A 57022-nucleotide genomic window follows, 5' to 3' on the forward strand; every position below is an offset into this window, starting at 1 on the left:
GCTGCAATCCTGATCGTAGCAGCCGGAAACCCCGAGCCCGGCGTTGCCACGTTCAACTTTGGCCCGCTGGCTGCTGCACAGGCGGCTTCGACCCGTATTCGACTTGCCGGAACGCAGGATGTCATTGCTGTGGCCAAAATGGCTGATGGCAGCTTTGCCAAGGCCTCGGCAACCGTAAAAGTGACAATTGGCGGCTGCGGCGGCTGATCGCCGCGCGCCCTGAAGAACAGGAGAACAACCAATGGCATCCGGTGTAAAACCCCGCGTCAAGGTTCCAAAAACAGCCGCTGCTGGCGAAGCAGTCACGATCAAAACGCTGATTAGCCACAATATGGAAAGCGGTCAGCGAAAGGACAAGGAAGGCAACGTTATCCCGCGGTCGATCATCAACCGATTCACCTGCGAGTTTAACGGCCAACTCGTGATAGACGTGGCCATGGAACCAGCGATTTCGACAAACCCGTACTTTCAATTCGATGCAACCGTGCCCGAAGCCGGGGAATTCGTCTTCACGTGGTATGACGATGACGGTTCTGTTTACGACACAAAAAACTCGATCGAGATCGCCTGACGGCTCGACCGCACTGGCAGATCAGCGCCGGTGGCGAAACCTGCGCTGATCACCCAAGGGAGGAACGCAATGAATAAAAAAGCACTCACGGCGATCGCGGCAGTTCTGGCATTCCCAGTATCAGTGGCCGCCGGACCTGACGAAGACAAGTTGGTGATCAACGAAGAATTGGAAATGGTTTCGGTGACCGAAGCCCCGGCCCATGTCGAGAACTTCGATACGATTTACTCGGGGTGGCATTTCAGGACCGATGAAACCCAGGCTTTGCAGATCGACGATTTCGACAACCCGGCGATGGTATTTGTCGATCAGGCCTCGGACCTGTACCAGACTGTCGATGGGGCGGCTGGCAAAAGCTGCGCGTCCTGCCACAGTGACGTGGAAAGCTTTGAGGGGTTGCAGGCATCTATGCCCAAGGTCGATGCGGAAACCGGCAAGCTGGTGGTAATGGAAGACCTGATCAACAAGTGCCGCACGGAACGCATGGAAGCGGACGCGTGGAAGTGGTCGGGTGCGGATATGCAGGGTGTGGTGGCATTGATCGCTCTGCAATCGCGTGGATTGCCCATGAATGTCGCCATTGATGGTGATGCGGCCCCGTATTGGGAGCAGGGCAAGGAAATGTACTACACACGATATGGTCAGCTGGAGTTGAGCTGCGCCAACTGTCACGAAGACAACTGGGGCAACATGATCCGGGCCGACCATCTGAGCCAGGGGATGGTCAACGGTTTCCCGACCTATCGTCTGAAACAGGCCAAGCTGATCTCGCGCCACAATCGCTTCCGCGGCTGTATTCGCGATACACGCGCTGAAACCTTTGCAGAAGGCTCGGACGAATTCCGCGCACTGGAGCTTTATGTAGCATCGCGCGGCAATGGGCTTTCGGTCGAAACGCCGTCGGTACGCCAGTAACAAAGAACCCGCGCCGGGATTGTCGGGCGCGGGTTTTTCATTTCTACTACATTCACACATTTATATGTGAAACAGGAAAGCCGACAGATGATATCGCGACGTGATTTTCTACAGGTCTCCATGGCGGCCTCAGCGCTATATGGGGCATCCGGTTTAGGGAACTGGGCAAGGCTGGCGGCCCAGCAAAGCCTGAGCCAGGACCAGTTGCTGGAATTTGAGACCTTCGGAAATATCAGCCTGATTCATATCACCGATATCCACGCGCAGCTTAAACCGATCTACTTCCGCGAGCCCGAGGTCAATCTGGGCATCGGAGACGCGCGCGGGCAAATGCCGCATGTGACGGGGGCCGCGTTTCGCAAGGCTTATGGGATCGAAGATGGCAGCCCGTCCGCCTATGCGCTTACCTACAATGACTTTGCTGCATTGGCAAAAACGTATGGCCGCGTCGGAGGGCTTGACCGGGTCTCGACTGTTATCAACGCCATCCGTGCCGACCGGCCAGATGCGCTGTTGCTGGATGGGGGCGACACCTGGCATGGCTCGTATACCTGCTATCAGACGGCGGGTCAGGACATGGTCAACGTGATGAATGCACTCAAGCCCGATGCGATGACATTCCATTGGGAGTTCACGTTGGGCAGCGAGCGGGTCAACGAGATCGTCGAAGGTTTGCCCTTTGCGGCGCTAGGTCAGAATATCTTTGACGCGGAATGGGATGAACCTGCGGAACTTTTCAGGCCCTACAAGTTCTTCGAGCGCGGCGGGGCCAAAGTTGCCGTTATCGGACAGGCTTTCCCGTATATGCCAATTGCCAACCCCAGTTGGATGTTCCCGGAATACTCGTTCGGGATCCGGGATGAGAACATGCAGGCCATGGTGGACGAGGTGCGCGACGCCGGTTCCGATGTGGTCGTTGTCCTCAGCCATAACGGCTTTGACGTGGATAAGAAGATGGCGAGCCGTGTTCAGGGGATTGACGTAATCCTGAGCGGTCACACCCATGACGCATTGCCTGAACCGGTTCTGGTCGAAAAGACGCATATCATCGCGTCCGGCTCGAACGGCAAGTTCGTCAGCCGCGTTGATCTGGACGTGCGGGATGGCCAGATGATGGGGTTGAAGCACAAGCTGATCCCGATCTTTTCAGACGTCATCGCGCCTGATCCGGCAATCACGGCCCTGATCAACGAACAGCGTTCACCATATGATGCGGCGCTAAGCGAAGTGATTGGCAAGACGGACTCGCTGCTGTATCGCCGCGGAAACTTCAATGGCACGTGGGACGATCTGATCTGTGACGCACTGATCAGCGAGCGCGAGGCGGATATTGCCATGTCGCCGGGTGTGCGCTGGGGACCGTCGATCCTGCCCGGTCACGAGATCACGCGCGAGGATATCTGGAACGTCACCTCGATGTCTTATCCGAATGCGTATCGCACGGAAATGACGGGTGAGGTCATTCACGTGATCCTCGAGGATGTTGGCGACAACCTGTTCAACCCCGATCCCTATTACCAGCAGGGTGGCGACATGGTGCGTGTCGGCGGACTTGGATACCGTATCGATGTGACCAAACCGCAAGGGCAGCGGATCAGCGACATGACCCTGCTCAAGACTGGTGAGGCGATTGATCCGGCGAAATCCTATGTTGTGGCCGGTTGGGCCAGCGTCAACGAAGGCACCGAAGGCCCGCCCATCTGGGATGTCGTCGAAAACCACATTCGCAGCCAGGGTACCGTAACTGTCGAACCGAATACATCGGTCGAGGTGATCGGAGCCTGACAGCGCGAACCGAACTTCAAACATTGAATACAAGATTTGCTGATCGAATGACGGAGGCAAACAAGATGAGCGAGAACCCAAGGGGAAAAGCCCCATCGCGTCGCCAGTTTCTAAGCGGTGCCGCCGCGGTTGGCGTAGGTGCGGTCGGAGCCTCAGCGGCGCGCGCCGCAGGCCCTGACCCGCTGATCACGCAGGTTCAGGAATGGGCACAGTCAACGGGCGAAGGCGTGGATGCAACCCCCTACGGCCTGCCAATCCAATTCGAGAGTGATGTTGTACGGCGCAATGTCGAGTGGTTGACCGCAGACACGATCAGTTCGATCAATTTCACGCCGATCCACGCGCTGGACGGTACGATCACCCCGCAGGGATGCGCGTTCGAGCGGCACCATTCGGGTGCGATCGAGCTGAGCAAGGCGGACTACCGTCTGATGATCAACGGTCTGGTCGAAACTCCGCTGATCTTCACATATGAAGATCTGGAACGTTTCCCGCGTGAAAACCGTATCTATTTCTGCGAATGCGCTGCCAATACCGGTATGGAATGGGCCGGTGCGCAGCTCAACGGCGCGCAGTTCACGCACGGAATGATCCACAACATGGAATACTCCGGTGTGCCGCTGCGCACCCTGCTGGAAGAAGCGGGGGTAAAGACCGAAGGCAAATGGGTTTACGTCGAAGGCGCGGATGCTTCCTCGAACGGCCGCTCAATCCCACTGGAAAAGGCAATGGACGACGTACTTGTTGCGTTCAAAGCCAATGGAGAGGCTTTGCGCAAAGAACACGGCTATCCGGTCAGGCTGGTCGTTCCCGGCTGGGAAGGCAACATGTGGGTTAAGTGGCTGCGCCGGGTCGAGGTCACCGAGATTGCTATCGAAAGTCGCGAAGAGACATCCAAGTATACGGATACACTCGAAGACGGAACATCACGCAAATGGACATGGGTAATGGACGCCAAATCGGTCGTCACCTCGCCCAGCCCGCAAGCGCCGATCACGCATGGGCCGGGGCCGTTGGTGATCACCGGGTTGGCCTGGTCCGGGCGGGGCTCGATTACCGGCGTCGATTTGTCGGTGGATGGTGGCAAAAACTGGTTTCCTGCGCGTCTGGCGGCCCCCGGAACAGACAAGGCGCTGACCCGGTTTTATTTGGACCATAACTGGGACGGTACAGAGATGCTGTTGCAGGCCCGCGCCAAGGATTCGACCGGTTACGTCCAACCCAGCAAAGCTCAGCTGCGCGACGTGCGTGGTGAGAACTCGATCTACCACAACAATTGTATCCAGACCTGGTGGATCAAGGAAAGCGGAGAGGCGGAAAATGTCGAAGTATCGTAAGCTATTGGCCGCCTCGGCCCTTGGGTTGTGCGTGGCGGTTCCAGTCCATGCAGACAAGCTTGGACTTGGGCGCCCTGCGTTGCCCGAAGAAATCGCAGCATGGGACCACGACGTTGCACCTGACGGAACCGGATTGCCCGAAGGGTCCGGCGACGTGTTCACCGGTGAAGAGGTCTTTGCCGAACGGTGCGCGATCTGTCATGGCGATTTTGCAGAAGGTGTGGGCAATTGGCCGAAACTGGCGGGCGGCGAGGGCACGCTTGCGGATAAGGACCCGCTGAAAACAGTGGGCTCCTTCTGGCCGCACCTTTCGACGGTATGGGACTATGTGAACCGTTCGATGCCGTTTGGAGACGCACAATCGCTGGAGCCTGACGATGTTTACGCGATTGTCGCCTATATCCTGTATTCCAACGACATCGTTGATGATGAGTTCACGCTGTCGCACGAAAATTTCCTTGAAGTGGAAATGCCGAATGCCGGGGGTTTCATCGTGGATGACCGCGAAACGGCCGAGGCGCATTTCTGGACGGATGAGCCATGCATGGTGGGTTGCAAAGAAGGCGTGGAAATCACCATGCGCGCCGCCGTTCTGGATGTAACGCCTGACGAAGCCGGGGCTGAAAGCGCGGACCCGGCATCTGTTTCCGAGGAAGCACCCGTCGAGGTCGAAGAAACCGCTGACGACACAGCGGCACTTGATCCCGAAATGATCGAAAATGGCGAAAAAGTTTTCAAGAAGTGCAAGTCATGCCATCAGGTCGGCGAGGGGGCCAAGCATCGCACGGGTCCGGCATTGAACGGCGTTGCCGGTGCCAATGCGGCCGCCGTCGAAGGCTTTAAGTACTCCAAGGCCATGAAAGCTGCCGCCGAGGATGGCTTGATCTGGACGGATGAAGAGATGGCCGCGTTTCTGGCCAAGCCTAAAGCCTACATGAAGGGGACACGTATGTCCTTTGCCGGGCTGAAGAAACAGGATGAAATCGACGCGGTCATCGTTTACCTGAAGTCGTTCGGAAGCTGATCATGTGGCGGCGGTGGGCAACAGGTGTCATGTTTGCTGCGAGTATCCCGACAACTGCCGCCACCGCGACCGAAGACTTGGGCGATGCTGTAGCCGGCAAACTTGTGTTTGCCCAATGCAAAGAATGTCATCAGGTCGGCGCCGGTGCTGAAAACAGGATCGGTCCGCACTTGAATGGTGTATTTGGCCGCCGGGCTGCCGGGCTAGAGGAGTTCACCTATTCCAAAAGCCTGATCCGTGCAGGTACTTCGGGGCTGGAATGGCACGCCGACACATTGTCGGCTTACATTGAAAACCCCCGCGCATTCGCATCCGGCACCAGAATGAGCTTTCGTGGGCTCGAGAACCCGGAAGATCGGGCCAATGTAATTGCCTATTTGCGTGTGTTTTCCGACAACCCGCAGGACATCCCCGAAGCCGACCCAACGGCAAAGAGAACGGACCATTCCGTCAACCCCGAAATCCTCGCGATACAGGGTGATCCAGAATACGGCGAATATCTGAGCAGCGAATGCACGACATGCCACCAGATAGAGGGAGGCGATGATGGGATTCCCTCGATCGTTTACTGGCCCGACCAGGATTTCGTTGTCGCCATGCACGCCTACAAGGACAAGCAGCGGCCCCATCCCGTCATGCAGATGATCGCGGGCCGCCTGAGCAGCGATGAGATCGCGGCATTGGCCGCTTACTTCAACAACCCACAGTGACAATGCCCAAGGGGAGGAAACGCGATGACACTCAACAGACGGACATTTCTGGGAACCGCAGGGGTACTTGCCGCCGGGCTGTCGGCCCCGATGGTGCTGGCGCAGGGAAAGCCCCGTGTCGTGGTGGTCGGGGGCGGGGCAGGCGGCGCAACCGCGGCGCGCTATATTGCCAAAGACAGCAAGGGCGAGATTGACGTCACCCTGATCGAGCCGTCCAAAACATATTACACCTGTTTTTTCTCGAACCTGTATCTGGGCGGGTTTCAGGAGCTTTCGGACATTGCGCACAGCTATGGCACGCTTGCCGCAAAATACGGTATCAACGTGGTTCACGATTGGGCCGTGGGTGTCGACCGCGACGCCAAAACCGTCTCGTTAGCGGGTGGCGGATCTATTCCATATAACAAACTGATCCTGAGTCCGGGTATCGACTTTGTCGATGGCGCGGTCAAGGGGTGGGATGTGACTGCACAAAACAAGATGCCGCATGCGTATAAGGCGGGCTCTCAAACCGAGCTGTTGAAGGCGCAGGTTCTGGCGATGCCCGAGGGTGGAACCTTTGCGATGGTCGCGCCGCCGAACCCGTACCGTTGCCCCCCCGGACCTTATGAGCGGGTTTCGATGGTTGCGCATGTGCTGAAGGCGAACAATCCGACAGCGAAAATCATCATTGCTGATCCGAAAGACAAATTCTCCAAGATGTCTTTGTTCCAGGAAGGTTGGGCCGACCACTACGAAGGCATGATCGACTGGATCGGAGAGGATTTTGGCGGCGGCAATGTCTCGGTCAATCCGGATGCCATGACGGTGACCATCGATGGTGAAGAAACCAAGGTCGATGTCTGCAACGTGATCCCGGCCATGAAAGCCGGGCGTATTTCGGAAATGGCCGGTGTGACCGATGGCAACTGGGCACCGGTGAACGCGGCGGACATGTCATCGAAAGCTGACCCTGACATCTATGTTCTTGGTGATGCCAGCCAGCAAGGCGACATGCCGAAATCCGGTTTTTCGGCCAACAGCCAGGCGAAAGTCTGCGCCAATGCCGTTCGCGGTGCATTGACCGGATCAAAGATATTCCCGGCCAAGTTTTCGAACACGTGCTGGTCGCTCATTGATACGGATGACGGGATCAAGGTTGGTGCGACTTATGAAGCAACGCCAGAAAAGATTGCCAAGGTGGACGGCTTTATCAGCCAGACCGGCGAAGACTCCGACCTGAGAAAAGCAACCTACCAAGAGTCGCTGGGTTGGTATGCCGGTATCACATCGGACATGTTCGGTTAAGAAACGCCAAGGCTTTGACCGGTGTCAAAGCCTTGGCGGTGAAATCTGAAGAAATGTGGTTCAGGAGGAGGAACATCATCATGAAACACTTTATCGCATCAGCCGCTTTTTCGGTTGCATTAGCAAACCCGGTTTTTGCAGGGGAGGTCATTGCCGTCCCCTTTGACGGCAGCTTTGATGACGCCACCTTTGCCGTTGAATCAGCAATTGTTGGGCAGGGGCTGGTTATCGATTATGTGAGCCATGTTGGTGACATGCTGAACCGGACGGGGGCGGATGTCGGCAGCGACAAGCAGATCTTCACAGCCGCTGAAATATTTATCTTTTGTTCCGCAAAGCTCTCGCGCGAAATGATGGAGGCCGACCCGATGAATATCGGCTATTGCCCCTACGGGATCTTCGTGGCCGAGGACGAAGGCGGTGTCAAAGTGGGCTACCGAAGCTATCCTGACGGACCGATGGAGAAAGTCGAAGCCCTGTTGGCCGGTATCGTAGAAGAAGCCGTTGGAAACTGACATGAACTACCAACAGTTTTTTCTTGATCAGCTAGGGCAATTGCAGGCCGAAGGAAATTACCGGGTCTTCGCCGAGCTTGAGCGTCATTGCGGAGCATTTCCAACTGCACACAACCATGCAGAAAACGGACCTGAGAAAGTCACAGTCTGGTGCTCGAACGATTATTTGGGAATGGGTCAGCATCCAAAGGTTCTGGCGGCCATGCACCGCGCGATCGACACCTGTGGCGCAGGGGCTGGCGGGACTCGGAATATTTCGGGGACCACGCATGAACATGTTCTGCTTGAGCAGGAGCTTGCGGATCTGCATGGCAAGGAAGCAGCGCTGCTATTCACGTCCGGGTATGTTTCAAATTGGGCCGCTTTGGGAACTCTGGCTTCGCGAATTCCCGGTATCACGGTTCTGTCCGACGAATTGAACCACGCGTCGATGATCGAGGGTATCCGTCACAGTCGTTGCGCAAAGCGGGTCTGGAAGCATAACGATTTGAAGGACCTTGAACGACATCTCATGGACCTGCCATCCAACGCACCAAAACTGATCGCGTTTGAAAGTGTGTATTCGATGGATGGCGATATCGCGCCGATTGCCGAAATCTGCGATCTGGCGGATCGGTACGGCGCGATGACCTATCTGGACGAGGTTCATGCCGTCGGGCTGTATGGGCCGCGCGGTGGCGGCATCGCTGAACGCGAAGAGCTGATGGATCGCCTGACGGTTATCGAAGGCACGTTGGGCAAAGCGTTCGGCGTGGTTGGTGGATACATCGCGGCGTCAAAGGAACTTGTCGACTTTGTCCGTTCCTTTGCCAGCGGATTTATCTTTACCACAGCATTGCCCCCGGCCGTCGCCGCCGGCGCCGCAGCATCCGTCCGGCACCTCAAGCATAGCAATGAGGAGCGGTGCCTGCATCAGCAACGCGTAAGCGAGGTTCGGAGCAGGCTGGACGCTTTGGGCATCCCGCACACGCCCAACCCAAGCCATATTATCCCGGTCATGGTCGGTGATCCGGTCAAGTGCCGCTTCATCTCGGATGTTTTGATGCGCGACTACGGGATTTATATCCAGCCGATAAACTATCCTACTGTCCCGAAAGGCACCGAACGCCTTCGGATTACGCCGTCACCTGTACATTCGTCAGAAGATGTAACCCTGTTGGTCGAGGCGTTGGGTGCATTGTGGACACAGTGCCAGCTTGCGCGCAAACCGATGGCCGCACAGTGAGAACTTGACGGAAGGCAAAGACGGACACGTAAAGAGGTGAGAGTTTTGTCTATGGAACGCCTCATCGATCTGCTGGGAGATTCGGGCACATTGGCTGCCGCCGGTTTGCTTGTTGGCATCCTGTTCGGAGTCACCGCTCAGAAATCTCAATTCTGTTTGCGGGCATCCACTGTTGAAGTCGCCGAGGGCGAGCTTGGCCCCCGTCTGGCCGTCTGGCTGGTCGCGTTCACGTCGGCGCTGACGCTGGTACAGGGGTTCGTCTCGATTGAATGGCTGGATTTGTCCGAGGCGCGGTCAATTGCGTCGACAGGCAGCCTGAGTGGCGCGGTGATCGGCGGTTTGATGTTTGGCGTCGGAATGATTTTGGCGCGCGGATGCGCGTCGCGCCTGTTGGTGTTGGCCTCATGCGGCAATCTGCGGGCAATGGTGACGGGGCTGGTTCTGACATTGGTCGCGCAAGCGGCTTACACAGGTGTGCTCAGCCCCGCGCGCGAGGCGCTGTCCGGTCTTTGGACGATCGCAGGTGGCAATGCGCGCGACCTTTCGGCACTACTTGGGTTTTCGCCCATCGCGTACACAGTCTTTGCCGCAGGGACCTTTGTTCTGGCCGTCGTGTTTGCAGTGCGCCAGCAGGTGACAGTGACAAAGATTGTCATGGCAGCCGGAGTTGGTGTCGCTGTGGCGCTTGGCTGGTTGATGACATTTGCGATTGCACAAGCCTCCTTCGAAGTCGTGCCGGTGTCTTCGGTCACGTTCACCGGCCCGGCAACGGATACATTGATGGCGCTGGTGGCCGAGCGGAACATTGCGCTGTCCTTTGGCATTGGTCTGGTTCCGGGCGTCGCAATTGGCGCCGCTGTTTCTGCAGTTCTGTCCGGCGAGTGGAAGATCGAACAGTTCGGCCCGGATACTCCGATGGAGCGTTACCTTGTCGGGGCCGTCTTGATGGGATTTGGTGCAATGTTGGCAGGTGGCTGCGCCGTTGGTGCCGGATTGTCCGGGGGATCGGCCTTGTCGCTGACTGCGTGGCTTGCCGTCTTCTCGATGTGGGTTGGGGCCGTCGCCACCCATCGGATGATGATGCGAATGCCCGTTCTTCGGCGGTCCTGACTTATTCGAATTCCATCTGTTCGTAGACCCGACCCGCGTTTTTCGTGGCCAATTCTTCGAACGTGTCCAAATGGGCATAAGGGCTTTGGTCGACGTAGTAGGCCTCGGCCAGATCCCCGCCTGCATCCATATGTTCCTGGATCATTGCGCGCAGGTAGACAAGATAGTCGCGTGTATACCGGCGCACCTGATCCATGTTCGTAGGATGACCGTGCCCGGGGATCACATATGTGGCTTCCAGTGCCTCGAACTCGTTGTCCCAGGTCTCAAGCCAATCTGCGGTGTAGGTGTCCTGAAAGATTGGCAGCATACGTTCGTGAAATGCCATGTCACCAGCGATGACAAGGCTTTGATTGGGCAACCAGATCGAAATGTCGCCGGGGCTGTGCGCAGGTCCAAGATGTTTGGCCTCGATGCGAAAATCGCCGAGTTCGATAACGTATTCATCGTCAAACGTTTCTGTCGGACCGGCCAAAAACGTTCCTTTTGCCTTGTCCTTGTTATATGCCTGCATCCCTTCAAGGATTTGTGGCCCATATTCTTCGAATTCAGCCGCAGCATCTGAATGAGCGACGATGGGCACCCCAAGTTCCGACCAGTAGGCATTCCCCAGCATAGCGTGCCCCTGACCGTTTTCGTTGAAGACAAGCTTCACGGGCTGATCCGTGAGCGCTTGAATCTCCTTGTGAAGCGCTTCGGCAAGCACATAGGCCGCGCCACCGTTGATGACGACAACACCCTCTCCGGTCACGATGAAGCTGAGGTTGTTGTTGTGGCCCGAATTCTCATAGGTCGGGGGTGCGGTTGCACCGATGGCGGAAAAGACGCCGGGAATAAATTCGACAGGTTTCGAGTAAAGAACGCTCTGCGGGTACTGGTCTGCAATATCCTCACTGGCCCAGGTTTGCGTGGCCAGGGTACAGGCAATCAACAAAGCGCGCATCATGCAGGCTCTCCAATAAATCGATAGGTCGAACCGGCCTTTTCGACACGGCCAATTCCGCCATTTGGCAAATGAAATCCAATAATCTTCATTTGGGCATGAGAAATCTGATCCAGCAGCGATTTCCGGGCACTTGCCGCGGCGTGAGGGTCCTGATCCGTACCGCTCAGCCAGTCTGGACGCTCGAACGCGACGTGTGGATTGCCGAGCGCATCGCCCACGACCATCACCGCGTCACCGCCTTTGCGAATTTCGAAGGCCATGTGTCCGGGCGTGTGCCCAAAACTAGCGCGTGCTGCGATACCGGGAAGGATTTCCTGCCCGTCATCAAAGAACGCAACCATGTCTTCGATGGCTTCCATACGCCGCTTTGCGCCCACCGCGAATGCCGTGCGGTCGGCTCCTATCGTGTCAACGGTTGCAGGGTTCCACCAATAGTCCCATTCCTTGCGGCTAAAATGATATCTGGCATTGGGAAAGAGGGGATCTCCGAAGTCGTCCAGCACACCCCAGATGTGATCCGGATGAGCATGGGTGAAGATCACCTGCGTGACCTCATCCGGAGATAACCCGACGGCGTCCAGAGTTTCCGGAAGTTTGCCAGCGGTTTGCATGAAATCCGGCCCGGCCCCAACGTCGAACAGTACGGTATTCTGGTCATCGCGGTAGAGCACGATGTTGCACTCGGGCTCGTAGCTGGTCAGATCTGCCTGATAGCGGTTCAGAAGTTCTGTCAGCTCTGCCTCGGGCATTGCCCCAAAGACCATTTCGGGCGGCAATGACAGATACCCATCTGACAAAGTTGATATCCTTGCCGATTGGCCAAGTGTCATTTCCGCAACCGCAAAGCTGGGTCGCAGGCAGAGCGCCGCCAGACATGCGCCTTGGGACAGGAAGTTCCGCCGGGAGAAATTTGGGTCTCTGCTCATACACAATCATTAAGATGAATGTTTATATTTGTAAATGATGAATGGCGGGTACGGCACATTCTCTCTGGGGCTTTTCACCACTTGCGTTGGAACGTTCGCAGCAAGGTGTCGCATATCTGGCCCTTCCCAAAGTACCTTTGACACGTCTTTGCGAAGCAGATACGGAATGGACTACCTGGAGCGGCGGTGAAAACCTGTGCATCGCGGCGCAGGATGTCCTGTTGCAGGTGCAGGGCACCCGCCACGGCTTGCAGGAGATTTCAACGCAAAGCGACCTACCAGGACACTACAATTGTGACGTCACCCAGCCAGCGCATGCGGCAGGTGTTCAACCAGAGCCCGTTGCACGACCGCAAATCTTGGCGTGTGTGCGATTTCCTCTAGCGTCGCGACCCAAAGTGGAACCTCGATTCTGGGATCAATGTCGTTCAACCTGTGAAGCCGGGGATCAGCGTCGCCAATAAAAGCAGGTAACAAAGCTCGCCCCGCACCCGATGCAACCATCTGCTGAAGCACCAGAAAACTGTCTGCTCCGTTTGTCATGTCATCGGCGCGAACATGTTCAGCCAACCATTTGGCCGGGAGTGAACGGCTGAGAGCCCCATCAAGCCGGATCCATTTTTGGTCACGGGTACCGTCACTGTAAACCCCAAAGAACAACGTTCCTGCGCGCTCTCCGGTCAACCCTTCACCAAGTTGAACTGAAGGGCGGACAACTATATCCGCAGTTAACCTGGTCAGATCATGGTGACTGTTACCGCTGAGGATCGTCAGTTCGAGGCTCGGATAGAGGGCGGAAATTGAGTTTAGTATCTGTGGCAGGACAAACTGGCAAAGGCTGTCCGTGGACGCGATACGCACATGACCCGCAGGCGAACGATTTGCGCCCACAACGGCGCGTTCTACCGAAAGCACGGCGTCTTCAACGCTTTCCATGGCGGACAGAATTGTTCTGGCTTCGGGAAGTACTGAATACCCTGACGGGTCTTTCCGAAAAACAACACAGCCATATCGGTGTTCGAAGGCGGCAACTCTGCGCAGGACGGTTGCATGTGCAACGCCCAGGGCTGTCGCCGCCGCATTCAACGAGCCGTGTTTGCTGACGGCGAGGGCATACCGAATATCGTCCCAATTGTCGTTGTTCATAAATGAACAGGAGAGGCCGAATAACAAACAATTACAAGAAAAATCGTTCAAGCTATCATATGGCACATTAAACAGGGAGCCACACCATGATTAAGAAGTCTTCGATCTTTGCGGCAGGTCTTTTGTCCTTGGCCGTAGTTGGAACTGCAATTGCTCAGGATAGCGAAAACCCGGCTGTAAAAGCGCGGACTTCGATTATGCAGCTTTACGCTTTCAACCTTGGCACGTTGGGCGCCATGGCCAAGGGAGAGGCAGAATATGATGCCGAAGCGGCTACGCGAGCCGCAAATAATATTGTCGTTGTGTCGCAGATCGACCAGTCCGCGATGTGGCCAGCCGGATCGGATAATGTGTCAGACCCGTCAACCCGCGCCTTGCCCGCTATTTGGGAAAACTTCGCAGATGTCGGGGCCAAAGGGCAGGCACTGGCCGATGCCGCTGTTGCGATGCAGGCTGCGGCAGGTCAGGACGTTGAAGCTCTGAAAGGGGCGATGGGCCAACTTGGCGGAGCCTGCTCGGCCTGTCACAAAGCATACAGAGCACCGGAAAATTAAAGGAGTATTGATCAGTGCGGCGCATTCTACTTTTCGCCGTTCTAGTCATGCTTTTGGTCGGGTTGGCCGGTTTGCTGCTGACCCGACCGCAAAGGGTTGATCCAGCCCGGTTGGCCGGTCTGACCCCCGACGTGACCAGAGGGGCGTCTGTCTTCTATTCAGCAGGATGCGCCTCGTGCCACTCGGCCCCGGATGCCAGCGAGGAAGGAAAGCTTGTTCTAGCAGGCGGGCGCCGGTTTGAAACGGATTTCGGTACGTTTGTAGCTCCAAACATCTCCAGTGATCCAGACACCGGAATTGGATCATGGTCCGTGCTGGATCTGGCCAATGCCCTGAAACACGGAACAGGACCAAAGGGACAACATTATTACCCGGCCTTTCCCTATACCTCTTATGCCAAGATGACGGTCGAGGACGTCGCGGCGCTTCATGCGTTTTTGAACACCTTGCCTGCATCTGATGCGGCAAGTATCCCGCATGACGTTGGTTTCCCTTTCAATATCCGGCGCGGGCTGGGGTTGTGGAAATTTCTGTTTTCAGGCTCGGGCTGGGTGATTGAAGGTGATTTGACCGACCAGCAAATCCGGGGGCGGTATCTGGTGGAAGCTTTGGGGCACTGCGCGGAATGCCATTCACCGCGAAACGGACTGGGAGGGTTGAAGCGGGATCTCTGGCTGACCGGAGCGCCAAATCCGAATGGCAAGGGGCGCATCCCCGGTCTGACCACCGCCCAGCTTGACTGGTCCGAGGCTGACATCGCTGAATATCTGAAATCCGGTTTCACACCGGATTATGACAGCGCCGGAGGCGAAATGGTCGAAGTCATCGAGAACACCTCGAAACTAAGCGATGAAGACCGATTGGCCATTGCTGCTTATCTGAAATCCGTTCCCGTTCAGTGAATTGGCTACTGGTTGCAGAAACTCGGGCATTTGTCAGCGCAGGTCTTATGACACTGGTTCTGAGCAACGCAAAAAACGTTTGGATTGCTGGGTCAAACCAGCACGGCTACATTGCTCAGATCTCTGGCAATGCGGATCAGCGGGCATTGCTCTCCTATGGTTAACCGCCCCGCGTCGGATAATCCTGTCACTTCGGCGGGTATGCGAGTTGCGGCAGCCAATGCGTCTTCCAACGGCACTTCTGCCTGCGTGGTCAGGACACGCAGTGCTGTGGTCAAGTCCAAATCAGCCCCCGCTAAAGTGCCATCAGACAGTGTCAAACGGCCGTCTTTGCGGGAAATGCGGCGGCCTTCCAGTTCGAACATGCGCTGGTCTGTGCCAGCCGGTGCCATCGCATCGCTGACCAGAAATATCCGGCCTGGGCCCCGCTTGGCGGCCCAGGCTGTGCGCATGGCTTCAGGGTGAACATGAATACCGTCTGCGATCAGTCCGGCGTTTAATCGACCCGAGGTCAGAACCGCCCCGACAAGCCCGGGAGATCGATTGCCAAGTTGGCTCATTGCGTTGAACAGATGCGTGACGCAGGACGCACCGGCTTCGGCATAGGACAAGCAGGTATCAAAATCCGCATCACTGTGGCCCAGCGAAACAACGGCGCCTGCTGAGACCAGCGCTTTCACCTGCGCAATTGACACGTTTTCTGGCGCAACCGTCAGCATCAATGCGGGCAGGGCATGCGCAGCCGCGACAAGCGTCGTCAGGTCCTCGTCATCCATGGGGCGGATCAGGGCTGCATCATGGGCACCTTTCCGAGCCACCGAAAGATGCGGCCCTTCCAGATGCAGGCCAGCGATCCCCGGAACACCCGCAGAAATCGCGGCCTTGACCGCTTCGATGGCGGCGCGGGTCTTGGCTGCGGTATCCGTGATCAGGGTGGGAAGGATCGAGGTCGCCCCAAGCGTCCGGTGCGCCTTGGCGATGCGTGCCAGTGTTTCGACAGACGGGGCGGCGTTGAACATCACTCCGCCGCCGCCATTCACTTGCAGGTCAACATAACCGGGCGCCAGTATATCGCCTTGCAGGTCGACAAGCTTGCCAGCGTCTGTCTTCACGTCAACGCCTATGTCAGCTATGCGGCCCGACTCCAGCCGCAGCGCGGCACCGTCGTGCAATCTGGTGCCGTCGTAAACAAGCCCGCCGTGGTAGGTGATCGCCTGGCCGCTCATACCGTTTCCGTCACTTTTCGCAGGTGACGTGGCGCATCCGGGTTGATCCCGCGCTGTACTGCGACCTGCTCGACCATTGAATAAAAGGACACGATAGCCGCCACCGGGTCCGTCAGCCAGTGATCCGTGCGGACATGAGGCAGCACCTCGGCCTTTGTGACCATTGCGCTGGTGGCAAATACCTGTGCTCCTTTGGCCGCGAGCGTGTCGGCAACCTCGGCCAACAGCGGCTCAGCCGGATCATTGGCGGCAAAGGCAATAACCGGGAACCCGCCTTCCACGATCGAGACCGGGCCGTGCAGCACCTCGGCCGAGGAATAGCTTTCGGCATGGATCTGGCAGGTTTCTTTGAATTTCAGCGCAGCCTCGTTCGAGATTGCTACGCTTGGTCCGCGGCCAAGCGTATAAAGCGAGCTTTGGGTGACGACAGCCGCCGCTTTGCTCCAGTCACACCGCGTGGCGGCATCAAGGTGCTTGGGCAGGTCACGCAGCGCAGCCAGAAGATCTTTGTCGCCTTTCAGTTCCGCCAGCAGCCAAAGCCCGGCAACCAGCGAGGTCACGAATGTCTTTGTCGCCGCTACACTAAGCTCAGGACCCGCGTGCAGCGGCAAAGCCGCCTCAGCCGCCAGTGCAAGGGGCGACGACGGATCATTTGTGATTGCCACCGTGCTGGCCCCGGCCTTTCGGGCACTTTTCGTAAGCTGCACGATATCCGGGCTTTTTCCTGATTGTGAAACAGAAAGGCAAAGCGCCCCGGCCACATGCAGGTCGGCGCCATACACGGACGCGACTGACGGGCCGACGGATGCCATGGGCAAACCAAGAAGCAGTTCGCTTGCGTATTTCAGAAATGTGCAGGCGTGGTCCGAAGAGCCACGCGCCGCCGAAATCATGAACTTCAGCCCGCCGTTCCGGGCGACGTCCGTCGCTGTGCTCAGGGCATCTCCGCCATTGCTGAGTAATCGCTCGACAGCAACAGGAATCTCTTCGATTTCCTGACGCATCAGGGTCGTTTTCGGGGTCATCGGGGCAGCCTTTCCATCGGAATCACAGATCATGGAGTGAGTCGCAGCTCAGCCACGAAGTCGTAGGCATCGCCGCGATAGTTGGATTTTGTGAACTCGGCGACGCGCCCGCCTTCCAGATGGGAAATCCGCTGGATGCTCAGCCCTGCTGCGCCTTCGGCGACACCGAGCAGAGCGGCATCTTCAGCCTCAAGATTAACGGCGGAAATCTTCTGGATAGCGCGAACTGGTCGGCAGCCGTTTTCTTCCAGAAGATCGTAGAGTGAGTCGCGCACGGCTAGTGGGTTTGGCAGAATGTCCAATGGCAACGAGGCACGTTCGACTGCCATGGGGCGCCCGCCAGCTTCTCGCAGGCGGCAAATGCGGGCCACCTGTCCGTCAGCGGGCAGCCCGAGTACCGCCGTTTCCTCGGGTGATGGCAGAAAAACGCCCCGTTCCAACCACTTGGAGGTTGACTCCATGCCGCGCAGGCGCATGTCCTCACTGAACGAAGTCAGATGCGAAAGCGATTGTTCCAATTTCGGCGCGGCGTTCCGCACGAAAGATCCGGAACCCTGCCGCTGTACGATTGCGCCCTGTTTCACCAATTCCTGAATGGCCTTGCGCACGGTGACCCTGGACAGGCCGGTGATCTCGGCGATTTCGCGCTCGGGCGGTAATGAGGAATTCGGGGGAAGGACACCAGCGTCGATGCCTTCTTCCAGCCGCTGGCGCAGCCGGACATAGCGCGGCCCGCCGCTGTTTTCGAGCCAGTCGTCAGAAGCCAGAAAAGAAGCTGCGTTCATGCCGAATGCTCCACTTGAAAAGCCCGGGCCAACGCGATGGCCCCGTCGATAGGCGTACCTTTTGGTTCTGTTACTGCGCCACGCGCACGATCCGGCAGATACGCCTCGTAATGAGGGCCAATACCCCCGGTCAGGCATAATGGCATGGCCGGCGTCCAGCCCATTGCTTCCAGTGCCTGCAAAAGATGCACGGCGCCTTCGCGCATAAGCGAAACCGCCCGTTCATCCCCTGACCTAGCTGCCGCTGTCACCTGTCGCGCAATTTGGCCGAATTCATGAGGTCGGGCCGCAGCCGCGAAAGCGACAATGCCGCTTGTACTGCCAAATTCGTTCAGCAAGGCCTCAGTCAGGTTGGATTTTGGCACCAGCCCATCCCATGCATCCAGCGTCACCGAAAGCGCTCTGCGCCCAATCCACTGAGCAGAAGCCTCATCCCCCAGCACGGAGCCCCAGCCACCGGCAAAGCGTCGGCCGTTTTGCGATTGAAGGGCCAGAAAAGAACCCGTCCCGCAATGGGCGATTGCACCGTCGGTTGCCTGATGCGCACCCGCCAGCGCAGGGTGGCGATCATCCTCGACCAGTATACTGTCCAACGGCAAATCCGAGGCCACCCGCTGGGCGATCTGATCACCGGTAACGCCTGCCAGTCCAAAATACGCCGGTGCCGGTCTCAGGACGTCTGGCTGAACACTGAGCTTGGTCGCAAGCATTTTCAAGCCGTCTTTCAGACGTGCAATCGCACCGTCATAATCGCTGGCTACGTTGGCGGGGCCAACCTCGACCACCAGCCGCTGCTCCCCATCGTCATAGGCGATCCGACAGGTCGTTCCGCCGCCATCTGCTGCGATGATTGGATTGTTTTTCGACCTAAGCATGATGATACCTATATAATGCCTATGCTGTAATGTAAATGCCAAAGTAAATCCAATAAGGGCAGAAAGATCAAAAATACATTGATTAATAAGGCCAATAGCGGCTGAAAAAAAATTAGTGGACAAATGGTATTGTATAGGTATGCTTTCTGGCAACGAGGAGAAACACGTGCTGCCACACATTACCGAACAACTCCACCCGGACGCATATGATTTGGGCAACCGACCGCTGGAAGAAGCGGCGCTGGCCTTGTGCAGGGGTCAACAGGAAGCGGCCGGTGCCCCGCAGGGCGCCCTGCGTGCGATTTGCGACGGTGCCGACGCCATGGCCCGCAGTCTGGCATCAGGTGGTTCATTGTATTACGCGGCGGCGGGGTCTTCGGGGCTGATGGCTGCGGCTGATGCAATGGAACTGGGCGGCACTTTCGGTATCGACGAAAACTGTATCCGTATCCTGATGGCCGGAGGGCTGCCGCAATCCGCGCATATGCCCGGTGGAACCGAGGATGACACCGATGGGCTGGTTGAAGGGCTGGCCGGACTTACGTGCAACGACACGGTCATTGCTGTCTCTGCCAGCGGCAGCACTCCTTATACACTTGAGGCGGCGAGACTTGCGCGTGCTGCGGGTGCCTGCACGATCGGGATAGCCAACAACCCGGGCAGCCCACTTTTGGCGCAATGCGATCACGCGATTCTGCTTGCCACCCCGCCTGAACTGATTTCAGGCTCAACCCGAATGGGCGCCGGTACAGCCCAGAAAATCGCGCTGAACATGCTTTCCAGCCTTATGGCAATCAAGTTGGGTCATGTTCATGACGGGATGATGGTCAACTTGCGAGCAGACAATGCAAAGCTGCGGGCGCGTGCGACCGGCATCGTCGCCCGGATCGCCGGAGTTGATGCAAGCACCGCCCAAAACGCCCTGGCACAAGCGCAAGGAGACGCCAAATCCGCCATCCTTATCGCTGCTCGCGGCGTTTCACTGGCGGCAGCCGATGCGCGCCTGAAAGAAACGGGCGGAGTTCTGAGCGCGGCACTGACACCTGATAAATAACTGCAAACCAAATGGGAGAGTACAATGAAACGTAATAGCCTGAAACTGGCCTTGCTTGGTGGGACGCTGTTAGCCTCTGCCGCCTATGCCGAAGACGTCACGCTGACCATCGAAAGCTGGCGTAACGATGACCTGACCCTGTGGCAGGACCAGATCATCCCGGCCTTTGAAGCAAAGCATCCTGGCATCAAAGTCCAGTTCACGCCGTCTGCTCCGGCAGAATACAACGCGGTTTTGAACTCGAAACTTGATGCGGGGTCTGCCGGTGACCTGATTACCTGCCGCCCCTTCGATGCTTCGTTGGCGCTTTATGAGGCTGGTCACCTGACCGATCTGTCCTCGGTCGAGGCGATGAACAACTTCTCGGACGTTGCAAAGTCTGCCTGGCAGACGGATGACGGTTCGGCCAGCTTCTGCGTGCCGATGGCGTCGGTAATTCACGGCTTCATCTACAACAAGGACGCTTTTGCCGAGTTGGGGCTCGAAGTGCCGACCACGGAAGACGAGTTCTTTGCCGCCTTGGACAAAATCAAGGAAGACGGCACTTACATCCCAATGGCGATGGGTACCAACGACCAATGGGAAGCTGCCACGATGGGTTACAATAACATCGGGCCGAACTACTGGAAGGGTGAAGAAGGTCGTCAGGCGTTGATCGCAGGCGAACAGAAGCTGACCGACGAAGCCTGGACAGCCCCGTACGCAACGCTGGCCCGCTGGGGTGCGTATCTGGGTGATGGCTACGAAGCACAGACCTATCCCGACAGCCAGAACATCTTCACTTTGGGCCGCGCAGCCATCTATCCTGCGGGATCATGGGAGATTTCCGGCTTCAACGCACAAGCCGATTTCGAGATGGGAGCTTTCAAGCCTCCGGTTCAGAACGCGGGCGACACCTGCTATATCTCGGACCATACGGATATCGGCATCGGCATGAACGCGGCTACGAAGAATCCTGAAGCCGCTGAAACATTCCTGACCTGGGTCGCAAGCCCTGAGTTTGCTGAGATCTTCGGCAACGCTTTGCCCGGGTTCTTCCCGCTGTCGAGCACTCCGGTCGAGTTGCAGGACCCGCTGGCCAAGGAGATCGTCGGCTGGCGTGAAGAATGTGAATCGACCATCCGCTCGACCTACCAAATCCTGTCGCGCGGAACACCAAACCTCGAGAATGAGACCTGGGGTGCATCCGTTGCCGCGATCAAAGGTGCCAAGTCGCCCGAAGAGCTGGGTGCAGAACTGCAGACAGGCCTCGCCTCGTGGTACGCACCACATCAGTAAGCTGAACCATACCCGGGCAGCATGAGTTGCCCGGGTACGCCCAGCATTCCATTGAAAGCGCTCCCCATGACCCGCCCCCGCATCCGCTGGCATATCGTCGTGTTTCTGGCACCAGCCGTACTTGTCTACACAGCGGTGATGATCTTTCCCCTGTTCAATACGCTCCGTCTGGCCCTTTACTCTGAGGTCGACCAGAGCCGCGTATTTGTTGGACTGCAGAACTTTCAAACGCTGTTTTTCGATCCGATCTGGTCGGAACAGTTCTGGAATGCGCTGGGCAACAATTTCTGGTTCTTTCTGGTTCACATGCTGGTGCAGAACCCTATCGGCGTCGCGCTGGCCGCACTGCTCAGCCATCCGCGCCTGCGATTTGCGGTGCTCTATCGGTCGGCGATCTTCATTCCGACAATCCTCAGCTTTGTGATTGTCGGGTTTGCATGGAAATTGATCTTGTCGCCCATCTGGGGCATCGCGCCTTCGATGCTGGACGCGGTTGGGCTGAAATCCCTCTTTGCGCCGTGGTTGGGGAAGGAGGAATACGCTCTGACCACTCTGGCGCTGATTTCGGTCTGGCAGTTTGTCGGTATCCCGATGATGCTGATCTACGCGGCCTTGCTGTCGATCCCCGAGGAAATCCTGGAAGCCGGGGAAGTGGATGGCATCACCGGTACAAGCGCCTTCTGGAAGATCAAGCTGCCGCTGATCCTGCCCTCGATCGGGATCATCTCAATCCTGACATTTGTCGGCAATTTCAACGCTTTCGATCTTATCTATGCTGCACAGGGTGCTCTGGCGGGGCCTGATTTCTCGACCGATATTCTTGGCACCTTCATGTATCGCACATTCTTTGGCTTCCAGCTGCAATTAGGTGATCCGCATATGGGTTCGGCCATTGCTGGTGCGATGTTTGCAATTATCCTGCTGGGTGTCTGTGTCTACCTATTCGGCATCCAGACCCGGATGCGCCGGTACCAGCTGTAAGGAGCAGATGACATGAACAAGGCCCGCTCCAACCCGCTAAACACCTTCGCGATGCATGGTGCACTGATCTTTTATACGCTGATCGCACTGTTTCCGGTTTTCGTGATCCTGATCAACAGCTTCAAGACCCGCAAGGCGATCTTTCGCGAACCGCTGGCGCTGCCCGATGCCGACAGTTTTTCGATGATCGGATATCAGACAGTGATGAAGCAGGGGGATTTCTTCCTTTATTTCCAGAACTCTCTGATTGTGACTGTTGCATCCCTGACATTGGTCCTGCTGTTTGGCGCAATGGCGGCTTATGCGCTGAGTGAGTACCGGTTCAAGGGCAACATGCTTATGGGTCTCTACCTGGCGCTTGGAATCATGATCCCGATCCGCATCGGCACCGTGGCCATCTTGGAAATGATGGTGGCGACCGGGCTGGTGAACACGCTGTGGGCACTTATCCTTGTCTATACGGCGCAGGGCCTGCCCTTGGCGGTGTTCATCCTAAGCGAGTTCATGAAACAGGTGAGTGACGACCTCAAGAATGCGGGCCGTATCGACGGGCTAAGCGAATACACAATCTTCTTTCGGCTTGTGTTGCCGCTGGTGCGTCCGGCAATGGCAACGGTTGCCGTGTTCAACATGATCCCGATCTGGAACGATCTATGGTTCCCGCTGATCCTGGCTCCTGCGGAAGAGACCAAGACACTGACACTGGGCAGCCAGGTCTTCATCGGTCAGTTTGTGACAGACTGGAACGCGGTCCTGTCAGCCCTTTCAATGGCGATCCTGCCGGTGCTGATCCTCTATGTGATCTTCTCGCGACAGCTTATCCGCGGCATCACGTCAGGAGCGGTGAAATGACTCGCGTCCTGATCGCAGGCCTTGGGAACATGGGGCTGAGCCATGCGCTGGCACATCACCATCACCCGGACGCGCAGATTGTCGGGCTGGTGAACCGATCCGGCCGCGTGGATCACTCTGATCTGACGCGCTATCCGGTGTATTCAAGTTTTGAAGCCGCTCTGACCGAAACCAAACCGGATCTGGTTGTTATCGCGACTTATTCGGACAGTCACGCGGATTACGCCTGCGCTGCGATGGAGGCGGGTGCCCATGTGTTTGTCGAAAAACCACTCGCCACCAACGTTGTCGATGCGCGGCGTGTGGTCGAAACAGCGGCGCGGCTGAACCGAAAGCTGGTGGTGGGCTATATCCTGCGCCACCACCCATCCTGGATGCGCCTGATCGCCGAGGCTCGCACTCTGGGTGGCCCCTATGTGTTCCGTCTGAACCTGAATCAACAATCCTCAGGGCCTGAGTGGGAGACGCACAAGGCCCTGATGCAGACCACGTCACCCATCGTGGATTGTGGTGTGCATTATGTCGATGTGATGTGCCAGATCACCGATGCAAAGCCTGTTCGCGTCCATGGCATGGGACTGCGCCTGTCGGATGAGATCGCGCCTGACATGTACAATTACGGCCAGTTTCAGGTGGTGTTCGATGACGGTTCGATCGGGTGGTACGAGGCTGGCTGGGGTCCGATGATGTCCGAAACTGCGTTTTTCGTGAAGGACATCGTTTCGCCCAACGGGTCTGTTTCGATCACCGACGGAAACAAGGGCGCGTCAGCAGACATCGATGGTCATACCAAGGTTGGTGGCCTTCTGGTTCACACGCCGCAGGGCGACCGGACTATCGACATGCCTGATGAGCCCGGTCATCAGGAACTCTGCGATGCTGAACAAGCCTATATGCTGCGCGCCATCGCCGAGGATATCGACCTGACCCGCCACATGTCCGACGCCGTACAATCCCTTGCAATCTGCCTGGCCGCTGACCAAAGCATCCGCACCGGCCAACCCGTTTCTCTTGAGGAGACCAGCCAATGACCGCCCTGTCACTGAAAAACATTCACAAATCTTTTGGCAATGTAGAGGTCCTGAAGGACATCAGTCTTGAGGTTGAGGACGGCGAGTTTGTGGTTTTTGTCGGCCCTTCCGGATGCGGAAAGTCCACTCTTCTGCGCGTTATTGCAGGGCTTGAAGACGCCACATCGGGCGAGATCAGAATTGCGGGCGAGCAGGTCAATCTGACCCCGCCCTCGAAACGCGGCATCGCCATGGTGTTCCAGAGCTACGCGCTTTATCCACACCTGAATGTACGCGGCAACCTGACCCTTGCCCTGAAACAGGAACGCCAGCCGAAAACCGTGATCGACGAGCGCGTCGCCGAGGCGAGCCGGATGCTGGGGTTGGAGCCCTACCTTGACCGCTACCCATCCGAACTGTCGGGGGGGCAGCGCCAGCGTGTTGCCATCGGTCGCGCCATCGTGCGCCAACCCAAGCTGTTTCTGTTCGACGAGCCGCTGTCCAATCTTGATGCCGCTTTGCGCATGAACACCCGGATTGAGATTGCAAATCTACACAGGCAACTCTCGGCTTCGATGATCTACGTCACGCACGATCAGACAGAAGCGATGACACTGGCCGACAAGATTGTGGTGCTGCGCGACGGACGGGTGGAACAGGTCGGCACCCCGATGGAGCTGTACAACAACCCGGCAAACCGCTTTGTCGCCGGATTTCTTGGTTCACCTTCCATGAATTTTCTGCCCGCAGACAGCCTGACCCCGGGCGATGCGCGTGAACTTGGGCTGCGCCCGGAGGACATCCGCTTGGAAAGCGGCGGACCGATTGCCGGCACCGTTTCACATGTTGAACAGTTGGGTGGTGATACCAATGTCATTCTGCAAACCAGCAACGTGCCAATCACAGTCCGGTTGTTTGGCCAGTACGCGATTGCCCCGGGTGACGATGTACAATTCGGGTTTGATCCTAGCCGCGCATATTACTTCGGGAATGACGGACAGAGATTACAGTAACGGCAGTTTTCGACCCGTTCTGCACCAGTTTGTTCTGGTGTGAGCGTGACCCAAAGAGTGCAACCGCTGGAAAACATGACTGGTTATCCAAGATTGTGGCGTGTGAACATGAATTGCCCGGATGGCAGGTTCGACCGGAAGTCAGCGGCACGACCGGACAGCGCCCTGTAGAACTGACGCAAGCCGGGCTCGATGTCTTCAGCCAGATTTTCGCACTGTTGGCACAAGGTATTGACCAGGCTGTTAGGGTGTCGATTTGTGATCGCCAAAATCAGCTCTGCATGTGCAACCCTGAGTTCCTGGAACGCCGCTGTTTGCAACAGGGCCTGATCGCCCACCAAAACAAAGACGGATTCCGGGTTGGCTTTGCCTTTCAGATCAACATGCCCGGCCTCTAACATGGCCAGATTCCCATGCGTGATTTCATGGACGCCGTTTGAAACGACGATGTCGTAGTCGACCGTTCGACAGCATTGTTCGATCCGCGCTGAGACATTCACGACGTCACCGATGACCGTATAGTTGAACCGTTTCTGCGAGCCGATATTGCCGACGCAGGCCTGTCCGGTCGCAAGCCCCGTTGCCAGCGCGATAGGGGGGCGGTTTCGCATGATGTCGGATGCATTGAACTCTGCCAAAGCGCGCCGCATCTTCAGCGCGGCTAATGCAGCCCGGCACGGGTGGTCAGCGACAGGTAAAGGCGCGTTCCAGAACGCCATAACAGCGTCGCCGATAAACTTGTCGATGGTTCCTCGTTCAGCCAGTATCTGGTCGCCGATACTGGAAAAAAGCGCATTCAGCAGCGAGACCAGCTCGGTGGCAGATGCGGACTCAGACAAAGGTGTAAAACCCCGGATGTCGGAAAACATCACTGTGATATCCTGCGTCTCACCTCCCAATTGCAGCTGATGTCCCGAGGCTTCCATCTCATCAAGGATCTCCGGGGCGACGTAATGAGAAAAGACTTTTCGGATTTTGCGCTTTTCCCGTTCGGTAGACAGGAAAAGATATCCTGCCAGCAGCCCGAAATTAGCCATGCCACCGATAAGCGGAAATGTGGCGTCGAACAAAACCGACTGGTTTTGAAAGACCAGCCAACTCAAAATCAGAACGGCGGCAGCGGCGACACCGCCTGCAATGAAAGATGCAACCGCACCAAAACTGGACATGACGGCAATCACGACAAGCCCGAGAAAGGCGAAGGCAAGCATTTCCTGCGCTGCGGTCACATCCGAGCGGCTTAGCATTTCGTTGGTCAGGACCTGTTCCAACACCTGGGCGTGAATTGAAACGCCGGGAACGCTCTCGCCAAGCGCCGTCTGGTGCATATCGAATAAACCGGCGGCCGACGTTCCTATCAGTATGATCCGCCCCTCAACTTCCGCCCGAACGTCCGCATCATCCGAGCCTTTGAGGATATCGTTGGCCGAAATATACAGCTCGGGCGCATCGCGCCTGTATCTCAGCCAAATCTCGCCGTTTTCTGTCGTTGGTATCCGGTATCCCCCGACCTCAACCGCCAACATTATGCCTGTTTCATCCTGCGCACCTTCGGCCACAATATTGGTCTCGCCCAAGGCAACTCTAAGGGCTTCAATTGACAGACCCGGCAACAGCCCATCCGGCCCGCGCCAAAGAACCGGCACGCGGCGCATGATACCTGTTCCGCCGATGGGCGAGACGTTGACCCCACCAATACCTGCCGCGGTCCGGCCCAACGGAGGCGCAATTGGCGTCCAATGAGGAACTGAAATTAGACCCGCGGCGGGATTTTCACCGAATTCAATGATACCTGCTTTTGCAGTGATGGGGTTTCCTTCCGCCGACATTCGTGCGGCAGTCCCAAGAACGACCGGCCAATAGGCGATTTCCATCCCAAGCAAGACATCATTATCGAGCTTTTGAGCGTGCCGTCCAACTGTGAGGACCCCTTCCAGCGATGGATCGTTCAGAAGCCGTGCGGGGGAAAACCGGTCAGGCTCAGCGAACAACATATCAAATGCAATAGCCGCAGCACCGTATTCACCCAGATTCTGAACCAATTGCGCCACCAGAGTCCGGGGCCAGGGCCATTGCCCCCAATTGGCCAGAGAGGCTTCGTCAATATCTACAACCCGTATGGGAAGGTCGGGATTGAACTCTCGCGGAGATGACCTTTGCAGAACGTCGAAATAGATCAGACGGGTCATTCGCACCGGATAGGGATCCATGACCCGGATGAAACAGCCCACCAGGATCAGACACAATCCGACAAGGCGGAACGCCCATTTCCCTGTCTTGGTTTTGCGCTTCTCGTTGCTCACGTCGTTCTCCGGACAAGTGAGTCCATTTCAGCTTTTCCGACAACGCTACCGGAGCAGCTCACTATTTGATTCTTGCTGCTCTGGATCTTCCTGACCTGGTTCCTCCCGATCAGGTTCTTCTGGTTCAGGTTCTTCCGGTTCCGGTTCAGGTTCTTCCGGTTCCGGTTCGGGTTCTACTTCCGGCTCTGGTTGTGACGGGGGCGATGGCGGTGCTGCGACGCTGATTGCGCGCGGCTGCGGCGCAGTTCTGCGAATGTCGGCCCTGTCGACTTTGGCCTGCTGCACGGGTGCACCTTCGCCAGAACACCCCTCAACCCTCACCTGTAATGGAGGCAGCAGGCCTTCCTGCGACTGAACAAATGGGAAACCAGATTTCAGCGCCTGATCATACTGCGCCTGATCAGCAGGCCGCCCGACTGTCCCGCCTCCACTGGTGGCATACATGCTGCATACGCGGCCTGTGGACCTGCAAGACCCCTGTGCACTGCACATTTGAACCGTTCCGTGCAGGACAAGCATTGCACTCTGGGTTTGTGATACGACCCACATGTCGAAAGTTGTGCCACGAACTGCCATAGTCGCAGTCGGTGTCTTGATCGAATATGCACCTTTTCGGCTTTTGCCGGAAATGAATCGAAAGCTGCCACCCAAGGCCTGCACGGCAAAGCTTTTGGCCTTTCGATTGCCGCGCAGCATAGTCACGTCCAACACCATATGCGCATTGGGGCCAACGGCAATTTTTGTTTCATCCACAAATACGATCTGTACCAAACCGCTGTGATCTGTAGATATCGTATCGCCTGATTCAACGTCCATTCCTGAAATGACAGGCTGAGTGTTTCCGGCGCGAATGATCTGAGCGCCTTGCTTGGCGCTGATAACTGTTCCGATGTTGGCAAGGGCCTGCGCCGGCATGAGCGCGACAACAAATACAACCAAAACAATCTTTAACCAAGTCAAACCAGAGCCCCTTCCCCCGACGGGTCTAAGTAAGCGCGAAGCGCGCCAAGCTCGATTTTTGCCCCCAGAAACGTGTTATTCTTATTCAAATGCTCTAAAATGCTAGCAATATTTATGCATTATGGTGTGTATTTGTAGCAAGTTGTTTTTTAATCCGCGTTTACCAGCTTAAACACTTACGGATATGTGGGCGATGGTCTCCGCCATGGTCAGTAGGTATGAACAACATGCTAACACCAATGGAAAAGAGAGCCGTAAGTGGGGCTAACTGGCAGGTGTTTAGCAAAGCAACTGAACAGGCCAAAGCGCAGTATCCGTCAAACTCGCGCATAGGGCACTTGGCTCATCGCTTTTCTCGCGATGAGCCTTGATGCTTTTGCAGCGTGTTGTTGAAGGATCAGAGGAATTGTTCGGGCAACAATGCGTCTGGCATGTTTTGGTAACACACTGGTCTCAGGAACCGCCGGATTGACAATGTGCCAACCGAGGTAGCACCGAAATTGGTCGAAGCGGGGTAGGGGCCGCCATGCACCATGCTGTCACAGACCTCGACGCCCGTGGGAAAGCCATTGGCCAGCACACGTCCGGCCTTGCGCTCGAGGATCGGCATCAGGGAACGCGCGGTGTCCATGTCCGCATCATCCATATGCAGGGTACAGGTCAGCTGACCTTGCAGGCTGTGTGCGACGGCCTGCATTTCGTCAGGCGTTTCGGCGGTCACAATAACGCCTAGCGGGCCAAAAACCTCTTCACCAAGGGTTTCGTTTGCCAGCCAGTTCACAGCATTGGTGCGATACAGGTGCGGGGACGCGGTGCGTTGGCCACACATCGAGGTCAGAACCTCCTGCACACCTGTTGTATTGGCGATCCTTGCCTGACCAGCTCGATAAGCGTCGGCGATGCCGTCGGTTAGCATGGTCTGCGCGGGTGTCTTTGACAGGGCGGTTCGCGCGGTCTCAGCGAAGCGGTCCGCTGCTGCACCCGCCAGCATAACGGCGACCCCGGGGTTGGTACAGAACTGACCTGCGCCCATGGTCAGCGACCCCGCCCAGTTCTGAGCAATGTTGTCGCCCCGGTTCGTCAGCGCAGCATCGAGAATGAACATCGGGTTGACCGAGCCAAGTTCACCGAAAAACGGGATTGGCTCAGGACGCGCGGCACACAGATCGAACAGTGCCCGACCACCAGCCAATGAGCCAGTGAATCCGACAGCCCTGATCAGCGGGTGTTGTACCAAAGCGGAACCTACGGTCCGGTCACCCCCCTGAATCAGACTGAAAACACCGGGATGAATTTTGCAGCGTTCGATGGCAGCATGTATGGCCTCGGCTATGATCTCACCGGTACCCGGGTGAGCGCTGTGCCCTTTTACGACAACGGGGCACCCAGCAGCCAAAGCGGCTGCGGTGTCGCCGCCTGCGGTTGAAAAGGCCAAAGGGAAATTCGAAGCACCGAATACAGCGACAGGGCCAATAGGGCGCTGAATCATTTTCAGATCCGGGCGCGGCAGCGGCGAGCGGTCTGGCAACGGGCCGTCGTGGCGCCGATCCAGATACTCACCGCTCAGAATATGTGTGGCAAACAAGCGAAGTTGACCCGATGTGCGACCCCGCTCCCCTTGCAGACGGGCCTCGGGCAGGCCGGTTTCCTGCGTGCCTATTGCAGTAATCGCCTCGGCGCGGGCTTCGATCTCATCTGCTATGGTATTCAGAAATGCCGCGCGGTCTTCCCGGGTCGAAAAACCATAGCTCCAGAACGCTTCTTCGGCAGCTTCCGCAGCTGCATCAACATCCTGAAGACGCCCCACCGAAAAACTGTGTGAAGATCCAAAAGCGGGCTGTGACTGAAAAACCGTGTCACCTGAAAGCCAATTTCCAGCGATGAGGTGCTTACCATGGGGGGAGCAGGTCATGAATGTTCCATATCTACGATTCTAATGTTATGGATAATGTATCCAATTAAGGAGGGCAATCAAGCGCCCTGTTAGGTCTCCTCCATGGCGCGTTTTGCCACGATCATCTCCAGCAGTTGTTCCTTTGTTCGCCGGATGTGCCGCATCAGCATGTCACAGGCTTCGTCGACGTTCCCTGCTTGCGCTAGTTTCAACAGCTCTCGATGTTCTTTTTTCGCCGGTTCCCGCTGCTTCATCACGCTCAGATGCATTCGGACATAGCGGTCTGATTGCAGATTGACGCGATCCAGCAATTCATTTGTCAGTTTCCTCTGCGATGCCGCGTAAAGGGCGGAGTGGTATTGATAGTTCAGGATCCCCCACTTCCCGACGTCATTCTCGTCATAAGACGCTTCCATCTGTGTCAATATGTCGTTGCATCGCGCAAAGTCGGCAGATGTCATCTGCGGAATGGCTCTGCGGAAAAGATCGACTTCAATAAGCATTCGAAGGTCGAATATCTCTCCGATTTCATTCAGGGAGTGCTTGGTGACTGATCCGCCCCGATTATTGGCCCATTGAATCAGGCCTTCAGCGTTCAGACGCTTCAGGGCCTCGCGGATGGGCATCCGCGATACGTCGTATTCCTCGGCCAGAGCTTCCTGGCGAATAGCTTCACCTTCGGCAAGTTCACCATTCAGTATCCGCTCACGAAGATCGTTCGCGATGACATCTGGTAGGCTTTGCTTGGTTATTGCGCGCTTTCCTGCCATATTTTTCCTGCCACTTGTTTGGGTACAGCTACCGGTTACCGGCGGTTATTCCAAGTTGAGCCGCGACGCGACCACTTAGAAAGCTGATTAAGGACACTCCGTTTAATAATGCATCCAATATCCATGTTGTTTCAACCCTGCTGAGACAGCGAGGTAAGACCAAGTGCGAATGGAACCTTCTGTGACCGCCTTTCCCTGAGAGCGGGCACGGTCAATGCACTATTTAGTCAGACACCCCAGGTGTCCGACAAGCGATACCCGCCAGGCCAGGGGTCATCTGGGTCAAGCATGTGTTGATGAATGCCGGTGATCCAGCCGCGCCCACTTATTTCGGGGACAATCGCGGCACGGCCCGCCACCTCGGTGGCATCGACGATCCTGCCAGTGAACCGTGATCCGATGATCGAGACCGCCTCGAATGTCTGACCCGGCGACATCAACCCCTTTGCAGCCATCAGCGCCATGCGTGCGGAAACCGCTGTACCCGTGGGCGATCTATCAACTTTGCCCGGTTGGATTGCGACGGCAGATTTGCCAGTTAATCCGGTCTCGGTCTGGCTGATCGGGCCGCAGAAAGCACAGAATGAAATGTGGTCCCAATCCGGGTTTTCAGGATGCGAAAACCCAAGCTGTTCATTGGCTGCATTGGTGATCTTCACCCCCAATCGGGCGATGTCACGGGCCTCGTGTTCGACAATCTCGAATCCCAATGCCTGTGCATCGACCACGACAAAACTGTCACCCCCATAGGCGGTATCAACCATGATCGTATCCAATCCGGGTACCTCAAGCGGGACGGACAGTTTGTCGGCAAAGCTGGGCAGGTTCTGCACGAAAATGCGTTGCGCTTTTCCACCGCTGCATTCCGCCCGTACACGAACCAGCCCGCCTGGGGCCTCAAGCACCATATGAGTTTCGGGTTCCTGCATCGGAATGATTCCGCCATCCAGCAATACGGTTGAAACACAGATCGAGTTCGAACCGGACATGGGTGGCGTGTCTTCGGGTTCCATAATGATAAAGGCCGCGTCGGCCTTGGGGTGTTTCGGGGGCACCAGAAGATTGACATGACGGAAAACACCGCCCCGAGGTTCGTTCAGAACGAAGTTGCGCAGCGTCTGGTCGCCCGCGACAAAGCTGCGCTGTTCCCACAAGGTATCGCCCGGTGGCGGGGCGACACCCCCAACGATAACATCCCCTACTTCGCCTTCTGCATGGGCTGAAATGACATGAACGGTTTTGCTGCTCCGCATCGGATCTCTCAATATTGTGCGACAGGCTCGCCCAGAGCGTCGAAAATCGGTGTAACGCCCAGACCCGGACGGGCGGGTGCGGTCATCCGGCCGTTGACACGCTTTGGCGCACCCTCGGCAATGTCCACCGTGCCGTAGGAATTGAAATCCGTGGCAGAGAATGTGAACTCGGACGGCGTTGAACGGGCCAGATGTGCAATCGCCGCAGTGGTAATGTCGCCACCCCAGGTGTCTTCGATCGTCATGGGGATGCCGTGCGCCACGCAGAGGTCACGCATAAGGCGGGCTTTGGTCAACCCTCCGACTTTCGAGATCTTGAGGTTGATCACATCCATCGCGTCTTCGGCAATGCCGCGGACCAGCGTGTTGGGGGTGTCGATCACCTCGTCCATCACGAAAGGCAACGCGGTGCGGCGGCGGATCGACACGCATTCCTCATACGTCAGGCAAGGCTGTTCCACATAGACATCCAGACCCGAAATCGCTCCCACCACGCGGGCGGCCTCGTGCCGGGTCCAGCCGGTATTGGCGTCCGCTACCAGCAGGTCCGTCTTTTTCAGAACGGCGCGGGTGGCGTGGATACGGTCAATGTCGTCATTGGCCTCGCCACCCACCTTGAGCTGAAACTTGGTGTAGCCTTCGGCGGCATAGCCTTCGATCTTTTTGGCCATGATCTCGGGTGCTTCCTGACTGATCGCGCGATAAAGCACCACATCGTCCTGCGCCGCGCCCCCCAGCAAGGTGTAAAGCGGCTGTTCCGTGGCCTTGCCCAGCAGATCCCAGCAGGCAATATCCACCGGGGCCTTGGCATAAGGATGACCCCGCAAGGCCGCATCCATCGTGCGGTTGATCTGACCGATATTCAGTGGGTCCTGCCCGATCAAATGCGGGGCCAGCTCTGCCAGCCCGGCCCGGACGCCGAGCGCGAAAGACGGCAGATAGGCCGAGCCAAGCGGGCAGCATTCGGCATAGCCTTTCAACCCCTCATCCGTGATGATTTCCAAAACGGTGCTGTCAAACACTTCGACAAAATTGCCGTTGGACCAGCTATAGCGGCCTTCTTTCAGCGGCAGATTCACCTGATATACGTTCAGCCCGGTGATTTTCATAAGGTGTTCTCCAGATTAGAAGCGTGTGGATGCGAAAGGTGACATATCGAGCACCGGCTTGGCGTCAGTGACCAGATCGGCCACCAGTTCGGCCGTGCCTGCGGATTGGGTCAGCCCCAGATGACCATGGCCAAAGGCATAAATCACCTTTGGTGCGCGCGAAGATCGGTCAATCACTGGCAGGCTGTCGGGCAGTGACGGGCGAAAGCCCATCCATTGCGTGCCGCCCTCTAGGTTAAGGTCTGGCATGAAGCGCCCGGCCTTGGCCAGCAACGTGTCAGCACGCCGGTAATTCGGGGCCAGCTTCAATCCACCCAGTTCGACCGCGCCACCGATGCGCACACCGCCGTTGATCCGGGTCACCACAAACCCTTGCCCCCCAAAGGTCAGATGCGTGCGCAGGTCAAAAGCGCCTTCGGGCAGGGTCGTGTTATAACCCCGCTCGGTCTCTAGCGGGATATGATCCCCTAGGGATTTGGCCAGTTGGTGTGACCAGGCTCCGGCGGCGACAATCACCTGACCTGCCGAAATGTCACCGTTGACGGTGACGAGACGCACGCCGTCATCGGTTGGTATCAGTGCCGTGATCCCTGCGATCTTAACCTGCCCACCGCGCGCGATGAACTGTTCCGCCAGATGCTTGGTCCAGCGGGCCGGATCGACGGTATTCATCCATGTCGGGGTAAAACCCGCATGGGTGAATCGCCGGTTCAGTCCGGGTTGAATCTCGGCAATTGCATCCGGACTGTCCAAAAGATCAAACGGAATGCCATGGTCCTTGCGCAGGTCCCAGGTGGGCAGGCTGGCACGGAATTCGCTCTCATTCTCGAACAACTGCAACTGGCCTTCGCGCTGCATCAGCGCCTCGCCGTCAACATACGCGATCTGGCGCTCCAGCGCGGCGCGGCTGTGGTTCATCAGCGCGGCTTGTGCGGACAGTGAGGCAGCATAACGATCCCGCCAACTGGCCCGCCAGAACCGGAGCATCCACGGTGCAATACTCAGCGCATAAGCGGGTGGAATCGACAAAGGCCCCAGCGGATCAAGCAGCCATTTTGGTGCTTTGCGCATGATCCCTGGGGTTGCAAGCGGCACGATATCTGTAAAGGCAAAGGCCCCGGCATTGCCCTTTGACGCTCCGGCTGCAACGCCTTCACGGTCCAGCACCAGCACCTGCCTTCCACGCTTTTGCAATTCCAGCGCAGCGCTGATGCCAATGATGCCAGCACCGATCACAACTATGTCCGTTTTGGTGTCATGCTGCATGGTTACAGGTTCTCAAATCGTGGTGCGGGGTCGGGGACCGGACAGTGTCTGTCCCCGGACTTGATTTCAAAGCGCGATACCATCACGGAACGGATCATTCGGCGCGAAAACCAACTTGCCTTCCGACATGATATGCGCCTGCCCGGTTAGGGTGGGAATGACACCCCCGTTTGGGCCGGGTTGGTAGCTCAGCACATAGGGGCTGCCGATCACGCTTTCCTGCACAATCTCTTCCCCGGCGGCCAGCGCCCCGTTTTCCGCCAGACAGGCGAGGCGCGCCGAACTGCCCGTACCGCAGGGCGACCGGTCATATTGATTGTCCGGGCACAGTACAAAGTTGCGGCTGTGAACATCCTTGTTGGGGGATTGATCCTGTAGGATCACGTGATCGACCAGTTCTCCGTTTTCACCACGCACGCCCTGTGCGATGCAGGCTTCACGTATGGCGATGGTCAGATCTGTCAACGCACGAGAATTTCCCGGATTCACCGGGATCGGGCTGGGATCAACAATGAAGAACCAATTTCCGCCATAGGCAAGATCGCCGGTTATCGACCCATGGCTGCCGACCTCAATTTGCACAGCTGCCCGCACGCGGCGGCTCTCGACATTTGTGACGCGCACGGTATTGGCGTCCAGCAACTCCACCGAGATGACCCCGACCGGGGTTTCCACCCGGTGCGTGCCCGGCCGGATCCGACCCATATGGGCCAGAGTGACACCCAAACCGATGGTGCCATGCCCGCACATGCCCAGAACGGCATCCGCATCGAAATAGATCACGCCGGTCTCGCATCTTGAATCTTCGGGCGCGACCAGAAGCGCGCCCACCATTCCGGGCTGTCCGCGCGGTTCCAGTAAGATGGATTTGTAGAACACCTCATGCTCGGTGGCCAAGCGTCGTGCACGCTCGGCCAGTGGGCCGGACCCCAGATCGGGGCCACCGTCGAGGATTACCCGCGTAGGCATTCCCCCGGTGTGACTGTCAATCACATGCATTCAGCAATGACCCCGCCCTGGTCGGACCAATCAGTAAACCAAGTGCGGAACAGGTCGTATTGCTGTTCGCAATAGTTGCGCTGGGCATCCGTCAACTCGTCGGTTTCGTTGAAGTGCAAGCGGTACTCTTCTTCGCCGTTCAGGACCAGCAGGTGTTTGTAATACAGTACCAGATCGGTGCCTTCGTCAAAGCTGGCCAGCACGCCAAAGGCTTCTTCCAGTTCCCGCGCGCGAAGGCGGGCTTCGGCATGACCGGCTGCCGCTTTCTGACACAGGGCCGCCAGCAGAAGTGCCTCTTTTGGCAGGGCAGTGCCAATCCCTGTGATCGAGCCGGTGGCGCCGCAATTGACGAAGCCATGGTAGACTTCGGTGTCTACACCAACCATCAGTGTGACCTGATCATCTTTCGAGGTAATGTGTTCCGCCGCATAGCGCAGATCGCTTTTGCCACCGAATTCCTTGAACCCAACCAGGTTGGGATGATCTGCGCGCAGTTCCAGGAACAGATCGGCGCGCGTCGCAAAGCCGTAAACCGGGCTGTTATAGATGATTGCCGGAATATCAGGTGCAGCCGACAGGATCGCTTTGAAATGGTTGCGCTGCGCCGCGATGGACGATCCACGCGACAATACACGCGGGATCACCATAAGCCCTGCCGCACCAACTTTTTGCGCATGTGCGGCAAGCGCTACGGCGGATTTCGAATTTATCGCACCGGTGCCGACGACAACGGGCAGTCCGGCTGCGATCAGACGTTCGACACCTTCCATCCGTTCGGCATCCGACAAGAGAGGCCAATCGCCCATCGAGCCGCAATAGACCACGGCGGACATGCCTGCTTCGATCATTTCCTTGCCCTTTTTCACCAGCGCGTCGAAATCCGGTGTCCGGTCCGGCTTGCAGGGGGTCATCAGGGCTGGCATGGTGCCGGTGAAGATATTCTGGGACATGAAGGTAACCTTCCTAATTGTATTGGGGCGGGGGCTTTTATCGCACATTCGACAGGAATTTGCGGGTATGTTCGGATTGGGCTTCGCTAAAAATCTGCGCGGGCGGACCGATCTCTTCCATCACGCCCTGATGAAAAAAAGCAACCCGGTCTGATACATCACGAGCGAAACCCATCTCATGCGTGACACAAATCATCGTCATCCCTTCTTCGGCCAATAACCGCATCGTGTCGAGAACCTCGCCCACCAGTTCAGGATCCAGCGCCGAGGTTGCTTCGTCAAACAGCATGTATTCCGGCTCCATCGCCAGCGCGCGGGCAATGGCAAGTCGCTGCTGCTGACCGCCCGATAAGGCCGAGGGAAAGACGTTCAGCTTCTCGCCCAACCCTACATGGGTCAACTGCTTTGCGGCAATGTCACACGCCTCGTCCCTCGACTTGCCTTTGACAATCTTCGGGGCCAACGCAACGTTTTCCAGTGCTGTCAGGTGCGGAAAGCTGTTCCATTGCTGGAACACCATCCCCAGCTTTGTGCGCAGCTTGTTGATGTCGGTGCCTTTAGCATGAACATCAATGCCATCAACCCTGACCGATCCTTGCTGGATCGGTTCCAGCCCGTTGATGCAATAGAGAAGGGTCGATTTACCGGAGCCTGACGCACCGATCACCGACAGAACTTCTCCTTTCTGCACATCCAGATCGATGCCTTTCAGCACATGCAGCGATCCGAAATATTTGTGCAGGTCGCGAATTTCGATCATTGGGCCCACCTTTTTTCTAGTGACGCGGAATACCGCGAAATCGGATAGCTGAGCGCGAAATAGAACGCGCCAGCGATTGTCAGGATCAGGAACGGTTCCTGCGTGCGGGTGATCAGGATCTGGCTGGCCTTGAGCAGCTCGACATAGCCCAGAACTGAGACCAGTGCGCTGTCTTTCATCACACCCAACGCGACCCCGACCCATGCCGGGAACACCGCGCGCCCACCGATCGGGAAGACGACATAGCGCAGATCCTGCCAATAGGTCATGCCCAGACTGCGCGCCGCGCGGCGCATCGGATCGCCGACGGCCTCAATCCCGCCGCGCGCGACATTCGCAACCAGTGCTGCCGTGTAGATGGACAGGATCACCACGCCCGAAGCGAACGGGTCCAGATTGAGTCCGACAATTGGTGCAAAGTTGTAAAACAGCACCAGTTGGATGATCAGAGGGACCGAACGGAAAATGTCCAGAACCGGAGCCAACGTCAGGGTCGCTGCCAGTTTGCCCTCGTACAGAAGCCAACCGCACACCATGCCAAAAACCGTTCCAATGGAAATCGAAAGCACTGAAATCCAGAGCGTTCGCAACGCGGCTTCGCCCAGAAACCACAGATCGTTGATGTTGAAGCCGCTGAAAAAGCTGACAGTGGGTTGCATCTGTGCCTCCTTCAGTAGCGGAAAAGCCGGGACGCCAGCAGGCGCGAGGCAAGAAGGATGATTTTGACGATCACGTAGTAGATGACCGCGGTGACGGCGAAATATTCAAAGATTCGGAAAGTGCGCGAGGCAAAGAACTGCGTCTCGCCCGACAGTTCCCGGAAGCCGACCAGCATACCCAGTGACGACATCAAAACAGCCCAGACCATCTGGTTCGTGATCGGATGATAGACAATGCGAAACACCTGCGGGATCACGACGCGTGTGTAAGCCTGCCACGCAGTCATGCCCAGCGATCGCGACGCACGTAACTGTGTCTCGGGGACGGCCTGAAAGCCGCCACGGAAGTTTTCAGCCAGATAACCGGCGCAATTGAATGTCAGTCCGGCCAGCACGATGAAGTACGGCGACAGATGCAGGCCAAAGGCACCAAGCCCGAAGCCGAAAAAGAACAGCTGGAACAGTGCCGGAGTATTGCGCGCCAGTTCGACCCAGGCTGAGGCGAACCAGTAAGGCAGTCCTTTCAGGTGCAGCCGCGTCAGTGCTAGACAAAGCCCGATGATGATGCCAAGGACCATTGCCAGCACGGCAACCTGTATCGTCAGCAGCGATGCTTCAAGCAGGTCTGGCAGGCTTTTCATCACCGGCCGCCAATGGAAGTTATAGTCGAACACGGGTGTTCCTCGCGCAATTTACCAGTCCTTTCGCCCGAAGAGAACCGGGCGAAAGGTTGGTACGGTAAAGGATCAGTACATTACGCCGGGAATGCGAAGTTCGGGGGCTTCGCCACCGACATAATTTCCCCAATGCTCCTGATAGCGGCCCGAACGCACCTGGTGGGTCACGAACAGGTTCAGGAAGTTCAGCCAGGTGACATCTTCGCGCTTGCCGACAACCGAAGTGTAGTCGGTGGTCCATGGCATGCGAGGACCGGCAACAACAGTGTCATATTGCTGGGTAATCGGCAGCACGGCAGTGTTTGTGGTAATGCCGATATCGGCCTTGCCCTGAGCCACCGCCAGGAACACTTCATTCTCGGATTGATAGCCCTGATAATTGCCTTCTTCACCCCATTCGGCGGCGATCTTCAGCCATTCCTGCTCGGGCACGGTGCCGATCGCGGCAGCCACGCGCTTGCCACGGATATCCTCGAAGGTTTCAATGCCACTTTCGGCATTCACCACACCCTGCGCATAATAGATGGCGTAAGGAATGGTAAAGCCCACCGTCCGCGCCCGTTCAAGGCTGTCCGAGGTTGCTCCGAACACAACGTCTGCGCGTCCGGTGACGATCACTGGCAGGCGTTCCGCCCAGGTCAGCGGCAGGATTTCGGCCTCAACTTCAAGAGCGGCGGCCAGATCATTGCAGTATTCGACATCAAAGCCTGCCGGTTCGTTATTCGCGTCGCGATACCCAATTGGCGGAAAATCCAACACAACACCGCAGCGCAATGTCCCGCGATCTACGACATCGTCCAGCGTGTCCGCCATCGCATGAACCGTGGTGATGGTGGTGAGGGCCGCCAGTGCGGCGAGTTTCTTGAGCATGTGATCCTCCCTGAATCAATCGATACGCGCAGCTATAGAGGATATTGTATCCAACATCCAGTATTTTGTTGAGCAGGGAAAGCCTGCTTTCAAAGGGTGTCATGGCTCTTGGGTGCGATTGAAATGACTGACTTGGCCCGCGTGGAAGGCCGTCATTCGACGGTGGCCAAATGGAATTGGCACCAGGTATTACTGAGTTGGAGGTTTTGGCCGAAAGTGGTCCGTCGTCAAACGTGAAGGTGCATTGTGCTCAGAAGCCGGGGTGCTTTCAGCTTGAGACGGAAAACGTTTTGTGATGGGAGTGTGTGACGCCTAGGCAACTCCAACCTGCGTCTCTTAAAGAAAACCGGCAATGCTGGCCCGCGCGACCAAATGTGCGTTCGGTCAGACTTTGACGGCTTGGAGTTCTTCGAGCAGGTCGAGGAGTTGATTGAGTTTTTCTTGTCCCATTTGTTTTTCGATACTTTGGTAGATCTGCAGAGAGGTTCCGAGGTTTTCGGCGAGGATGTTTCGTCCTTCGTTTGTGATCTTCACCATTGTGCGTCGTTTGTCATGGCTGTCCTGGCGGCGTGATATTTGGCCTTCGGCTTCCATCGTGCGCAGGATGCGGGTGAGGCTTGGCAACAACAGGCAGGCCTCTTTGGCGATTGAGCTTTGCTCCACTTCACCCAGCTCGTCCAGCACGCGCAGGATGCGCCATTTCTGCTCGGTCAGTTGTATCCCCTGCAGCATGTCCCGGATGGGGGCCATGACGGTTTCGCGTGCGCGCAGCAAGGCAATCGGTAGGGCGCGCGAGGTGTTCTTGGTGTGGCTTTGTTCACTCATGGCAGTCTTGTAATTCGCGGAGTCAAAAGATGCAAAGATTAACAAAGCAAGTTCTTGACAGTGGGGGTTCCAATTTACTAAACATGTTTACCATTTGAGGGGAGCACATGCCACATTTTCACGTCGAATATTCCGGCAATCTGGAAGACAGGATCGATATGAGTGGCTTGTGCGAATGCATCCGGGCCACGGCTGCCGGGATCAAGACATTCCCCCTGCCCGGTATTCGTGTCCGGGCCACGCGGGTCGATCACTATGCCATCGCGGACGGCAATCCGGCGCATGGGTTTATCGATATCTCGATCCGCCTGCGCGCTGGCCGGGCTGCGGATGTCAAACGGGACGCCACGCAGCGCATTTTCGAGGCGGTTGAGGCCTATCTGTCCCCCGCCTTCGCCGGACATTCCATCGCGCTCTCGCTTGAGATGCGTGACATTGACCCAGACCTTTCGCCCAAGACCGGCACGATCCGGGACCATTTGGGCGCGACCAACTAGGAGACCTGATCCATGAGCGCACTGGATACGAACATCGAGAAGCTGGCGGGCTTTCTGGCGCGGTTTAAGGAGACCGGCATCAAGAACCGGATCGCGGGCGAAGATCGCGACGGTTCCGCAGGGGTGTTCCAATCCACATCTCCGGTTGACAGGTCGGTGATCTGCGATGTCGCCCATGGCACTGCCGATGATATCGACGCTGCCGCCAATGCCGCTCATGTCGCATTTGCCGATTGGCGCGACATGCCTGCCACCGAGCGGCGCCGCATCTTGCTGAACGTTGCCGATGCGATCGAGGCCCGTGCCGAGGAAATTGCGCTGTGTGAATGCTGGGACACAGGCCAGACCCTGCGCTTTATGTCCAAGGCCGCGCTGCGGGGGGCCGAGAACTTCCGGTATTTCGCGGATCAGGTGATACAGGCGCGGGACGGTCAGCATCTTAAGTCGCAGACCCTGATGAACATCACCACGCGCGTTCCGATTGGTCCGGTGGGGGTGATCACGCCGTGGAACACGCCGTTCATGCTGTCGACATGGAAGATCGCGCCTGCTTTGGCCGCCGGGTGCACCGTGGTTCACAAACCGGCCGAAGATTCTCCGCTGTCCGCTCGCCTGCTGGTGGACATCGCCGAAGAGGCCGGGCTGCCCAAGGGGGTGCTGAACACCGTGAACGGGTTCGGCCCCGATGCGGGTAAAGCGTTGACGGAACATCCGTTGATCAAGGCGATTGCCTTTGTCGGTGAAAGCCGCACCGGCAGCAGCATCACCAAACAAGGTGCCGATACGCTCAAGCGGATGCATCTGGAGCTGGGCGGCAAGAACCCGGTTGTCGTGTTCGACGACGCCGATCTCGACCGGGCGCTGGATGCGGTGATCTTCATGATCTACTCGATCAATGGCGAGCGCTGCACGTCATCCTCGCGCCTGCTGGTGCAGGACACCATCAAGGAGGCGTTCGAGGCCAGGCTGATCGAACGGGTCAACACCATCAAGGTCGGCCATCCGCTAGATCCTGCGACCGAGATCGGGCCACTGGTGACCGAGGAGCACTATAACAAGGTGACCTCCTATTTTGACATCGCCAAAGAAGACGGTGCGACTGTCGCCGCCGGAGGTGCCAAGGTCGGCGACACAGGGTATTTCATTCGCCCAACCCTGTTTACCGATGCCAATAACCAGATGCGTATCGCGCGCGAAGAGATATTCGGCCCGGTTCTGACCTCGATCCCGTTCTCGACCGAGGACGAGGCGCTGCAGATCGCCAACGACACACCATACGGTCTGACCGGCTATGTCTGGACCAATGACCTGACCCGCGCCTTGCGGTTCACCGACAAGCTTGAAGCCGGGATGATCTGGGTGAACTCGGAAAACGTCCGCCACCTGCCCACCCCGTTCGGCGGCGTCAAGGCATCCGGTATCGGCCGCGACGGCGGCGACTGGAGTTTCGAGTTCTACATGGAACAAAAACACGTCGGCTTCGCAACAGGAAAACACAATATCATGCAGCTGGGGAAGTGAACTCGGGCAATGGCTCTGGTACACAAACGTCGGTAAACGCGAGGAGGAACTGTCATGGGAAAGATCGTACAAGCCGCGAAGATTACGCATGTGCCAAGTATCTGGATGTCCCATACGATGCCAAAATACAAAGGCATCCGGCAGTCTGCCATTGATGGTTATGCGCGCCTGCGCCAGCACGCGATAGATCGCGGGGTCGAGACGTTCCTTGTGTTCGACACTCATTGGATCACCAATCAGGGGTTTCACCTGAATACCAAAGAGCACCATAAAGGCCGCTTCATTAGCCACGAACTGCCACATATGCTGGCGGATATGGAGTTTGATTATCGCGGGGATCACGCGTTGGGGGAAACCATCCTTGATGTTCTGCGCGAGCGCGGTGAGCGGGCACTTGGCCATTCGCACCCCGATATGGGCATGGAATATGGCACCCTTCTGCCTATGCATTTCATCAACGAAGGGGTGAATGCCCGCGTTTTGCCTGTTGCAGTCAACCAGTTCTCGTCGATCCAGGAAAACCGCATCTGGGGTGAGGCCATTGCCGAAGGTATCCGACGTTCCGACCGGAAGGTTTCCGTAATGGCATCCGGCTCACTCAGCCATGACTTTACGCCCAATGAACGCTCGGTCGAAGGGTTGAATGCGGTAAACGGCGAGTTCAACCGCCAGATGGATATGCACGTGCTGGAGATGTGGGAACAGGGACGGTTTGAAGAGTTTCTTGAGATGCTTCCAGACTATGCAAAGAAATGTACAGGCGAATGCGCCATGAATGACACTGCTTTGCTGTTCGGAGCTCTGGGCTGGGGCAGCTACAAGGGTGAGATCGACATCTACACCCCCTACTTCGGCAGCTCTGGCACAGGTCAGGCGAATGTCAGTTTTTCGGTCTGAAGGCAGAACCCGGGACCTTTTCAATTGAAAAACGAACTCCTGTTCGGCTTTAGTCCACGAGCCGAACAGGTAAGGTCGGGGACTGGACGAATTGGTGCTCAGTTACAAAAGAAGGCTTGCGCATGGATTGGGACACGTTTTCGCATTGGGGTCAGCACATTTCGAAATGGGCGGCCGACTATCACAGAACTCTTGCCGGGCGCCCTGTTCGCGCACAGACCACACAAGGAGAAATCGCGGCCCAGCTAAAGGTATCGCCCCCCGATAGTGGCGAGCCGATGGAAGCCATCATGGCCGATTTCGAACAGATCGTGATGCCGGGTATTACTCATTGGCAACACCCCCGGTTCTTTGCCTATTTCCCGGCCAATGCAGCGCCCCCGTCGATGCTGGCTGAAATGCTGGTGACCACAATCGCGGCGCAATGCATGTTATGGCAGACCTCGCCAGCTGCGACTGAAGTCGAAGGTGTCATGGTCGATTGGCTGCGGCAAGCGCTTGGATTGCCGGAAGGTATGACCGGAGTTATTCAGGACAGTGCATCATCAGCCACGTTGTCGGCTGTGTTGACAATGCGGGAACGGGCAACAGGGTTTACCGGCAACCGCGAAGGCCTGAACGCCAAGGGCGCGCTGCGCATTTACTGTTCGGATCAGGTGCATTCGTCGATTGATCGGGCTTGCTGGGTTGCGGGGATTGGTCAGGACAATCTGGTGAAACTGCCTACAGGTGGTCCGACCTTTGCGATTGATGCAGGGGCTCTTGACGCCGCAATTCAGGGTGACATCGCGGCTGGGTATGTGCCTGCCGGTATCATTGCAATTACGGGCGGTACCGGGGTTGGGGCCTGCGATGATCTGGTAGCGGTCGCTGAGATTGCGCAAAAATACGACCTCTACACACATCTAGACGCGGCCTGGGCGGGGTCGGCGATGATCTGCCCCGAGTTTCGTGAGGCCCTTTGGCCCGGGGCGGACCGTTACGACAGCATTGTCTTCAACCCCCATAAATGGATGGGTGCGCAGTTCGATTGCGCGATCCAGTTTCTGCGGGACGCCGCGCCACAGCTCAACACGCTTAAGATCGAACCGGAATACCTCAAGACCACTGGGGCAGAGGTGACGAATTATTCGGAATGGACCATCCCCCTGGGTCGACGGTTCCGGGCATTGAAGATCTGGTTCTTGTTGCGATCATACGGTCTCGACGGGTTGCGGGACCGTATTCGCAACCATGTGCTCTGGGCCAATGAACTTGCAGAAAAGATCGGCGCGATGGAGGGGTTTGAGGTCACCACCGGCCCGATCCTGAGCCTGTTTTCCTTTCGCTGTCCTGGGGATGACGCCGCGCAGCAGCGGCTGGTGGATGCGCTGAATGACGATGGCAGAATTTACTTGACGCAAGGCATGTTCGATGGCCGCAAGATCATCCGCTTTCAGGTTGGGCAATTCGACACATCCCGCGATGACGTGCTGATGGCCGCGGATGTCATCCGCGATGTCTGGGAGAGCCTGCCATGAAATTCGCAACGTTAAGTGTTGCAAGGGATACCGTCTTTCGCGCGATTACCTAGGATGGTGCGATCACTCTGAATGGTGATTTCCCCGAGTTTTCCAGCCCGTATGAGGTTATCGCCACAGGTGAGTTTGCCCAAACTGAAGACTAAGAAAACCGAACCCGCACCCTCTCGTTCTGATTGAGGGACCACCGGGGGGAAGGTCAGATGTTCAAACGGCTGGTGCCGCAGAGTACTTTCTTGAATTGAACAGATCAAACATGTCGGACGAAGAGGTCATGGCAGCGAAACGGCTCTTTTTGGACAATCTGAAGGTGCGCAAGAAGTAAAAAGGTGGCCGCGCGCTCGCCGCTGTCGCGGTCTTTACTGGCGCGCCTCAGGATAGCCGACCAGTCTGACCTGAGATTTCAGAATAACACACGTGACCAGCCCCAAGCGTGTTTTCCCCAAGGGGGCACGCCTATAGCTTTTGCACACCATGCATGGTCAGGGTGCTCACCAGATCGGCATAATCCTCGCGGGCTTTGGGGCCTGCGCCGGTGTTCCACATGTAATACCAGTTTAACATGCCAAAGACTGACATCGTCGCTCCCCGAAGCTTGTCCTTGGCTCCGTCAAAAGAACCGGGGGACAACTCCAGAAGTATGTCGCGTACAAAGTTCACCAGATCAAGCTGATAGCCCCGTAGCCTTTTTTGCTGTTCCTCGGTCAGTGCGCTCATGCCACTGATCTGAACCCGGTGCTCGTCATCTGCACCCTGATAGGCAAAAAGGATCTCGCGCACTGCTTTGCGCAGTTTCTGTTCGGGGCTAAGGCCGTCCAGATCAACATTGCAAATCCGGTCCCGCAACTCACGCAAGTACGTTTCAAGGATGTCATACAGGATGGCATCCTTGCTGTCATAGTAGTGGTATATGTTTGCTTTCGAGATCCCACATTCTTTGGCCAAAAGGGTCATCGAAGCACGGTCAAACCCCTGGTCGGCAAACACTTTTGCCGCCATCTTCAGGATCTGCTCTCGCTTTTGGTCGTGGTCTTTAGCAATTGTCCGGGCCACGGCTCAGTCCTTATCGCGATTGTCTACAACGCGCTTCGCCTTGCCCTGAGAGCGTTCGACGTCGCCGGGGTCCCCTACTACAATTTCGGTTGAAACGCCAACGACGTCCTTGATCCGCTTGGTCAGCATCCGAGCAGCGGCCGTTTTTGACAGCTCGTCGGTGGAATCGGGGGAGGATTCAACAAAGACCCGCATGGCGTCCATGCGACCGGATTTATAGAGCTCGATCTGGTAATAGGGGGCAAGACCGCCCGTTGCCATGACCTGTTCCTCGATCTGGCTGGGGAAGACGTTGACGCCGCGCAGGATCATCATGTCGTCGCTGCGACCGGTGATCTTTGCCATCCGGCGCATTGACCTTGCTGTCCCCGGCAGCAGGCACGTCAGATCGCGTGTGCGGTAGCGGATCATCGGCAGCCCTTCTTTGGTCAGAGTCGTGAACACCAATTCTCCGGTTTCGCCATCGGGCAGGACTTCTCCGGTCGCCGGGTCGATGATTTCCGGCAGGAAATGATCCTCCCAGATTACAGGTCCGTCTTTTGTTTCAACGCATTCATTGGCGACTCCGGGGCCCATGATCTCGGACAGGCCATAGATATCGACGGCGTGCATGTCGAAGGCTGCCTCGACCTCGGCCCGCATCGCGTCAGTCCAGGGTTCGGCGCCAAAAACGCCAACCTTCAGCGAGCTCTCACGTGGGTCGAGACCCGCCTTGTGGAACTGTTCTAGGATATTGAGCATGTAGGAGGGTGTAACCATGATACCGTCAGGACGGAAATCGTTGATCAGATTGACCTGCTTTTCGGTTTGCCCGCCCGACATCGGGACGACAGTCGCGCCAAGGCGTTCGATCCCGTAATGGGCACCTAGCCCACCGGTGAACAGCCCATAGCCGTAGGCATTGTGCACCATGTCGCCCTTGCGCAGCCCAGACGCCCGAAGAGAGCGCGCGCCAAGGTCAGCCCAATTGTCGATGTCATTCTTTGTGTAACCGACCACTGTCGGTTTGCCTGTCGTGCCGGAGGACGCGTGCAGGCGAATTATCTCGCTGCGCGGGACCGCAAAAAGACCAAACGGATAGTTGTCGCGCAGGTCGTTTTTATACGTGAACGGAAACTTTGACAAATCCGAAAGCTGCTGAAGATCGTCGGGATGCACGCCAGCCTCGTCAAAGCGCTGCTTGTACATCGGAACGTTTTCATAGGCGTGACGCACGGACCATTTCAGGCGCTCAAGCTGCGTGGCGCGAATTTCGTCGATCGAGGCGATTTCGATCGGGTCCAGGTCCGCTTTGTTGGGGGTAAGGTCTTCCATCGCGTAACTCCTCCAGTCACGAAACTATTCTTGAAAATTCTGGCCGCCAACGGCGCGGGACATGCCGCGAAATTCAGCGATCAGAGTATTGTCTTGATTGATGACGCGGACGTCGTAGATACCGCTGCGACCGGACAGGTTCACTTCTGTCGCGGTAGCCGTCAGGCGGTCACCCTTCCGTCCTGGTGCGAGATAGCTGACCATTGTATGCTGTCCCACCGTTGCAACATTCCGGCTGTTGCAGGCAAAGGCAAAAGCGCTGTCGGCAAGAGCGTGCGTGACGCCGCCATGGCAAATACCGTGTCCGTTACAGTGATGCGGTGCAACAGTCAGTGACAGGACAGCGCGCCCTTCTTCGACCTCCACAAGCTCCATCCCGAACCATTTACTGGCTTCGTCATTGGCCCACATCGCTGCCGCGGATTTTTGGGCACGTTCGTTTGGGGTCATCATCATCTTCCCTGAAAATGCGGTGCGCGTTTTTCGAGGAAACTGGACACGCCTTCTGCGTAATCGGCACTTTCCCCACAAGTTTTCATCGCGTCCGCTTCAATTTCAAGCTGATCGGACAAGGATGTGGTGGCCGCTGTTTGAATGCACTGCTTGGTCAGGCCCAACCCAAGGGTGGCGCCGTTGGAGAGTTGCGTGGCAAGAGCGCGTGCTTCGGTCATCAGCTGATCATCGGGCAACGCCTTCCAGATCAGCCCCCATTCTTCGGCCTGTTTGGCGGTTAGGGGCATTGCTGTCAGGGCCAGCCCCTTAGCGCGCGCTTCGCCCAACAATCGGGGCAGGTGCCAGCTGCCGCCTGTGTCCGGAATCAGCCCGACCTTGGAAAAGCTTTGAATGAACTTTGCGCTTTCCCCGGCCAGAACCATGTCGCAGGCCAGTGCAAGGTTCGCGCCTGCACCCGCGGCCACGCCGTTTACGGCACAAATTACCGGGAAATCCAAAGACCGGATCAGTCGAACCAAAGGGGCATAGAAAGTGCGTACAGTTTTGCCCAGATCAGGCGGGCCATCCATTTTCGAGGGATCGCGGTCTCCAAGGTCCTGACCCGCACAAAAACCGCGCCCTGCGCCGGTCAGCAAAATCGCGCGGGAACCATTTTCGCGCGCGCTCTTCAGCGCGTCCTGAAGGGCAAGATGCATCTCCTCATTGAACGAGTTCAGCTTGTCGGGGCGGTTCAGGGTTATTTCTACCCAGTTTCCGTGATCATGTACAAGGATCGTATCGCTCATGGCAGTCTCATCTGTTCCCGTGACAACTTAATCATTGCATTAACCGAACGGTTGGTCAATATATAAACCCGAACCGAATCTGGACTGATCAAAGGGATTGCCAATGTCGCAGCCGTCGCTGGTGAGTGTTGACTTTAAGGGCGACGTGGCCTGGGTCACGGTCGACAACCCGCCGGTGAACGCAACCTCGACGGGCGTTCGGCAGGGTCTGGCCGCCGCGGTCGATGCAGTTCAGAAAGCTCGGGTTGCCGTCCTGTGCTGCGCCGGTCGGACATTTATCGCGGGCGGTGACATGTCCGAGTTTGATGCGGCTCCGGTTGAGCCGCATTTGCCTGATGTTGTTCAGAAAATCGAAGACAGTAATGTGCCGTTTATCGCCTGTATGCACGGCAACGTGTTAGGTGGCGGGTTTGAAATTGCCATGGCCTGCGCGTGGCGGATCGCAGCGCCGGGCACCAGCTTTGGGTTGCCGGAAGTCAATGTGGGCCTCATCCCGGGGGCAGGGGGCACGCAGCGATTGCCGCGCCTTGTTGGAATGGAAGCAGCGATCGACATCGCCTGTTCGGGAAAAACCCTGAAAGCCGAGGAAATGGCCAATCTCGGCGGAATTGACCTGATTGCCGATAACCCAACGGCAGCTGTTCTGGACTTTGTCGCCAACCTGCCAAAGCGCCCGGCACCTGTCAGTCAAAGGCCCGTCGGCGAATTCGCGTCTGACCTTCTGGAGACGAGCCGTCAGGCTTTGATAAAACGCGCCAGGGGTCAGCAATCACCGCTGGAAAACCTGACCGCGCTCAGCTGGTCGTCCGAACCCTTTGCTGCCGCACAGCCGAAAGAGCGTGCGCGCCATCTGGCTCTGCGTCAAAACTCTGAAAGCCGCGCCTTGCGGTACGCCTTTTTTGCCGAGCGCAAGGTGGCCAGACCTTCCATGATTGCCGGAGTTACTCCGCGCGATATCAGCCGGATCGCAGTTGTCGGTGGCGGGTTGATGGGCGCAGGGATCGCCACCGCTGCCCTGAGTGGCGGGCTGTCTGTTACTTTGATTGAAAGAGATTTGGATGCAGCTGCCGCCGCCCGTAGCCGGGTTGAGGGGCTGCTACAGAGGGCGGTCAAGCGGGGTAAGATGTCCGAAGCACAGCTGCGGGAACGCCTTGCTGCGTTTCGAGCTGTGGACAGCTACTCCGAAGCTGCGAACGCTCAGCTGGCGATCGAGGCTGTGTTTGAAGACTTGTCAGTCAAGCAACAGGTTTTTGCAGAATTGGCCCGCCATATGCAGCGTGACGCGATTCTGGCCACGAACACGTCTTACCTGAGCCCAGTCGATATCTTCGCGGGTATCGAAAATCAATCGCGGTGTATTGGCCTGCATTTCTTCAGCCCTGCCCATGTTATGAAGCTGTTGGAAGTCGTGCATACGCCGCAAACTTCGCCCGAAGTTGTCGCCACCGGGTTTGCGCTTGGAAAAAGGCTTCGCAAGGTTTCTGTGCTGTCGGGCATCTGTGATGGTTTTATTGGCAACCGGATGTTGGCTGCGTATCGGCGCGAGGCCGATTATTTGCTGGCGGATGGGGCGTTGCCTTATCAGGTGGACCAGGCAATGCGAGCTTTCGGGATGCCCATGGGGCCTTACGAGTTGCAAGATCTGACCGGCCTCCAAATCGCCTGGGCCAACCGAAAACGTAATGCAGCAACCCGCGACCCGAACGAACGTTATGTGACGATTGCTGACCAGCTTTGCGAGATGGGTCGTCTTGGCCAGCGCACGGGCAAAGGATGGTATCGCTATGAAGACGGTACTCGCGAACCGATCCGTGATCCCGAAGTGGACGCGTTGATCGAGTCCTACTCGGCTGATCAGGGCATAACGCGGCGGGCATACGCACAGGACGAAATCGTGTCGCGCATTTTGGCGGTGTTGGACAATGAGGGCGCGTTGATCATTCAGCAGGGGATCGCCGAGTCCGCGGAAGCCGTCGATATGGTTCAAATTCACGGCTACGGCTTTCCGCGCTGGCGCGGCGGTCCGATGAACTACTGCAAGGAAATCGGTGCCAGCACGACGCAGGCAATGATGGAAACCGTAGCCAAGGAAAGCCCCGGTTCATGGCGCGTCGCGGGCTGTCTTGGAGACAATTAACAAGTTGATGGTTACAAAAGTGACCATTAACGCATTCTTGACTCATGTTTCACAGGGAGGAGACAGAACTATGAAATTCACAAGGTTGAGCACACTTCTTGCCTCAGCTGCATTGGCCGTTTCAGGTACAGTGGCGCTTGCGGCAGACTATACGCTGACCATCTCCAGCTGGGCCCCACCGACCCATGGCATCAATGCCAAGATGTGGCCGAAATTCGTCGAGATGATCGAAGAGGCCACCGATGGTCAGGTCACCGCCGAGCTGAAGCTGGGCCTTGCCCCGCCCCCCGCGCAGATGGACTTGATCATGGATGGCGCTGCCGATGCCTCGATCATATTCCACGGCTATCAGCCGGGTCGGTTTGTCACCACCAAGATGATCGAACTTCCCGGATACGAAGGCTCGGCCGAGGCTGCGTCGGTTGCGTATTGGCGGGCATATGACGCGCATTTGAAGGCAGCGGATGAACACCGTGGTGTGAAAGTGATCGCTTTGCACACACATGGTCCGGCTCAGCTGCATTCCAGCAACCCGGTAACAACACTGGACGAAGTCTCGGGCCTCAAGGTTCGCATCCCCGGCGGTGTTGGTGGTGACGTGGGCACGGCGCTGGGTGCAACCGGTATCCAGGTTCCTGCACCGAAAGTGTATGAAACCTTGGCTTCCAAAGCCGCAGATGGCGTCGTCATGCCCTTTGAATCCCGCAAAGGTTTCAAGCTGACGGAAGTGGCCCAGAACGTCTATGAGGTCCCTGGCGGCCTGTATCGCGGTTCGTTTGCCTTTATTATGAACGAAGACACCTTTGCTGATCTGCCCGCCGATCTGCAGGCAGCGCTGGAAGAAAACGTTTTCGGGGAACCGCTGAGCCGCGAAATTGGCAAGATCTGGGATGAGATCGATGCGATCGGCCGGGAAGAGACCGAAGGCACCGAAGGTAACGCAATCCATGCCGCATCCGCTGAAGATCTGGAAAAGTTCAATGCGATTGCCGCGGATGTACGCGCCAAGGTTATCGACGAAGTCAGTGGCACAGGCATCGACGCCCAGGCAGCCTACGACATGATCGTAAATGAAATGGCTGCGCAATAACGCAGTCGGGCTGGCGGACGCGATCCGCCAGCCGATTTCACCCGCTGGGGACCCGTTATGCAATCTCTCGTGACCTTTGCGCGTCGCGTCAGTATCGTGCCAACGCTGCTGGCCTGTGCCGCGCTATTCATCCTGATGGTGATGACATTCTTTGATGTCATCCTGCGCTCTGTCTTCAACGCCCCGATCGAGGCGGCGACAGAGCTGACCCGGATCCTGATGGCCATCCTCGTGTTCTCGGTCTTGCCGATGATCTCAGCAGGGAAGGGCCAAATCGCTGTGGACTTGACGGATGGGCTGTTTTCTCGCCTGCGGTTAAGCCGGGTGCGCGATGGGATCGTGTATCTGGTGTCCGGCGTCATGTTGATCTGGCCGATCCAACGTGTCTGGCTACTTGCCGAGCGCGCGCGGGATTACGGGGACGTCACGGAATACCTTTCGATCCCTGTCTTCTATGTAGGCTGGTTCATCTCGGGGTTCATAGCGATCACCGCTGTTGCAATGGTCATCACCGGCTTTTTGCACTTTCTTGCCCCCCATACCTTGTCGGAGCACCACCAATGACCGCTGCCCTGATCGGTTTTGTTCTTGTTCTTGTTCTTGTGCTGGTGCGCTTACCTATCGTGTTTGCAATGGGATTGGTCGGAACGCTTGGGTTTGCCTATGAACGCGGTGGCAGCATCCTGTCCGAGCGTGGGCTGAAAGCCGCGATGTCGATGGTGGGTCGTCAGATCACCGACACGGCGCAGGATTACGGCCTGTCGGTCGTCCCGCTGTTTATCCTTATGGGCTTGTTCGTGAATAAAGGTGGTCTTGCGCGCGAGCTTTACGCAGTTTCAAATGCTTTTCTGGGTCATTTCCGGGGCGGTATCGCCATGGCGACGGTTGCGGCATGCGGAGGTTTTTCGGCCATTTGCGGCTCGTCTCTGGCAACGGCGGCCACCATGTCCAAGGTCGCAATGCCGGAAATGCGCCGCTATGGCTATTCCGACGAGCTGTCGACGGCATCGATTGCAGCGGGCGGTACGCTTGGTATCCTTATTCCGCCTTCGGTGATCCTGGTCATCTACGGGCTGCTGACCGAAACCTCGATTGGAAAACTTTTCGTTGCGGGTATCATTCCCGGTCTGCTTGGCATCCTGTTCTACCTGCTCGCCGTCCGCTGGACCGTCGCACGCAAGCCCGAGTCGGGACCGGCGGGTGAACGTCACGGCTGGGCCGAGCGTCTGTCGGCGGTGCGCTCAGTCTGGGCCGTATTGCTGCTGTTCTTTCTGGTGATTGGCGGATTGTACGGTGCATTCGATTTTCATCCACTGAACCTGACCTTCAGCCCGACCGAGGCGGCAGGCATGGGCGCAATGGGCGCTTTCCTGATCGCGCTGTCACGAGGCGGGCTTACTTTGGGGTCGACTTTTGAGGTGCTGAAGGAAACCACCTATACCGCCGCGGCATTGTTTTCCGTTCTGATCGGGGCACAGATCTTTTCGAATTTCATCAACCTTGCCGGTCTGCCTGAAGCGCTCATCGCGTTGGTTACGGCCTATGACGTTGAACCTTTTGTGGTGATCCTGATGATCCTTGGAATCTACATCATTTTGGGTTGCGTCTTTGAATCCCTGTCGATGCTGCTGCTGACGGTGCCGATCTTCTTCCCGTTGGTCACATCGTTGGGGTATGACCCGATCTGGTTTGGTATTGTTGTGGTTGTGGTGACTGAAATCAGCCTGATCACTCCTCCCGTCGGCTTGAATGTCTTTATTCTGAAAGGTGTGGTCGGGGATGTATCAACCGGAACAATCTTCAAGGGTGTCACTCCGTTCTGGGTGGCGGATATCTTCCGGCTGGCCCTGATCGTTCTGGTGCCGTGGTTGGTGTTGGTTCTGCCTGAACAAATGGGGGCGATGGGGCACTGATGTTCTCTCTGACCGCGCTTCCTGACGGGTATCACACAGATCCCTATCCTGCCTACGCCGCGCTGCGCGAGGATACGCCCGTCTGCTGGCAGCCTGACGGATCGGTTATTCTGTCTCGGTACGAGGATCTGGACCTTATTTACCGGGACATCACGCGGTTCATATCGGACAAGAAAGCGGTATTTGGTCCAAAATACGGGGTCGACAGCCCTTTGTATGAACACCACACCACCAGTTTGGTGTTTAATGACCCGCCGCTGCACACCCGTGTTCGCAAGGTGATGGTCGGGGCGATGAACCCGCGCGCGTTGGCGCAAATGGAACCGGGTCTGATCCAGCTTGTCGATGGGCTGCTCGACGAGATGCAGGTCAAAGGCAATGTCGAACTGATCGAGGATTTTGCCGGAGCAATCCCGATTGAGATCATCGGCAATCTGCTGGGTATACCACGATCCGAACGCGGGCCATTGCGCGATTGGTCTCTGGCCATTCTTGGTGCTTTGGAGCCGCAATTGACGCCAGAGCAGGAAGAGTGGGGTAACCGCTCGGTCTCGGACTTCAAGGACTTCCTGCGGAATATCATCGAGGATCGCCGCGCCAACCCCGGAGATCCGGCAACGGATGTCCTGACCCGGCTGATCCAGGACGACACGGATGGTGGCCTGACCGAGGTAGAGCTGTATCAGAACTGCATATTCATCCTGAATGCAGGGCATGAGACGACAACGAACCTGATCGGCAACGCATTGGAGCTGTTGGACCGGCACCTCGACAAGCGGGCGGAGTTGCTGGCTGACCCGAACCTGATCGTTCCGGCTGTGGACGAGTTTCTGCGGCTGGAAAGCCCGAACCAGTTCGGCAATCGCCTGACCACCGTTGATGTAACGTTCCACGGTCAAACCATTCCGGCTGGTACCGATGTTCATCTGTGTATCGGTGCGGCCAACCGCGATCCACGGCAGTTTGACCGGCCCGACGAGATGATCTTGGACAGACGCCCCAACAAGCATCACGCCTTTGCCGGAGGGCCCCATACCTGCGTCGGCCTGACCCTCGCGCGTCTGGAGGGCCGGGTGGCCGTCGGCCGGTTTCTGACCCGTTTTCCAGACTATCGCATCACCGACGGTGCCGAGCGGGGCGGGCGTATCCGGTTTCGGGGATTTGAACGATTACCCGCGCGGGTCTGAGAAACCCGGCTTGGGAAAATTGCTTGGTAATTTATTGACCGACCGTACGGTTTAAAATATGATTTCGCGAGACCGGCCTATGGCAGCGCGGGGATCGCGACTAAGACGAGGAGACGCTCATGACTATCCAACAGATTTCCAGCTTTGCAGCCGGTGAGTGGGTTTCGCCCGGCGAGGGTGCCCGCGCAATAACAAGCGCTGTGACCGGCGAGGTTATCGCCACAGCGGGTAACAGCGCGTTGGATGTCCAGGGGATGTTGGACTATGCGCGCAATGTCGGAGGGCCGGCACTGCGCAAAATGACGTTCCATGAACGCGCCAAAATGCTCAAGGCGCTGTCCGTCCATTTGGGCCGACACAAGCGGGTCATGTATGATTTGTCTTTCAACACCGGTGCGACGCAATCGGATCATATGATTGATATCGACGGCGGCATCGGAACGATGTTTGTCTTTGCCGCAAAAGGCCGTCGTGAAATGCCGGACGGTCATGTCTATCTGGATGGCGATGTTGAGCAGCTTTCGCGCAACGGTACTTTCCTGGGGCAGCACATCTGCACCCCGCTACAAGGCGTGGCAATTCACATCAACGCGTTCAATTTTCCGGTTTGGGGGATGCTGGAAAAGCTTGCCCCAACCCTTCTGGCGGGCGTTCCGGCGATTGTAAAACCCGCCACGAGCTCGTGTTATGTGACCGAGCTGTGTGTTCGGTTGATGCTTGAGTCCGGCATCTTGCCAGCGGGTGCATTGCAGTTGGTCTCGGGTGGTTTGGGTGACATGCTGGACCGTCTGACTATGCAGGACGTGGTCAGCTTTACCGGATCCGCCGATACGGCCCTGAAACTGCGCTCCAACCCGGTGATCCTTGAGAACTCGGTACGGTTTGTTGCGGAACAGGACAGCCTGAACTGTTCGATCCTTGGCCCCGATGCCGCGCCGGGCACGCCGGAATTTGACCTCTTCGTGAAGGAAGTCCAGCGCGAGATGACCACGAAGGCAGGGCAGAAATGCACCGCAATCCGCCGGATCATCGCGCCCGAACCGCAGGTACAGGCGGTAATTGACGCGCTGTCGGCGCGACTGGCGAAAACGGTCATCGGTGACCCAAAGCTGGAAACCACCCGTATGGGTGCGTTGGTTTCGAACGGTCAGAAGCGTGATGTTCTGGAGAAGACCGCTATCCTTGGGCAAGAGGCCGAGCGTGTCTTCGGCAACCCCGATGATTTTGTGGTTGAGGGCGCTGATGCCGAAAAGGGTGCGTTCCTACCACCCATGCTCTTCCATTGCGCCAATCCTGACGCGGCGCAACATGTGCACGATACCGAAGCCTTTGGTCCGGTCAGCACTGTGATGGGGTATCGCGATCTTGACCATGCCATTGAGCTGGCGAACCGGGGGCAGGGCTCTCTTGTGGCGTCAGTAATCACCCATGATCCAGAAGTGGCGCGACAGGTTGCCATGGGGTCAGGGGCATATCACGGGCGTCTGTATTTCAACAACCGTTACTCGATGAAGGAATCCACCGGTCATGGTTCCCCTCTGCCGCACATGGTTCATGGAGGTCCGGGACGCGCCGGTGGCGGCGAAGAAATGGGCGGGGTACGGGGTGTGAAACACTATATGCAGCGCACCGCTATTCAGGGATCGCCCGATCTGCTGACAGCGATTGGACGAAAATGGGTGCCTGGCGCGACCGAAGTCGAAGGCCCTGCTCATCCCTTTACCCGCCGGTTTCACGATTTGTCGATTGGCGAGACCCTTCACACGGCGCCAAGAACTATCACCATGGAGGACATTGAACACTTCGCCGACTTCACCGGTGATACCTTCTATGCGCACATGGATCAGGCAGCGGCGGAACGTAACCCGTTCTTCCCGGGCAGGGTTGCACATGGGTACTTGCTGTTGTCTTTCGCAGCCGGATTGTTCGTCGAACCGAACGAGGGGCCGGTTTTGGCAAATACCGGTCTTGACGGGCTGCGTTTCATGAAACCGGTCGAGGCTGGTGACACCATCAAGGTTCGTTTGACGGTCAAGCACAAGACCAAGCGCAATGACGACTACGGCGAGGTTCGCTGGCACGTTACCCTGACGCAGCAAGACGATGAGCTGGTCGCAGAATACGAGTTACTGACCATGGTTGCCTACTAGGCACAAGTGCAGGTGCGCAGGGGCTGGATGGCAATTCCCTCCGGCCCGATTATACTGTGCTTATGAAAGATACGGCCCCAGAATGGTTCGAAACCTGCGTCAGCCAGTTGACCACAACTGGCACGCAACGTGTGTGGTCTGTTTTGGTCACGATTTTC

General features: G+C 57.1%; 55 protein-coding genes (2 of these 55 running past the window's edge). 30 read left to right on the forward strand and 25 right to left on the reverse strand.

The features are described from left to right. The 11 genes from soxY to AC2FLU_RS01165 all read left to right on the forward strand — a co-directional run. A protein-coding gene (soxY, locus tag AC2FLU_RS01115) for a thiosulfate oxidation carrier protein SoxY (protein WP_480520617.1) crosses the window boundary here: on the forward strand, positions 1 to 207 show its 3' end. 210 nt of this gene lie to the left of the window's left edge; 207 of the gene's 417 nt are visible here — the last part of the coding sequence; its start codon lies off the left edge, out of view; the stop codon is at positions 205 to 207. A gap of 34 nt (positions 208 to 241) precedes the next feature. Further along, a complete protein-coding gene (gene soxZ, locus AC2FLU_RS01120) occupies positions 242 to 571 on the forward strand; it encodes a thiosulfate oxidation carrier complex protein SoxZ (RefSeq protein WP_480495914.1) in 330 nt (109 codons plus the stop codon). Positions 572 to 640: 69 nt separating this feature from the next. Continuing rightward, on the forward strand, positions 641 to 1486 hold the full coding sequence (gene soxA, locus AC2FLU_RS01125) for a sulfur oxidation c-type cytochrome SoxA (RefSeq protein ID WP_480495916.1): 846 nt from the start codon (positions 641 to 643) through the stop codon (positions 1484 to 1486). Positions 1487 to 1573: 87 nt separating this feature from the next. Then, positions 1574 to 3271, forward strand: coding sequence for a thiosulfohydrolase SoxB (gene soxB, locus AC2FLU_RS01130; RefSeq protein WP_496809280.1), 1698 nt, complete (start codon positions 1574 to 1576; stop codon positions 3269 to 3271). 65 nt (positions 3272 to 3336) lie between these two features. After that, positions 3337 to 4608 carry a sulfite dehydrogenase gene (gene soxC / locus AC2FLU_RS01135; protein ID WP_480555204.1) on the forward strand — a complete coding sequence of 424 codons (1272 nt, stop codon included), beginning with the start codon at positions 3337 to 3339 and terminating at the stop codon, positions 4606 to 4608. Beyond that, positions 4592 to 5632 (forward strand): c-type cytochrome, encoded by a 1041-nt coding sequence (locus AC2FLU_RS01140; protein WP_496809281.1) that lies wholly within the window; start codon positions 4592 to 4594, stop codon positions 5630 to 5632. The genes soxC and AC2FLU_RS01140 overlap by 17 nt, the downstream gene beginning before the upstream one ends. Before the next feature lie 29 nt (positions 5633 to 5661). After that, positions 5662 to 6342: a c-type cytochrome gene (locus AC2FLU_RS01145; RefSeq protein ID WP_496809282.1), complete on the forward strand. Its 681-nt coding sequence runs from the start codon at positions 5662 to 5664 to the stop codon at positions 6340 to 6342. Between the two features lie 24 nt (positions 6343 to 6366). Beyond that, positions 6367 to 7629, forward strand: coding sequence for an FCSD flavin-binding domain-containing protein (locus tag AC2FLU_RS01150; protein ID WP_480555202.1), 1263 nt, complete (start codon positions 6367 to 6369; stop codon positions 7627 to 7629). Positions 7630 to 7709: 80 nt separating this feature from the next. Beyond that, entirely contained in the window at positions 7710 to 8144 is a 435-nt protein-coding gene (locus AC2FLU_RS01155) for a DUF302 domain-containing protein (protein WP_480520613.1), read from the forward strand. A 1-nt stretch (position 8145) separates the two neighbouring features. Next, positions 8146 to 9369, forward strand: coding sequence for a 5-aminolevulinate synthase (gene hemA, locus AC2FLU_RS01160; RefSeq protein WP_480555201.1), 1224 nt, complete (start codon positions 8146 to 8148; stop codon positions 9367 to 9369). Between the two features lie 51 nt (positions 9370 to 9420). Next, on the forward strand, positions 9421 to 10479 hold the full coding sequence (locus AC2FLU_RS01165; protein ID WP_496809283.1) for a YeeE/YedE family protein: 1059 nt from the start codon (positions 9421 to 9423) through the stop codon (positions 10477 to 10479). A gap of 1 nt (position 10480) precedes the next feature. Here the strand turns inward: AC2FLU_RS01165 and AC2FLU_RS01170 are convergent, their stop codons facing one another. The 3 genes from AC2FLU_RS01170 to AC2FLU_RS01180 form a co-directional block, all read right to left on the reverse strand. Beyond that, on the reverse strand, positions 10481 to 11425 hold the full coding sequence (locus AC2FLU_RS01170) for an MBL fold metallo-hydrolase (RefSeq protein ID WP_496809284.1): 945 nt from the start codon (positions 11423 to 11425) through the stop codon (positions 10481 to 10483). Further along, on the reverse strand, positions 11422 to 12351 hold the full coding sequence (locus AC2FLU_RS01175; protein WP_496809285.1) for an MBL fold metallo-hydrolase: 930 nt from the start codon (positions 12349 to 12351) through the stop codon (positions 11422 to 11424). The genes AC2FLU_RS01170 and AC2FLU_RS01175 overlap by 4 nt, the downstream gene beginning before the upstream one ends. A gap of 300 nt (positions 12352 to 12651) precedes the next feature. Next, entirely contained in the window at positions 12652 to 13497 is an 846-nt protein-coding gene (locus AC2FLU_RS01180) for a LysR family transcriptional regulator (RefSeq protein ID WP_496809286.1), read from the reverse strand. 86 nt (positions 13498 to 13583) lie between these two features. Here AC2FLU_RS01180 and AC2FLU_RS01185 point away from each other — a divergent pair, with 86 nt between their 5' ends. After that, on the forward strand, positions 13584 to 14051 hold the full coding sequence (locus tag AC2FLU_RS01185; protein ID WP_480478107.1) for a c-type cytochrome: 468 nt from the start codon (positions 13584 to 13586) through the stop codon (positions 14049 to 14051). 14 nt (positions 14052 to 14065) lie between these two features. Next, positions 14066 to 14953: a c-type cytochrome gene (locus AC2FLU_RS01190; RefSeq protein ID WP_480555196.1), complete on the forward strand. Its 888-nt coding sequence runs from the start codon at positions 14066 to 14068 to the stop codon at positions 14951 to 14953. A 92-nt stretch (positions 14954 to 15045) separates the two neighbouring features. Here the strand turns inward: AC2FLU_RS01190 and nagA are convergent, their stop codons facing one another. From nagA to AC2FLU_RS01210, 4 genes are read right to left on the reverse strand one after another with little or no spacing between them, the layout of a single operon-like run. Then, complete coding sequence (nagA, locus tag AC2FLU_RS01195; RefSeq protein ID WP_480520603.1) at positions 15046 to 16179, reverse strand: N-acetylglucosamine-6-phosphate deacetylase; 1134 nt, start codon at positions 16177 to 16179, stop codon at positions 15046 to 15048. Further along, complete coding sequence (locus AC2FLU_RS01200; protein WP_480520601.1) at positions 16176 to 17204, reverse strand: SIS domain-containing protein; 1029 nt, start codon at positions 17202 to 17204, stop codon at positions 16176 to 16178. The genes nagA and AC2FLU_RS01200 overlap by 4 nt, the downstream gene beginning before the upstream one ends. Before the next feature lie 29 nt (positions 17205 to 17233). Next, positions 17234 to 17989 (reverse strand): GntR family transcriptional regulator, encoded by a 756-nt coding sequence (locus AC2FLU_RS01205; RefSeq protein WP_480478115.1) that lies wholly within the window; start codon positions 17987 to 17989, stop codon positions 17234 to 17236. Next, complete coding sequence (locus tag AC2FLU_RS01210; protein ID WP_480520599.1) at positions 17986 to 18864, reverse strand: glucosamine kinase nucleotide-binding domain-containing protein; 879 nt, start codon at positions 18862 to 18864, stop codon at positions 17986 to 17988. The genes AC2FLU_RS01205 and AC2FLU_RS01210 overlap by 4 nt, the downstream gene beginning before the upstream one ends. A 166-nt stretch (positions 18865 to 19030) precedes the next feature. Here AC2FLU_RS01210 and AC2FLU_RS01215 point away from each other — a divergent pair, with 166 nt between their 5' ends. The 6 genes from AC2FLU_RS01215 to AC2FLU_RS01240 all read left to right on the forward strand — a co-directional run bounded on the left by AC2FLU_RS01215 (position 19031) and on the right by AC2FLU_RS01240 (position 25052). Further along, positions 19031 to 19918, forward strand: a complete 888-nt coding sequence (locus AC2FLU_RS01215; RefSeq protein WP_480555194.1) for an N-acetylmuramic acid 6-phosphate etherase — start codon at positions 19031 to 19033, stop codon at positions 19916 to 19918. Positions 19919 to 19942: 24 nt separating this feature from the next. Beyond that, positions 19943 to 21196, forward strand: a complete 1254-nt coding sequence (locus tag AC2FLU_RS01220; protein ID WP_480520597.1) for an ABC transporter substrate-binding protein — start codon at positions 19943 to 19945, stop codon at positions 21194 to 21196. 66 nt (positions 21197 to 21262) lie between these two features. Further along, positions 21263 to 22177 (forward strand): carbohydrate ABC transporter permease, encoded by a 915-nt coding sequence (locus tag AC2FLU_RS01225; RefSeq protein ID WP_480520595.1) that lies wholly within the window; start codon positions 21263 to 21265, stop codon positions 22175 to 22177. Positions 22178 to 22189: 12 nt separating this feature from the next. Then, a complete protein-coding gene (locus AC2FLU_RS01230) occupies positions 22190 to 23029 on the forward strand; it encodes a carbohydrate ABC transporter permease (RefSeq protein WP_267366204.1) in 840 nt (279 codons plus the stop codon). Then, the gene (locus AC2FLU_RS01235) at positions 23026 to 24060 is read left to right on the forward strand and encodes a Gfo/Idh/MocA family protein (protein ID WP_480520593.1); all 1035 of its coding nucleotides are present in this window, start codon (positions 23026 to 23028) and stop codon (positions 24058 to 24060) included. Before AC2FLU_RS01230 ends, AC2FLU_RS01235 begins: the two co-directional genes overlap by 4 nt. Next, a complete protein-coding gene (locus AC2FLU_RS01240; RefSeq protein ID WP_480606977.1) occupies positions 24057 to 25052 on the forward strand; it encodes an ABC transporter ATP-binding protein in 996 nt (331 codons plus the stop codon). The genes AC2FLU_RS01235 and AC2FLU_RS01240 overlap by 4 nt, the downstream gene beginning before the upstream one ends. 83 nt (positions 25053 to 25135) lie before the next feature. On the opposite strand, the gene AC2FLU_RS01245 is transcribed toward AC2FLU_RS01240, so the two are convergent. From AC2FLU_RS01245 to hpaR, 14 genes are all read right to left on the reverse strand, one after another. Next, positions 25136 to 27355, reverse strand: coding sequence for a CHASE2 domain-containing protein (locus tag AC2FLU_RS01245; RefSeq protein ID WP_496809287.1), 2220 nt, complete (start codon positions 27353 to 27355; stop codon positions 25136 to 25138). 45 nt (positions 27356 to 27400) lie between these two features. Then, positions 27401 to 28315, reverse strand: a complete 915-nt coding sequence (locus tag AC2FLU_RS01250; protein WP_496809288.1) for a FecR family protein — start codon at positions 28313 to 28315, stop codon at positions 27401 to 27403. Positions 28316 to 28712: 397 nt separating this feature from the next. Next, on the reverse strand, positions 28713 to 30227 hold the full coding sequence (locus tag AC2FLU_RS01255) for an aldehyde dehydrogenase (NADP(+)) (protein ID WP_480520585.1): 1515 nt from the start codon (positions 30225 to 30227) through the stop codon (positions 28713 to 28715). A gap of 71 nt (positions 30228 to 30298) precedes the next feature. Then, positions 30299 to 30979, reverse strand: a complete 681-nt coding sequence (locus AC2FLU_RS01260) for a GntR family transcriptional regulator (RefSeq protein ID WP_480478132.1) — start codon at positions 30977 to 30979, stop codon at positions 30299 to 30301. A 227-nt stretch (positions 30980 to 31206) separates the two neighbouring features. Continuing rightward, entirely contained in the window at positions 31207 to 32232 is a 1026-nt protein-coding gene (locus AC2FLU_RS01265) for a trans-3-hydroxy-L-proline dehydratase (protein ID WP_480555189.1), read from the reverse strand. A gap of 8 nt (positions 32233 to 32240) precedes the next feature. Next, positions 32241 to 33341 (reverse strand): cis-3-hydroxy-L-proline dehydratase, encoded by a 1101-nt coding sequence (locus tag AC2FLU_RS01270; protein WP_480520581.1) that lies wholly within the window; start codon positions 33339 to 33341, stop codon positions 32241 to 32243. 15 nt (positions 33342 to 33356) lie between these two features. Next, complete coding sequence (locus AC2FLU_RS01275) at positions 33357 to 34607, reverse strand: NAD(P)/FAD-dependent oxidoreductase (protein ID WP_496809289.1); 1251 nt, start codon at positions 34605 to 34607, stop codon at positions 33357 to 33359. 66 nt (positions 34608 to 34673) lie between these two features. Continuing rightward, a complete protein-coding gene (locus AC2FLU_RS01280; protein WP_496811765.1) occupies positions 34674 to 35606 on the reverse strand; it encodes a 4-hydroxyproline epimerase in 933 nt (310 codons plus the stop codon). After that, a complete protein-coding gene (locus AC2FLU_RS01285) occupies positions 35597 to 36556 on the reverse strand; it encodes a dihydrodipicolinate synthase family protein (protein WP_480478142.1) in 960 nt (319 codons plus the stop codon). Before AC2FLU_RS01285 ends, AC2FLU_RS01280 begins: the two co-directional genes overlap by 10 nt. 37 nt (positions 36557 to 36593) lie before the next feature. Further along, entirely contained in the window at positions 36594 to 37316 is a 723-nt protein-coding gene (locus AC2FLU_RS01290; protein WP_496716253.1) for an amino acid ABC transporter ATP-binding protein, read from the reverse strand. Beyond that, positions 37313 to 37975 carry an amino acid ABC transporter permease gene (locus AC2FLU_RS01295; RefSeq protein WP_480623686.1) on the reverse strand — a complete coding sequence of 221 codons (663 nt, stop codon included), beginning with the start codon at positions 37973 to 37975 and terminating at the stop codon, positions 37313 to 37315. Before AC2FLU_RS01295 ends, AC2FLU_RS01290 begins: the two co-directional genes overlap by 4 nt. Positions 37976 to 37986: 11 nt before the next feature. Then, positions 37987 to 38649 carry an amino acid ABC transporter permease gene (locus AC2FLU_RS01300; protein WP_480478148.1) on the reverse strand — a complete coding sequence of 221 codons (663 nt, stop codon included), beginning with the start codon at positions 38647 to 38649 and terminating at the stop codon, positions 37987 to 37989. 72 nt (positions 38650 to 38721) lie between these two features. Then, the gene (locus tag AC2FLU_RS01305; RefSeq protein ID WP_496716256.1) at positions 38722 to 39522 is read right to left on the reverse strand and encodes a transporter substrate-binding domain-containing protein; all 801 of its coding nucleotides are present in this window, start codon (positions 39520 to 39522) and stop codon (positions 38722 to 38724) included. A gap of 384 nt (positions 39523 to 39906) precedes the next feature. Then, the gene (gene hpaR, locus AC2FLU_RS01310) at positions 39907 to 40347 is read right to left on the reverse strand and encodes a homoprotocatechuate degradation operon regulator HpaR (protein WP_480521553.1); all 441 of its coding nucleotides are present in this window, start codon (positions 40345 to 40347) and stop codon (positions 39907 to 39909) included. Between the two features lie 107 nt (positions 40348 to 40454). Between hpaR and AC2FLU_RS01315 the strand changes: the two genes are divergently transcribed. The 4 genes from AC2FLU_RS01315 to AC2FLU_RS01330 all read left to right on the forward strand — a co-directional run bounded on the left by AC2FLU_RS01315 (position 40455) and on the right by AC2FLU_RS01330 (position 44782). Then, the gene (locus AC2FLU_RS01315; protein WP_496809291.1) at positions 40455 to 40844 is read left to right on the forward strand and encodes a 5-carboxymethyl-2-hydroxymuconate Delta-isomerase; all 390 of its coding nucleotides are present in this window, start codon (positions 40455 to 40457) and stop codon (positions 40842 to 40844) included. 12 nt (positions 40845 to 40856) lie between these two features. Further along, positions 40857 to 42365: a 5-carboxymethyl-2-hydroxymuconate semialdehyde dehydrogenase gene (gene hpaE, locus AC2FLU_RS01320; protein ID WP_496809292.1), complete on the forward strand. Its 1509-nt coding sequence runs from the start codon at positions 40857 to 40859 to the stop codon at positions 42363 to 42365. 54 nt (positions 42366 to 42419) lie between these two features. Beyond that, entirely contained in the window at positions 42420 to 43262 is an 843-nt protein-coding gene (gene hpaD, locus AC2FLU_RS01325; RefSeq protein WP_496716259.1) for a 3,4-dihydroxyphenylacetate 2,3-dioxygenase, read from the forward strand. 122 nt (positions 43263 to 43384) lie between these two features. Next, positions 43385 to 44782: a pyridoxal phosphate-dependent decarboxylase family protein gene (locus AC2FLU_RS01330; RefSeq protein WP_480555176.1), complete on the forward strand. Its 1398-nt coding sequence runs from the start codon at positions 43385 to 43387 to the stop codon at positions 44780 to 44782. A gap of 456 nt (positions 44783 to 45238) precedes the next feature. On the opposite strand, the gene AC2FLU_RS01335 is transcribed toward AC2FLU_RS01330, so the two are convergent. From AC2FLU_RS01335 to paaG, 4 genes are read right to left on the reverse strand one after another with little or no spacing between them, the layout of a single operon-like run. Then, entirely contained in the window at positions 45239 to 45835 is a 597-nt protein-coding gene (locus AC2FLU_RS01335; RefSeq protein WP_480478162.1) for a TetR/AcrR family transcriptional regulator, read from the reverse strand. A 3-nt stretch (positions 45836 to 45838) separates the two neighbouring features. Beyond that, positions 45839 to 47149, reverse strand: a complete 1311-nt coding sequence (paaK, locus tag AC2FLU_RS01340) for a phenylacetate--CoA ligase PaaK (RefSeq protein WP_480478164.1) — start codon at positions 47147 to 47149, stop codon at positions 45839 to 45841. A gap of 24 nt (positions 47150 to 47173) precedes the next feature. Further along, complete coding sequence (paaI, locus tag AC2FLU_RS01345; protein ID WP_480547562.1) at positions 47174 to 47599, reverse strand: hydroxyphenylacetyl-CoA thioesterase PaaI; 426 nt, start codon at positions 47597 to 47599, stop codon at positions 47174 to 47176. 2 nt (positions 47600 to 47601) lie between these two features. After that, complete coding sequence (gene paaG, locus AC2FLU_RS01350) at positions 47602 to 48387, reverse strand: 2-(1,2-epoxy-1,2-dihydrophenyl)acetyl-CoA isomerase PaaG (protein ID WP_496809293.1); 786 nt, start codon at positions 48385 to 48387, stop codon at positions 47602 to 47604. A 103-nt stretch (positions 48388 to 48490) separates the two neighbouring features. On the opposite strand from paaG, the gene AC2FLU_RS01355 reads away from it, so the two are divergent. The 7 genes from AC2FLU_RS01355 to AC2FLU_RS01385 form a co-directional block, all read left to right on the forward strand. Further along, positions 48491 to 50524: an FAD-dependent oxidoreductase gene (locus tag AC2FLU_RS01355; RefSeq protein ID WP_480625360.1), complete on the forward strand. Its 2034-nt coding sequence runs from the start codon at positions 48491 to 48493 to the stop codon at positions 50522 to 50524. Between the two features lie 70 nt (positions 50525 to 50594). Continuing rightward, positions 50595 to 51614, forward strand: coding sequence for a TRAP transporter substrate-binding protein (locus tag AC2FLU_RS01360; protein WP_480476975.1), 1020 nt, complete (start codon positions 50595 to 50597; stop codon positions 51612 to 51614). 57 nt (positions 51615 to 51671) lie between these two features. Further along, positions 51672 to 52178: a TRAP transporter small permease gene (locus tag AC2FLU_RS01365; RefSeq protein WP_480521232.1), complete on the forward strand. Its 507-nt coding sequence runs from the start codon at positions 51672 to 51674 to the stop codon at positions 52176 to 52178. Then, a complete protein-coding gene (locus AC2FLU_RS01370) occupies positions 52175 to 53527 on the forward strand; it encodes a TRAP transporter large permease (RefSeq protein WP_480478172.1) in 1353 nt (450 codons plus the stop codon). The genes AC2FLU_RS01365 and AC2FLU_RS01370 overlap by 4 nt, the downstream gene beginning before the upstream one ends. Beyond that, on the forward strand, positions 53527 to 54714 hold the full coding sequence (locus AC2FLU_RS01375) for a cytochrome P450 (RefSeq protein ID WP_496809295.1): 1188 nt from the start codon (positions 53527 to 53529) through the stop codon (positions 54712 to 54714). The genes AC2FLU_RS01370 and AC2FLU_RS01375 overlap by 1 nt, the downstream gene beginning before the upstream one ends. Before the next feature lie 119 nt (positions 54715 to 54833). Then, positions 54834 to 56864: a phenylacetic acid degradation bifunctional protein PaaZ gene (gene paaZ, locus AC2FLU_RS01380; protein WP_496809296.1), complete on the forward strand. Its 2031-nt coding sequence runs from the start codon at positions 54834 to 54836 to the stop codon at positions 56862 to 56864. A gap of 62 nt (positions 56865 to 56926) precedes the next feature. Next, a protein-coding gene (locus AC2FLU_RS01385; RefSeq protein ID WP_496809297.1) for a PaaX family transcriptional regulator C-terminal domain-containing protein crosses the window boundary here: on the forward strand, positions 56927 to 57022 show its 5' end (the start). The gene runs 720 nt beyond the window's last position; only the first 96 of its 816 coding nucleotides appear in the window; the start codon lies at positions 56927 to 56929; its stop codon lies beyond the right edge, outside the window.

It is taken from the genome of Ruegeria sp. SAZD013, assembly GCF_059612525.1.

What these genes read in the sequence shown, in the direction of transcription:
- AC2FLU_RS01145 (WP_496809282.1), top strand. Translation starts at nt 5,662, where the DNA reads ATGTTTGCTGCGAGTATCCCGACAACTGCCGCCACCGCGACCGAAGAC.
- nagA (WP_480520603.1), bottom strand. Translation starts at nt 16,179, where the DNA reads ATGAGCGGCCAGGCGATCACCTACCACGGCGGGCTTGTTTACGACGGC.
- AC2FLU_RS01170 (WP_496809284.1), bottom strand. Translation starts at nt 11,425, where the DNA reads ATGATGCGCGCTTTGTTGATTGCCTGTACCCTGGCCACGCAAACCTGG.
- AC2FLU_RS01155 (WP_480520613.1), top strand. Translation starts at nt 7,710, where the DNA reads ATGAAACACTTTATCGCATCAGCCGCTTTTTCGGTTGCATTAGCAAAC.
- AC2FLU_RS01205 (WP_480478115.1), bottom strand. Translation starts at nt 17,989, where the DNA reads ATGAACGCAGCTTCTTTTCTGGCTTCTGACGACTGGCTCGAAAACAGC.
- AC2FLU_RS01175 (WP_496809285.1), bottom strand. Translation starts at nt 12,351, where the DNA reads ATGAGCAGAGACCCAAATTTCTCCCGGCGGAACTTCCTGTCCCAAGGC.
- AC2FLU_RS01150 (WP_480555202.1), top strand. Translation starts at nt 6,367, where the DNA reads ATGACACTCAACAGACGGACATTTCTGGGAACCGCAGGGGTACTTGCC.
- AC2FLU_RS01330 (WP_480555176.1), top strand. Translation starts at nt 43,385, where the DNA reads ATGGATTGGGACACGTTTTCGCATTGGGGTCAGCACATTTCGAAATGG.
- AC2FLU_RS01165 (WP_496809283.1), top strand. Translation starts at nt 9,421, where the DNA reads ATGGAACGCCTCATCGATCTGCTGGGAGATTCGGGCACATTGGCTGCC.
- AC2FLU_RS01255 (WP_480520585.1), bottom strand. Translation starts at nt 30,227, where the DNA reads ATGACCTGCTCCCCCCATGGTAAGCACCTCATCGCTGGAAATTGGCTT.
- hpaR (WP_480521553.1), bottom strand. Translation starts at nt 40,347, where the DNA reads ATGAGTGAACAAAGCCACACCAAGAACACCTCGCGCGCCCTACCGATT.
- AC2FLU_RS01265 (WP_480555189.1), bottom strand. Translation starts at nt 32,232, where the DNA reads ATGCGGAGCAGCAAAACCGTTCATGTCATTTCAGCCCATGCAGAAGGC.
- AC2FLU_RS01360 (WP_480476975.1), top strand. Translation starts at nt 50,595, where the DNA reads ATGAAATTCACAAGGTTGAGCACACTTCTTGCCTCAGCTGCATTGGCC.
- hpaD (WP_496716259.1), top strand. Translation starts at nt 42,420, where the DNA reads ATGGGAAAGATCGTACAAGCCGCGAAGATTACGCATGTGCCAAGTATC.
- paaG (WP_496809293.1), bottom strand. Translation starts at nt 48,387, where the DNA reads ATGAGCGATACGATCCTTGTACATGATCACGGAAACTGGGTAGAAATA.
- hemA (WP_480555201.1), top strand. Translation starts at nt 8,146, where the DNA reads ATGAACTACCAACAGTTTTTTCTTGATCAGCTAGGGCAATTGCAGGCC.
- AC2FLU_RS01235 (WP_480520593.1), top strand. Translation starts at nt 23,026, where the DNA reads ATGACTCGCGTCCTGATCGCAGGCCTTGGGAACATGGGGCTGAGCCAT.
- soxZ (WP_480495914.1), top strand. Translation starts at nt 242, where the DNA reads ATGGCATCCGGTGTAAAACCCCGCGTCAAGGTTCCAAAAACAGCCGCT.
- soxC (WP_480555204.1), top strand. Translation starts at nt 3,337, where the DNA reads ATGAGCGAGAACCCAAGGGGAAAAGCCCCATCGCGTCGCCAGTTTCTA.
- AC2FLU_RS01230 (WP_267366204.1), top strand. Translation starts at nt 22,190, where the DNA reads ATGAACAAGGCCCGCTCCAACCCGCTAAACACCTTCGCGATGCATGGT.
- AC2FLU_RS01210 (WP_480520599.1), bottom strand. Translation starts at nt 18,864, where the DNA reads ATGCTTAGGTCGAAAAACAATCCAATCATCGCAGCAGATGGCGGCGGA.
- AC2FLU_RS01185 (WP_480478107.1), top strand. Translation starts at nt 13,584, where the DNA reads ATGATTAAGAAGTCTTCGATCTTTGCGGCAGGTCTTTTGTCCTTGGCC.
- AC2FLU_RS01355 (WP_480625360.1), top strand. Translation starts at nt 48,491, where the DNA reads ATGTCGCAGCCGTCGCTGGTGAGTGTTGACTTTAAGGGCGACGTGGCC.
- AC2FLU_RS01200 (WP_480520601.1), bottom strand. Translation starts at nt 17,204, where the DNA reads ATGACCCCGAAAACGACCCTGATGCGTCAGGAAATCGAAGAGATTCCT.
- AC2FLU_RS01285 (WP_480478142.1), bottom strand. Translation starts at nt 36,556, where the DNA reads ATGTCCCAGAATATCTTCACCGGCACCATGCCAGCCCTGATGACCCCC.
- AC2FLU_RS01225 (WP_480520595.1), top strand. Translation starts at nt 21,263, where the DNA reads ATGACCCGCCCCCGCATCCGCTGGCATATCGTCGTGTTTCTGGCACCA.
- AC2FLU_RS01305 (WP_496716256.1), bottom strand. Translation starts at nt 39,522, where the DNA reads ATGCTCAAGAAACTCGCCGCACTGGCGGCCCTCACCACCATCACCACG.
- AC2FLU_RS01140 (WP_496809281.1), top strand. Translation starts at nt 4,592, where the DNA reads ATGTCGAAGTATCGTAAGCTATTGGCCGCCTCGGCCCTTGGGTTGTGC.
- AC2FLU_RS01295 (WP_480623686.1), bottom strand. Translation starts at nt 37,975, where the DNA reads ATGCAACCCACTGTCAGCTTTTTCAGCGGCTTCAACATCAACGATCTG.
- hpaE (WP_496809292.1), top strand. Translation starts at nt 40,857, where the DNA reads ATGAGCGCACTGGATACGAACATCGAGAAGCTGGCGGGCTTTCTGGCG.
- AC2FLU_RS01180 (WP_496809286.1), bottom strand. Translation starts at nt 13,497, where the DNA reads ATGAACAACGACAATTGGGACGATATTCGGTATGCCCTCGCCGTCAGC.
- paaI (WP_480547562.1), bottom strand. Translation starts at nt 47,599, where the DNA reads ATGACCCCAAACGAACGTGCCCAAAAATCCGCGGCAGCGATGTGGGCC.
- AC2FLU_RS01315 (WP_496809291.1), top strand. Translation starts at nt 40,455, where the DNA reads ATGCCACATTTTCACGTCGAATATTCCGGCAATCTGGAAGACAGGATC.
- AC2FLU_RS01365 (WP_480521232.1), top strand. Translation starts at nt 51,672, where the DNA reads ATGCAATCTCTCGTGACCTTTGCGCGTCGCGTCAGTATCGTGCCAACG.
- AC2FLU_RS01370 (WP_480478172.1), top strand. Translation starts at nt 52,175, where the DNA reads ATGACCGCTGCCCTGATCGGTTTTGTTCTTGTTCTTGTTCTTGTGCTG.
- AC2FLU_RS01260 (WP_480478132.1), bottom strand. Translation starts at nt 30,979, where the DNA reads ATGGCAGGAAAGCGCGCAATAACCAAGCAAAGCCTACCAGATGTCATC.
- AC2FLU_RS01275 (WP_496809289.1), bottom strand. Translation starts at nt 34,607, where the DNA reads ATGCAGCATGACACCAAAACGGACATAGTTGTGATCGGTGCTGGCATC.
- AC2FLU_RS01290 (WP_496716253.1), bottom strand. Translation starts at nt 37,316, where the DNA reads ATGATCGAAATTCGCGACCTGCACAAATATTTCGGATCGCTGCATGTG.
- paaK (WP_480478164.1), bottom strand. Translation starts at nt 47,149, where the DNA reads ATGGAAGACCTTACCCCCAACAAAGCGGACCTGGACCCGATCGAAATC.
- AC2FLU_RS01220 (WP_480520597.1), top strand. Translation starts at nt 19,943, where the DNA reads ATGAAACGTAATAGCCTGAAACTGGCCTTGCTTGGTGGGACGCTGTTA.
- AC2FLU_RS01280 (WP_496811765.1), bottom strand. Translation starts at nt 35,606, where the DNA reads ATGCATGTGATTGACAGTCACACCGGGGGAATGCCTACGCGGGTAATC.
- AC2FLU_RS01270 (WP_480520581.1), bottom strand. Translation starts at nt 33,341, where the DNA reads ATGAAAATCACCGGGCTGAACGTATATCAGGTGAATCTGCCGCTGAAA.
- paaZ (WP_496809296.1), top strand. Translation starts at nt 54,834, where the DNA reads ATGACTATCCAACAGATTTCCAGCTTTGCAGCCGGTGAGTGGGTTTCG.
- AC2FLU_RS01240 (WP_480606977.1), top strand. Translation starts at nt 24,057, where the DNA reads ATGACCGCCCTGTCACTGAAAAACATTCACAAATCTTTTGGCAATGTA.
- soxA (WP_480495916.1), top strand. Translation starts at nt 641, where the DNA reads ATGAATAAAAAAGCACTCACGGCGATCGCGGCAGTTCTGGCATTCCCA.
- soxB (WP_496809280.1), top strand. Translation starts at nt 1,574, where the DNA reads ATGATATCGCGACGTGATTTTCTACAGGTCTCCATGGCGGCCTCAGCG.
- AC2FLU_RS01375 (WP_496809295.1), top strand. Translation starts at nt 53,527, where the DNA reads ATGTTCTCTCTGACCGCGCTTCCTGACGGGTATCACACAGATCCCTAT.